Source organism: Nocardia sp. NPDC001965 (genome assembly GCF_053594175.1).
Genome location: NZ_JBSFDZ010000024.1, coordinates 1 through 57671, shown reverse-complemented (window position 1 = coordinate 57671; position 57671 = coordinate 1). Strand labels below are relative to the sequence as shown.

Sequence of the window (57671 nt, the reverse complement as noted above, 5' to 3'; positions counted from 1 at the left end):
CGTGGTGATCGTGGACGACGGGGTCGCCACCGGCGCGACCGTGGTGGTGGCGTGCCGGGTGGCCCGCGCCCAGCAGCCCCGGCGGATCGTGGTCGCGGTACCGGTCTCGGCACCCGAAGCCCTCGACCGGATCGCCGCCGAGGCCGATGAGGTGGTGTGCCCGCTGGCGCCCGCGGCGCTGGCCGGAGTCGGTGGAGCGTATCGCGATTTCCACCAGCTCGCGGACGCCGAGGTGACCGACCTGCTCCGGCCGGACGCCCGATGAGCCGTACCGGGCGTCCGGACCCGGACGCGGTCCGCCGCATCCGCTCGGCGCACCCCGCGCCCGTCCGCAGCGGACGGGCGCGGGGTTCCGCATAACGCGCACGGCCGGAGCGGATGCGGAGGTACGCAGGGTGCGCACGGCCGGAGCGAACGCGGAGGTACGCAGGGTGCGCACGGCCGGAGCGAACGCGGAGGTACGCAGGGTGCGCACGGCCGGAGCGAACGCGGAGGTACGCATAACGCGCACGGCCGGAGCGAACGCGGAGGTACGCAAGGTGCGCACGGCCGGAGCGAACGCGGAGGTACGCCTAGAGCTCCGGCTGGGCGTAGTCCGCGACCTGCGCGGTCAGTACCCGCAGATGCTCCAGCGAGCTTCCGAGGGTGCGTTCGATCGCGGTGAGCCGGGCGACGTAATGACTCACCGGGTACTCCGAGGTGACCCCGATACCGCCGTGCATCTGGATCGCTTCCTGGCCGATATGCCGCGCCGACCGGCTGACCTGCAGGCGCGCCCGGGACGCGATCACCGGATCGCCGGCGTCGACCAGCGAGGCGGTGAGGTAGTAGCTCATGCTGCGGGCCAGTTCGAGCGAGACGTACATGTTCGCGGCCCGCTGGGTGAGGGTCTGGAACTTCGACAGTGTCACACCGAATTGTTTGCGGGTCTTCAGATACTCGGTGGTCAGGCGTAGCGATTCCTCCATCGCCCCGACCGATTCCGCGCACAGCGCGGCCTGGGCCCGGGTGAGGACCTCGTTCACGGTGTCGGTGGCGTCGCCGCCGGTGCCGATCAGTTCGCCCGGTGCGCCGTCCAGCACCACCTGGGCACCGCGCAGGCCGTCGACCGTCGCGTAGGAGGTGCGGTCCACGCCGGTGGCGTCGGCGGCGACCAGGAACAATCCCAGGCCGCCGTCGGGCAGGGTCGCGCTGACCACCAGGTCGTCGGCACAATCACCGTGCGGTACCGGGTTCTTGGTGCCGGTGAGGGTGTAGCCCTCGCCCTGGGCGGTGGCCGTGGTGGCGACGGCGTGATCGGGCCAGCGGGTGCCGGGCTCGCCGTGGGCGAAGGCCAGCAGTTTCGCCCCCGCGGCGACCTCGGGCAGGATGCGCTGGCGCTGGTCGGGGGTGCCGATCGCGCTGATCAGTCCACCCGGGACCAGGACCGCGTCGAGCAGCGGTTCCGGCGCGAGCCGGCGGCCGAGTTCCTCGAGCACCAGCATGGTCTCCACCGGCCCGGCTTCCATCCCGCCGTCCTTCTCGGCGAAGCTCAGGCCGAGCACGCCGAGTTCGGCGAGCTGACTCCATACCTTGCGGCTCCAGCCGAGGTCGGTACCGATGGCCTCGAGCCGGGATTCGGGGTTGTAGTGGCGATTGAGCAGGTCACGCACCGTGTCACGGAGTAGGGCCTGTTCATCGGTGAGATCGAAATCCATTACCTGACCTCACAATCCGAGGATCGAGGAGGCGATGATGGTGCGCTGCACCTCGCTGGAACCTCCATAGATGGTTGTCTTGCGGTAGTTGAGATAGCTCGGGCCGGTGCGCTGCGCCCATTCCGGCGAGCCGATATCCGGCGTGTGCACCGGCAGCGCGTCGGGTCCGGCGATATCCAGCAGCAGCTCGGTGGCGGCCTGCTGGAGTTCGGAACCGCGCATCTTCAGGACCGACGACGCGGGGTTCGGTTTGCCCTCGACGGAGTTCGACACCACGCGCAGCTGGGTGAGTTCGAGCGCGAGCAGTTCGTTCTCCAGTTCCGCGATCCGCGCCGCGAACAGCGGGTCTTCCAGCAGGGTTCCGGAGCCGGACCTGGTGGCGGCCGCGTATTCCTTGGCCACCCCGATCCGCACCTTGGTGCGCGCGACCGCGGTGATCCCGGTGCGTTCGTTGCCGAGCAGGTACTTGGCGTAGGTCCAGCCCATGTTCTCTTCGCCGACCAGCTGATCGGCCGGCACCCGGACGTTCTCGAAGAAGACCTCGTTGACCTCGTAGCCGCCGTCGATCAGTTTGATCGGCCGGATGGTGACTCCGGGCGATTTCACATCGAACAGCAGGAACGAGATACCGGCCTGCTTCTTCGGGGCGTTCGGGTCGGTGCGGACGAGACAGAAGATCCAGTCCGCCCATTGTGCGAGGGTGGTCCAGATCTTCTGGCCGTTGACGATGTAGGAATCCCCGTCGCGCACGGCGGTGGTGCGCAGCGAGGCCAGATCGGAGCCCGCGTCGGGTTCGGAGAAGCCCTGGCACCACCAGATGTCCAGATTGGCGGTGGGCGGCAGGAACCGCTTCTTGAGTTCCTCGGACCCGAACTGCGCGATGACCGGGCCGACCATGGTGGCGTTGAAGGTCAGCGGGTCGGGCACGCTGGCGAGCTGCATCTCGTCCTGCCACAGATGCCGCTGCATCGGGGTCCAGTCCTTGCCGCCCCATTCCACCGGCCAGTTCGGTACGGCCAGCCCGTGCTCGTTCAGTGCCCGGTGCGATGTCACGACGTCCTCGCGGGACAGCTCGTGACCGTATTTCACGCGTTCCCGGATCTGCGCCGGGATCGCGGTGGTGTAGATCTTCCGCAGCTCGTCACGGAAGGCGACCTCGTCGGGAGACAGAGTTAATTTCATACACATCTCCAAATATGTCTCGATTGTCCCGCATAGAACTTACACCCCTCAGCAATCCTGCCGTGTCGAGTGCATCACATGTGGTGGGGGCATACGGCCGATCACGGCGGACGAGAGCAGAGCGTGACCGGGCAGCGACCCGAACGGCCTGGTACTTTGCTGCGGTGGGCGGGGGGTTGCCGACCGATATCGGCACGCACCGCCCTGATCGGATGTAGGGAGTCAGCAGTGCACAACACAATCATCGCGCGCACCGCGGCCACGGCAGCCGCCCTCGGTATCAGCGCAACGCTCGCCTTCACCCCGGCGGCGGCCGCGCCCGCGCCCACCCCGGCGGAAGCGGCGATCCAGGCGCTCACCGAGCGGACCGCCGAACAGCCCGAGAACCGCGCCGGTGTGGATGCGCTGGATCGATACGCCGACCACGTCGCGGCGAACCACATCAGCACCATCGGTCTCTACACGCCCTTCGTCTACGCCGCGCCCACCTTCGGCTGCGGTAGCAACGGTCCGATCACCACCATCGTCGCGGCCGGCACCGCCAACGGCCCCAGCGCCAATATCGGCGGCCGGCCCGGCACTCTGACCTTCCACGCCACTCCCGGGCACCCCGGTATTCCGCAGGCCTCCGGTCTGGTGGTCGCCTGGATCAATATCAACAACGGGCGCAGCGGTCTCGACATGCTCGACGATCGGACCGAATTCGGCACCCCGTCGCTCTCCCGGACCGTGGACAGCGGTCCGGGGACCGTGCTGGCATCCATGTGGGGCACGATCGACTACCCGGGCGCGCTGTGTGTGATGACCCCCACGGTCGGCATGTTCCCGGTGCCCGAGGAAGCTGTTCCGGCTCCCGCCCCGGCCCCGCAGTCCGCGCCCGCCGCGCCGCCCGCGCAACCCGGCGCTCCGGCCCCCGCACCTGCGCCTGCGCCGAATCCGGAGCCCGCTCCCGCCCCGGCTCCCGCCCCGGCTCCCGCCCCGGCCTGACCGACCGGCGGATCGGACTCGTGCCCGGCCCACCCGGGCCGGGCAGCACGGACCGCGAAACGTAGCACCCCATATGGCCGGGATTCTTTGTCAGAATCCCGGCCATGGGTTTCTTCGAGGGCGTCAACGGCCGTCTGCACTTTCGGGACCGGACGGTCGAGGACGCCGCGACGGGTCTCGTGCTGGTGCCCGGCACCGGCCAGCACAGCGGGCACTATCACGAATTCGCCCGGCAGTTGAACCAGGCCGGAATCTCGGTCTGGACGCTGGATCCGGCCGGGCAGGGCCTCAGTGAAGGCGATCCCGCGGCCGACCCGGTGCTCTCCGATCTGGTCGCCGGCGCGGCCGGTTTGTTCGCCCTCGCCCGAGCTCAGGCGCCCGGCCTCCCGCTCGTGCTGATGGGGCATTCGCTGGGCGCGGTCACCGCCCTCGCGGTCCTCGGCGCCACCCCGCCCGTCCTGGACCCGGGCGTCGTGACGCATGCGGCGGTATCGGCGGACGTACCCGCCGGCCTCGTGCTGTGCGGTACTCCGGCACGCGCCCTCGATGATCGACGCGGGGCCGCCGCGCCGCAGCTGCCACCGGTGCTCGCCGTACACGGAGTGGACGACCGGCGGGCGCCGATCGACCCGGTGCGTGCCTGGGCGCGGCAGCGCGATGCCGTGGAACTGCGCGAATACATCGATGCCGGGCACGATCTGCTGCACGAACGCGTGCGCACCCGAGTGACGGCGGATATCGTGCAGTGGACGCAGGAGATCGTCGCGGGGCCGGTGCGGCGATCGTGAAATACGCTGTGTGACAGCGGAGCAGGAAGGGGGACGCGATGCAGCCGAACACGATCACCACGCTGGATTCGGCCGTCGAAGACGGGCAGCTGTGGATCGACGGGGTACTGGTGGCCGAGGGTGCGCCGGAGCGGTGTGCCGTGCGCTACGAACAACTCGCCGATCAGGTGGACGCCCAGATCGAAACTCTCACCGCGGCGGTATCACTGCCCGGTTTCGGGGGGTTCGATTCGGGCGCGGCGTTGCGCACCGGCTTCGAGGGCAAGGCGGTCGACGCGATCGCGGCGCTGCGCCGGTACTCCGGTGCGGCCCGGCAACTCGCGCACACCTTCCGTACCGCCGCGGCGGCCTACCGGGAGGCCGATACCGATGTGGCGGCGGCACTGGGCGCCGCCGCCGAGCCGACGGAGGCCTCCGGTGCGTGAACTACCCCGCGCCGGGGCCCGCGGTGTGCACTACCGTGTCGACCCCGAATACGCCCCCACCGTGGAAGTGTTCGACAACCTCACACATCGGCAGATCCATGCCGGGGTGGCCGCGCTGAACCCGTCGGTACTGCAGTCCGGAGGTCAGGCCTGGCAGGGCGCGGCCACCGGTCTCACCGACGCGGTGGCGCAGGCGCACACCGAGATCCGTGGCGCCATCGCCGACGGCTGGCGTGGCTCCGCGGCGGGTCTGGCCACGGCGGCGGTCCGCGATTTCGAGGCCGCCGGCCGCCACCTCGCCGATGTGCTGGCGACGGTCGGGCAGCGGCTGGGCCGGGCCGGCGACGCGGCGGAAACCCTGCGTGCCGCGGTCCCCGAGCCCACCGGCGCCGCGCCGGATCTGGCGGCGGCCCTGCTGGATCCCCATGCCGCCACCGGCAATATCGCGGTACAGCGGCAAGCCGACGACGATCGCGCCGATGTGGTCCGGGTGATGGACAGCGTCTACACCGGGGCCTTCATCCCCACCGGCGCGCAGGTACCGGCGTTCCCGGACCTCCCGGATCCGGTGCCGGGCAGCGTTGCGCCCGCCGGGACCGTGCCGGTGGTGCCCGCAGGCTCCGGCCCGGAAGACGTGGCCGGGCAGCGGCCTTCGCTCGCCGTGACCGCGGCCGCGGTCACGCCGGAAGGGCAGCCGGAGCCGCCCCCGCCCGGTTCGGCGAACCCGGACGAACCGGCCCGGCCGGTGATCGCGATTGTTCCCGCCGGGGCCGGGACCCCGGATGCCGCCCCCGCCGAGACCGCCGCCGCGGCCACCGCGCAACCGGCTCCCGCACCTGCCGCCGTTCCGGCCCCCGCCCCGGTACCGGCGGGGAGTACCACCACCACGGTCGCGTCGGCGGCGGGTGTTCCCCTGTTCGGCGCACCGGTCCGCCCGGCCGGGTCGAGTACCGATCAGGAGCGGTCCCGCGACGAGCAGCAGCGTCAGCCGGGTGGCGAAACGGTCACCGGAATGGGTGCGGGAGCGATCGGCGGCATGATGGGCGGCGCCATGGCGGCCGATTCCGTCCGTTCGAGCACCCCGGTGACACCGCGGACCGAGCGGACCGACCCGGCCGACGACGATCTCCATTTCACCGACGAGGACCTCACCTACCTGGAACCGGGCGAACCGGCCGGGCAGTTGATCGGCGCACTGGATCCCACCACCCCGCCGGTTCTGGGTGAGTGGACGGAAGAGGAGTGAACTGGATCCTCACCCCGGACCAGTTCGCGCTGGCATGGGAGCGGACCGTCGGCGATCGCATTCCGTATCCACTGGCAGTTCGCTTGTCCGCCCGCGATTCCGCCGAACGCGCCGCGCAATTGCCCGCCCTGCGGCAGTGGTGCGCCGGCACCCTCGACGCCGATCTGGAGGCCGCGCTGCGCGTTCTCGCGGCTCCCGAGGTGAGTGTGGCGGCATTCGGCCAGGACGGGGGCGGCGTTCCGGCGGTCCGGGTGCTCGGCGCCTCGGCCGCGCGGATCGGAGTGGTCGCCACCCAGCGCCCGGGTGCGGATCCGGATCGCGGCGGGGAACTGCGGGTCACCGCGGGTACTTCGAGCTCCCTGCCGGTGCGCGTGATCGCGGCCCTACCGGCCGCGCCCGCGGGGGCCGGCGGACGGCTGCGGGCGCCGCGGACCGACGTCGTGGAAGACGTCCGGGACCGCGTCACCGTTCCGGTGTCCGGGCCCGGCGTTGCGAGCCGTATCCGTAAGCGGCTCAAACAGTCGCGCGACGGTATCGGCCAGATCGTGGTGTCGGTGCACCGGGCCGCGGGGCCGGCGCCCTTCGGCGTGCTGTGCTGGATGGATATCACCGACGACGGCCGCTATGCCGTCCATACCGGTAAGGACGTCGAGATCGCGGCGGTAGGAGCAGAGGGATTCACCAACGCGTTGCGCCCCATGATCGCCGCCGCCCAGCGGTCGTTTGCCTACGCCGAGCGCTGAGGATCGGCCGGCCACCTTGCTTTCCGGTACCGGTGGTCAGTTGGTGAGCGGGCGGGTGACGGTGGGAACCGTAGTGCTCGGCGATCCCTCGGGGTGTTGCGGTGCGGTCGTCCCGGTGGTCGGTACGGCCGCGCGGGGTGCGGCGGGAAGCTCGGACGGCGAGGGCTGCGCCGACGGGATTTCTGCCGGTCCGGTGTCCGGTGAACCCTGCTCGTCGGCCACCGCGGGCGGTTCGGCTGCCGGTGGCGGCGCGGCGGGCGCCGGGGGCTCGGCAGGCACCGGGGCCACCGCCTCCCCCGGCTCCGGCGGAGGTGGGGCGACGGTGGTCGAAGCCGGTGCGGGGAGCGGGGATTCGGTGTACGCCGGTTCGATCGGCGGGCTCGGCCGCGACGCGGTGGTCCAGCTCGGTTCGGCCGAGGTGGACGGATCGGCGGTGGCCGACAGAGTCACCGGCCGGGTGGTCTCGCCGGTGCCGGGCTCCGCGCCCGGACCGGGAGAGGAGGTGACCGAGATCTGGTATTCGGGTGGAAGCGTGCGCCGGGGTGGCGGTTCGGGTGCCATCCGCCAGCTCGGTGACGGCGGGATCAGCACTTTGGCGATACTGCTGGAGGGCTGGCCGGTGTACTGGGCCGGTTCGGCGGCCTGCGGCCCCGCGTGGATCGGCGGCGGTGGCACGTAGGTGTCCTCCTGGCCGATCCCGCACGCGCCGATGAGCACCAGCCCGAGGGAAACCGCCCCGGCGGCCGCCAGCGGCCCGGCGACCTTCGTTTTGCTCTCCATCGGTGACGCTCCTGTGATATGTCAGTGGCCCAACCTTAATTGAGCGTGCCCGGGAGAACTAGTCCACATCGGCGGATCAGCCTGGTTACCAGGTGTAGAAAGGCGGCGGCCGGGTACGTATCAGGTATCGAATTGATATCAGCCGCGTGTCGCGGGCTTGTGTCGCGTAACAATCTTCGGGTTGTGGTCGTAGCGTATGTTGCCGAAGTGACGCATGAGGCGCCGGAGTTCTCGGTGGCCGTGCACTGAAGTGGTAGGCGCGAAACGATTTACGGATCGGCGCCATCGAGGAGTAGATGATGGGAGACCAGACCACCACCGACCTGCCGGACGTGGCGGAGGAGCCCGCCCCGGCGGCGGTCCCGGAGCCGGCGGCGGATCCTGTATCGGGTGGTGCGGGTGCGACCGTGGGCAGAGTGCTGGGCTGGCTGGTCTTCGCCGGTGGGCTGGGTGCCGCGGCCTTCGGTATCGGCACTCTCCATGTGGTGATCAGTGTGATCGGTCTCATCCTGGCGTGTACCGCGGGGTTGACACTGCTCAAATTGCGGGCCGACGCGCCCGGTCCCGAGCCCGAGGCGGGTATCGCCGGCTGAGCCGGCGCGCTTCCGCTTCTCGCTCGTAGCCTCTCGATCCGCGTGGTCGTGCCTTTTCGCGCGTAATTCTGCGCACTGAGTGGGACACGTGTCCGATCACTTTTTCGGACAGCTGATCAACGGAGCGGTGCCGGTCGCGCGGGGGCCGCCCGGGAGCGTCTTCCCGGCGGTCGGCCGTTTGCCGGACTCCGGCATCGTCGGTACCTTGGCGCCGGTCGGGTCGGATGAGAAAGAAGAGATGAAATGATCGAAACCGGGTCCGCGGTCCTGAATCTGGCGAATGTCGTCACCTCCATCGCCGCCAACGTGACCTATCTGCTGCAGGCCTGGGGAGTTCTCTGAGTGTTTGCCGACAGTGTGGCGGCGTGCCCCCGCGGGTACGCCGCCACACTGCGTCCGGGCCACTCGTTCGTTGCCGAACAGCCGTCGCCGGCGCCTCGCCGGGCGTACAGGGCACTGCACAGGCGTCCTCGGGACCGATAACGTATGCGGCATCGCGCATTGCCGCATTACCGCCCGAGAGGAGATGCTGTGCCCCAGCAGGTTCGAGGTGTCATCGCCCGTAGTTCCGGTGCCCCGGTCGAATTGGTCCCGATCGTCATCCCCGATCCCGGGCCCCGGGACGTGGTGGTGAAGATCCAGGCGTGCGGGGTCTGCCACACCGATCTGACCTACCGGGAGGGCGGAATCAACGACGAGTTCCCCTTCTTGCTCGGGCACGAGGCCGCGGGTGTGGTGGAAACGGTGGGTTCGGCGGTCACCCATGTCGAGCCGGGCGATTTCGTGATCCTGAACTGGCGCGCGGTCTGTGGACAGTGCCGCGCGTGTCGACGCGGCCGCCCCTGGTACTGCTTCGATACCTTCAACGCCAGTGTGCCGATGACGCTCGAGGACGGCACCGAACTCACCCCGGCGCTCGGTATCGGTGCCTTCGCCGACAAGACGCTCGTCCACGAGGGACAGTGCACCAAGGTCGATCCGGACACCGATCCGGCAGTGGCCGGATTGCTCGGCTGTGGTGTGATGGCGGGCCTGGGTGCGGCGGTGAACACCGGAAATGTGGGCCGCGGGGATTCGGTGGCCGTGCTGGGCTGTGGGGGAGTCGGTGACGCCGCCATCGCCGGTGCCCGGCTGGCGGGCGCGGGCACCATCATCGCGGTGGACACCGATGCCCGCAAACTCGATTGGGCCCGCGAGCTCGGCGCCACCCACACCGTCGACGCTTCCGGTACCGACGCGGTCGCGGCGATCCAGGATCTCACCGACGGGTTCGGTGCCGATGTGGTGATCGACGCGGTCGGCCGCCCGGAGACCTGGAAACAGGCGTTCTACGCGCGCGACCTGGCCGGCACCGTGGTGCTGGTCGGGGTGCCGACCCCCGATATGACGCTGGAGATGCCGCTGATCGATTTCTTCAGCCGGGGCGGGTCGCTGAAATCGTCCTGGTACGGGGACTGCCTGCCGGAACGGGATTTCCCGACGCTGATCGATCTGTACCGGCAGGGCCGCTTGCCGCTGGACAAATTCGTCACAGAACGGATCGGCCTGGATGCGGTGGAACAGGCCTTCCACACCATGCACGGCGGGCAGGTCCTGCGTTCGGTGGTGGTCCTGTGACCGCGCGAGTCGAGCGGATCGTCACCGAGGGGCAGTTCTGTCTCGACGGCGGCTGCTGGGATGTGGCGAACAATATCTGGCTCGTCGGTGACGACAGCGAGGTGCTGATCATCGATGCCGCGCACGACGCCCAGCCGATCCTCGAGGCGGTGGCCGGGCGCCGGGTGACCGCCGTCGTCTGCACGCACGCGCACAACGATCACGTCACCGTGGCGCCCGTCCTGTCGGCGGCGACGGGCGCGCCGATCTTCCTGCACCCCGACGACGATGTGCTCTGGCAGCAGACCCATCCCGGGGTCGAGTACCGTCCGCTCGCCGACGGAGAGACCTTCCGGGTCGGCGGCGCGGAACTGCGGATCCTGCACACGCCGGGGCATTCGCCGGGGTCGTGCTGCCTGTATTTCGCCGACGGCGGCGAGTTGTTCAGCGGAGATACCTTGTTCGAGGGCGGGCCCGGAGCGACCGGGCGTTCCTATTCGGACTACCCGACCATCCTCGCCTCCATCAACGAGCGATTGTTCGCGCTACCGGAACAGACCGTGGTGCACACCGGACACGGACCCGACACCACCCTCGGCGCCGAGCGGGCCACAGTCCCCGAGCGGGCCTGAAACCGGAACTCGCGGTAGTGGAACGACGGCGCTCGCACAGGTGCCGCCGTTCCGGCTGCTGTCGTCGGGTGGGCGCGGAGCGGGCTCGATCAACCGAGCGGTGGTGCGAGGTACTCCAGCGCGTAACCATCGCCGTCCCGGGTTACGCGGGCGATACCGGGGGAATCGAGGTGCGCGCCGGCCACGAAGTGGTCTGGCCGGGTCAGTTGTTCGAGGAGGTCCGCTCGTGCGGCGCGGGCCCGGGGCCGATCGCCGTCGAGTTCCCAGGAGACGTTCGGCCGCTCGAATTGGAGTGTGGGTACGTGAACGGTATCGCCCCAGACCAGCAGGTGGCCGGTGCCGCTGCTGACGTCGTAGACGGTGTGACCGGGCGTGTGGCCCGGCGTGGGGACCGCGGTGAGCCAGTCGTTTATCGCGACCTTCTCCGACACGGGTACGACCCGGTCGCGGATCGGCTCGAGCCGCCCGGTGAACACCGAGGTATCGCCCGCGCCGATCCATACCCGCTCGAGACCGGGAAAAGCCGCCGCACCACCTGGCGCGATCAGGCCACTCACGTGGTCTTCGTGATTGTGGGTGATGGCCACATCGCCGATCCGCGCGCGGTCGATTCCCGCTTCGTCGAGGGCGGTGTAGATCAATCCCATCGTGGGGTCGTGCCAGGCGTCGGACGCTCCGGTGTCCACGAGCACCGACCGCGCGCCGTCGGTGATGTAGAAGGCGTTGACCGCCAGCCGTAAATTACCGTCGACCAGCGGTACGGCGGCCGGCAGCGCATCGAGCGCGCAGCCGTCCTCGCCGCGGAGCCGTGTCGGTGGCATATCGATGTACCCGTCTCGTAACGAGATCACCTGTAGAGCACCGAATTCGAATGTGGCGTAGTGGCGGCCACTCGAGACCAACCGCATGGGAACCTCCGTCGTGCTATGTCTCTGATAGAAGATCAGATCTTCTTTAGGAGAAACATACACTGTGAACAGTCAGGAACCCACCGATCGAGGAGCATGGTGATCGAGCTAGACGGAACCGGGACCGAGCCACCGCACGGTGACGATCTGGCCGGCGCGTTCGGCGGCAATGTGCGGCGACGACGCGAGGCGGCGGGGCTGACGCTGGAGCAGCTGTCCACCCGATCGTCGGTCAGCCGGGCGATGCTGTCCAAGGTCGAACGCGGTGAGAAGAGCCCGACGATCGGCGTCGCGTCCCGGATCGCCCACGCGCTCGACGCATCGCTCTCGGACCTGATCGGCGGGGCGAACGCGGCCGCGTCCGGAGTGGCCGTCACCATGCGCAAGAAGGACCGTCCCGTTTTCCGCGACCCGGAAACCGGTTTCGAACGGCATATGGTGTCGGCGGCCCCGGGCGTGGGAGGCGGTGAGATGGTCGTCCACTACCTGCCCGCGCAGGTCTCCACCGGGCTGCTGCCCGCGTATCCGCCGGGTACGGAGAAACAACTCGTGGTGCTCGCGGGCACGCTGACGGTCGCGATCGGCGGGATCAGCGAGATCCTGGACACCGGCGACTCCCTGTTCTTCCAGGCCGACGCCGACCACGGCTTCGCCAACCGGACCAACGCCCCCTGCGAATACCTCATGGTCATCTCGCGCCGAACCTGATCGGCGGCAGCCGCCCGAAGAGCACGCCGGAGAAACGTCAGCGGTGACGCCGTATCCGGTGACTACCGCGCGAGTGCCACCGGAACCCGGTCAGGGAGTACGAGGCTCCAGTACGAAGATCGGGATACGGCGTTCGGTCCACGACTGGTAGTTGTCGAAATCCGCGTACAGCTCGAGCAGTTTCGGCCACAGCCGATCACGTTCGGCGTCGTCGGCGAGCCGGGCCCGCACCGGGATCCGGTCCTTGCCGATCTGCACGGTGGTGTCCGGCGCCGCGACGAGGTTGTAGTACCACTGCGGGTTCTTCGGCAGCCCGCCCTGCGAGGCGACCACGACGATGTTCGCGTCGTCACGCAGGTAGAGCAGTGGCGCGGTGAACGGCTTACCCGATTTCCGGCCGATATGGTCGAGCAAAAGGGTGGGCACCGGGTTGCGCAGCCCGGCCCCGACCCGCCAGGTACCGCCGATCCGTCCCCCGGTCTTGCGATAGGCCCAGGTGTTGACCTTGGACATGTACTTGATGACGGTCGGCACCAAGGACGAGTCGAGTTGTTTGGGACGATTGTTCATACTTCTTCGAGCTTCTTTCCCGGTGCTCAGCGCAGGATCAACAGCGCGGATTTCTCGATGAGGTCGGCGATATCGGCGTAGGACGCGTAGCCCATACCGGCCCGGACCAGTGCACCCGCGTAGACCAGCTCCAGCGATACCACCACCTCCGGATCCGGGTCGGGACCGAGCGCCCGCTCGATCCGGGTCCGGATCTCCAGGCCGATCCGGGCGCGTAGATGGGCCACATCGGGATCGCGGCCGAGCATGGCGCTGGTGACGGCGCCGGAAACCTCTTGGTCGTCGGCGACCAGCATCGCGATCGCCCGCAACTCGGCCACCACCCGGATGATGGGGTCGGGATCCTCGCTGACCGGTGAATCCGCCGCCACCAGCCGCCGCCAGAAGATCTCGGCGACCAGATGTTCCTTCGACGAGAAATAGGTGTAGGCGGTGGCGGTCCCGACCCCGGCCGCGGCGGCGACCATCCGGATGGTCATCCCCGCGAACCCCTCGCGGGTCAGCACCTCCACCGCGGCCTTCGTCAGTTTGTCGACCGTATCGGCCTGTTTCGCGGACAGGCGTCGACGGGTCGCTTCGACGACGAGAGGTTCACCTTCGGACATGTGTCTGAATGTACCGTTTCAGTTCTTCGCGGCCGCAATCCCGGCCCTGCGGCCGTAGAAACTGCCGTCACCCAGCGAGGTTCCGCTGGCGTAGCCGCCCGCGCAGACTCCGGAGGTGCAGCGGCCCGCGGCGAACAGCCCGGGGATGGGCTCACCGCTCACGTGCAGCACCCGCGAATCCAGATCCGTGCGCAGTCCGCCGAGGGTGAATCCGGCGGTGAACCCGCGCATATCGAAGGCCGCGAACGGACCCTCCAGCGCCTTCGTCCACTCCGGCTTCTTCCCCAGCAGCGGGTCCTTACCGTCCACCGCGTGCTTGTTGTACAGGTCGACGGTGCTCTGCAGGGCGAGTTCGGGCAGACCCATATCGGATTCGAGTTCGGCGATGGTCTCCGCGGCCCAGGTCGGCGGCTGCCGGAAGAACGGGGTGGAGGTCTCGGTGGTCAGGGATTCCTCGTAGGCGGCCTCGCCGATGATCAGATACGCCTGGTTCTCCTGGTGGAACAGGGTCATCTGACCGATCCGGCCCGGATAGGTGTCTTCCGGGACATAGCGCTGACCACGCCCGTTGACCAGGATGCCGCGCGCCATCATCTGCGGATCGCCGAAGAACGCGACCTCGGTGGCGTCCATATGGGCCAGGTCGGCGCCGAGGGCCTGCGCCACCCGGATGGCGATACCGTCGTGTTCCTCGATGGCGGCACCCGGGCGGCCGATGAGCCGGGGAGCGAATCCTTCGATCATCTGGTCGTGATAGGCGAAACTGCCGGTGGCCAGGACGACTCCGCGTTCGGCGCGGATGTTCAATTCCTTGCCGTACTGTTTGGCGACCACACCGACGACCCGATCACCGTCGACGATCAACCGCTGGATGCGGATATCGTATTCGGCGGTGACACCCAGCTTCTCGGCGGTTTCGGCGAGCGGTTTCATCAGCATGTAGCCGCCGCCCTTGGAACCCGTGCGCTTATTGCTCATCTGCGGGACGTGTCCGCGCGGGGCCGGATCGGCGACGGTGTTGAAAGGGGCGGCGTTCTCGCCACCGGAATACATCAGGCCCTCGTCGTGCGGGGGCTCCCAGCCGGGCTCACCCCAGAACTCCGCTTTGAAGGGCACGCCGTTGGCGACCAGCCATTCGTAGTGTTCGACACTGCCCCGGCAGTAGTCGGCGATCTTGGCCGCGTCCGCGCCGGGACCCAGCGCGGTGAGCATGAATTTCTCCATGTTCTCCGGGCTGTCCTCGAAACCGAGCGCCTTCTGCAGCGGGGTACCGCCGCCGAGGTAGATGAACCCGCCGGCCAGTGCCGCTGCCCCGCCCCAGCCGCTGGTGCGTTCCAGGACGAGTACCTGTGAGCCTGCCCGCGCGGCCTCGATGGCGGCACAGACGCCGGCGATCCCGTAACCGGCGACCACGACATCTGCGGTGCGGTCCCAGGCGCCGACCTCGGCGGCGGGAAGTGGGCGGAGAGGAGTGGCGTCGGCCATTATTCGTCTTCCTTACTGTCGTTCTGCGCCGCGGCTGCCGGGTCGGTGGCGTCCTGCCGCCCGGCGATGGTGGCACGCTCCGGCGCGCCGGTACCGGAAGGTTCCCGCTCAGCGGCAGTAACACTGTGCCGCTCGCCGACTGTGCCGCTGTCCCGCTCGGCGGGTGTGACATTCGCCCGCGCGACCGCACCCTGCCCGACGCCCAGGCCTTCGCCGAACCGTGCCAGCGCCAGTCCGGCCAGCGGCAGTTCGGCGCCGACCCGGCCGCCCAGATCCAGGGCGAGGGACAGATCCTTTTCGCCGAGTTCGCGCACATGGGTGAGGATCGACAGCCAGAAGTCGCCGTCCGCGATGGGAGCGGTGGTATCGCGCAGCATGATCGAGCCCGCTCCACCGGTCACCGCGTCGGAGTGGCGGACCACCTTGCCCAGCACAGTGATATCGAGCCCGGCGGCCTCGGCCAGCCGCTGGGCCTCGGTGGCGGCGGTGAAGGAGATGAAATGCAGCAGGTTGCGGGCGAGCTTCATCCGGGTACCGGCCCCGACCTCGCCCGCGTGCACGACCATATCGGCGAAACAACCGAAGGGTTCGCGTACCGCTTCGACCGCCTCATTGCCACCACCGACCATCACCGCCAGCCGTCCGCTGTCCGCGCCCGCCGCGCCACCGCTGACCGGGGCGTCGATCAGATCCACCCCGTGCTCGGCGCACAGCCGCGCGAATTCCACGGCCGATTCGTCGCCGATGGTGGAGTGCACGGCCACCACGGTGCCCGGGGCAGCGGTACTCAGCACCCCGTTCTCGCCGGCGAGTACGGACCGGACCTGCTCGTCGTCGACCACCGCGATGCAGATGATCCCGCATTTCGACGCCACCTCGGCCGCTGTTCCGGCCGCTTCCGCGCCGGCCGAGGTGAACGGTTCGAGCACTTCGGCCCGCATATCGCAGACCGTGAGCCCGCCGTGCCAGGCCAGCAGTTTCCTGGCCATCGGCGCGCCCATCGAACCCAGCCCGATGAAGCCCACCCGGGGGCCGACGCCGGCGCTCATTACCGGATCACCTGGCCGCCGTCGACACAGAAGATCTGCCCGGTGACCCAGGAGGCGTCGTCGGAGAGCAGATAGAGCAGGGCGCCCGCCATATCGTCGGGTGTACCCATGCGCTTGAGCGGCAGCCGGTTCACCATGTCCTTGACCATGCTCTCCGGTGTGGTGGTCTTGGTGGCCTCGGTATCGGTGGGACCCGGCGCGATCGCGTTGACCCGGATATTCGAGCCACCGAGTTCGGTGGCCAGCTGCTGGGTGAGACCGTTGATCCCGACCTTGGCCAACCCGTAGAAACCGGAGTACACCCAGGCGGCCGTGGACGACTGGTTGACGATCGAACCGCCACCGTTCGCCGCCATGTTCTCCCAGACCGCGCGGGTCATCACCAGCGCGCCGTCCAGGTTCACCGACATGAACTTCTTGTAGTAGTCCCAGGGCACGGTGAGCAGCAGATCGAGTTTCATGCCGCCGTAGATGGCCGCGTTGTTGACGAGATGGTCGATCTTGCCGTACTTCTCGACGGTGAAATCGGCCAGCGCCTTCGCCGAATCCGGATCGGATACGTCGACCGTGTGGAAGGACGCGGTACCGCCGTCGGCCACGATCTTCTCGGCGACGGCCGTACCGCCCTCCTCGTTCAGATCCGCGACGACGACCGACGCGCCCTCGGCGGCCAGCGCCTGCGCGTAGACCTCGCCGATTCCGCGGGCGGCGCCGGTGACGATGGCGGTCCTGCCGGTGAAACGAGCCATGGGATGAGCTCCTCGTTGTTCGGGAAAGCTTGTCTGTTCGGAAATTTCTCGCGCTCGCGGGTGGGTGCCCGCCCGCCGCGCGGTACGGATTTCGCGGCTACCGGCGGTTCGGTATGCGCACGGCGCGGCCTACTGGGCGGTGGCGACGAGTTTGGTCTCCAGGTACTCCTCGAACCCGGCGACACCCATCTCACGGCCGATACCGGACTGTTTGTATCCACCGAACGGCGCGTCGGCGCTGTACCACATACCGCCGTTGACGCCCAGGGTTCCGGTGCGCACCCGGTCGGTGACCCGGCGGATACGCTCCGGGTCCTTACCCCAGACCGCACCGGACAGGCCGTACGGCGAGTCGTTGGCGATCCGGACGGCGTCGTCGTCGCCGTCGTAGGGCAGCACCACCAGGACCGGGCCGAAGATCTCCTCCTGTGCGGCCTTGGCGCTGTTGTCCAGATCGGCGATGACGGTGGGTTCGACATAGAAACCGCGGTCGTGTTCGGCCGGGCGGCCGCCGCCGGCGACGATCCGGCCGCCGTCGGCGCGGGCACTGTCGATATAGCCGAGGACCCGGGTGCGCTGCCGGTCGGAGATCACCGGTCCGCAGACGGTACCGGGGTTCGTGGGATCGCCGGGGCGGATACCGCGCATGGTGTTCGCGGCGGCCGCGAGCGCCTCCTCGTATTTGTTCCGCGGTACCAGCAGCCGGGTGGACAGGGCACAGCCCTGACCGGCGTGCACGCACAGTGAGAATCCGGCGTAGCTCACCGCGGTGGCGAGGTCGGCGTCGTCGAGCACGATGAACGCCGATTTCCCGCCGAGTTCGAGGAAGGTCTTCTTCAGATTGGCCGCGGCCGAGGCCATCACGGCGCGGCCGGTATTGGTGGATCCGGTGAAACTGATCAGGTCGACCCGCGGATCACCGGAGAGCTGCGCGCCGAGCGCATGATCGGACGAAGTGACGATATTGACCACGCCGGGCGGGATATCGGTTTCTTCGGTGATGATGGACGCCAGCGCCGCCGCGCACCAGGGGGTGTCGGGGGCTGGCTTGAGAACGACGGTGTTGCCCGCGGCCAGCGCCGGACCCAGTTTCGCGAAGTTGATCTGGTGCGGGAAGTTCCACGGGGTGATCGCCCCGACCACGCCGATCGCTTCGCGCCGCAACGCCCGGTGGGTGCTGATACCCATCGGCGCGGCCACCCCGAGCTCGGTCTCCCATTCATAGGTCGCGGCGAGCCGGGTGGCGAAGCTCAGATCCGCTACGGGCCCCTCGAGCTGCGGCCCACTGGTGAACATGATCGGCGCGCCCACCTCGGCGACGGTGATCTCCCGCAGTTCCTCGGCGTGCGCCTTCAGGCCCGACTGCAGCTGTTCCAGGCAACGCACCCGGAAGGCGTGGTCGCGGGACCAGTCGGTCTCGTCGAAGGCGGTCCGGGCGGCGGCGATGGCGGCGTTCATATCGGCCGCGTCCGCATCGGCCGCGGTGCCGATGACCTCTTCGGTCGCCGGGTTCACATTCTCGAACACGCCGTTGCCGCCGGGGGTGAGGCTGCCGCCGATCAGCAGTCGAGAACTGTCGCCGGGCAGAAGACTGTTCATGAAAGACCCCAATACTGTCTGGACAGGTGTATGGAATATAGTCCGGACTGTTTCTCGAGTGCAAGAACGGGTTCTATCGTTCGTGCTCCACGCTGATCGTGCCCGAAAGATGGGCCGGATGGGGCCGGTAGCCCGCGGCAATCTCGCGATCGGTCGTCGTTATGCGTCTGAGCAGTAAATTCCCGTACGATCATTGTCGCGGGGGCGCGCCGCTGGTACCGTCCAGACACATGTCCAGCTATGTGTCTCTCCCCGGCGGCCGATCGGTCGCGCCCGGCGAGAACTCGTTATCGAAACAGAGGTGGGTCCGATGACGGCCGCATCGTTGGAGCCGGTGACGTTCGATCCGTACGACTACGTCTTCCACGAAGACCCGTACCCGGTCTACGCCCGGCTGCGCGCGGAGGCGCCGCTCTACTACAACGCCGAACTCGACTTCTACGCACTATCGCGGCACGCCGATGTCACCGCGGGCTTCCGCAATGCCGCCCAGCTGTCGAATGCCAACGGGGTCTCGCTGGATCCCGCGGCCTGGGGCCCGCACGCGCACAAGACCATGTCGTTCCTCGCGATGGACGATCCCCGGCATATGCGGATGCGCAAGCTGGTCTTCAAGGGCTTCACCCCCAAACGGGTCGCCGATATGGAGACCCGCATCCGGGAACTCACGCTCGAATACCTGGAACCGGCCCTCGAGCGCGGCGAATTCGACTGGATCCAGGAATTCGCCGGCAAGCTCCCGATGGATGTCATCTCCGAGTTGATGGGCGTACCGGTCGCCGACCGCGACGAGATCCGCCATATGGCGGATATGGTCATGCACCGCGAGGACGGCGTGACCGATGTCCCCGATACGGCGATCGAAGCCTCGCTGAACCTGGTGGTCTACTACGCGGACATGGTGGCGCAGCGGCGGGCGAAACCGGCCGACGACCTCACCTCGGCACTGCTCGAGGCGGAGATCGACGGTGACCGACTGACCGACGACGAGATCATCGGCTTCATGTTCCTGATGGTCGTCGCCGGAAACGAGACCACCACCAAACTGCTGGGCAACGCCCTGTACTGGGCCGGCCGCAATCCGGCCGAATACGCCAAGGTCGTCGACGATCCGGAACGGGTCGCGGACTGGGTCGAGGAGACCCTGCGCTACGACACCTCCAGCCAGATCGTCGCGCGGACCGCGACCGAGGAACTCGAGTACCACGGCCGCGTGATCCCGGCGGGTTCGAAAGTGTTGCTGCTGATCGGATCGGCCAACCGGGACGGTGATGTCTTCGACGACGGCGATGTCTACGACCTGGACCGTGCCGAAAAAGGCAATCTGGCCAGCTTCGGCGCCGGTGTGCACTTCTGCCTCGGCGCCCATCTGGCTCGGCTGGAAACCACTGTCGCACTGCGCGAATTCGCCGCGCGGGTGAAGTCCTACCGAGTGCGTGAGAACGAATTCGTCCGCGTGCACTCGTCCAATGTCCGGGGCTTCGCCGAGCTCCCGATCTCCGTGGAGGTGCGGTAAATGCCCCGGTTCGATCCTCATCCCGAGAAGCGGCCGACCATCGTGGCCGGCGCTTCGTCGGGTATCGGCGCCGCCACCGCCGTGGAACTGGCCGCACAGGGCCATCCGGTGGCGCTGGGCGCGCGCCGGGTGGAGATCCTGGAGGAGTTGGCCGGCAAGATCCGGGCCGACGGCGGTACCGCTTTCGCACATCGTCTCGATGTCACCGATCAGGCTTCGGTAGACGAGTTCGTGGCGGCTGCCGAAGCGGCCATCGGACCCACCGAGGTCCTGGTCTCCGGGGCCGGTGATATCGAATTCGGCCTCATCCAGGACATGGATCCCGCCGATTTCGCACAACAGGTGCAGATCCACCTGATCGGCGCGCATCGGATGGCCCACGCGGTACTGCCCGGCATGCTGGCGCGGCGGCGCGGCGATGTGGTGCTGATCAGTTCCGACTGCGCACCGCTGCCACGTCCCTGGAACGGCGCCTACAGCGCTGCCAAAGCCGGGGTCGAGGCGATGGTGCAGCAGATGCGGATGGAACTGGAGGGCACCGGTATCCGGGCGTCGCTGGTCCGGCCCGGGCCGACCGTGACCGGTATGGGGATGAACGCATCGCCGGAGGTGGTGGGGCCGCTGCTGGAGTCCTGGCAGGCCTGGGGCCTGGCGCGGCATCCGTACATGCTGCGTGCCGGTGACCTGGCCCGGGCGGTGTCCGCGGTCGTCGGCACCCCGCGGGGTGCCCATCTCGTGCTGGTCGAGGTGCAACCGGAAGCGCCGCTGCGGCCGCTGCCGGAAGAAGGAAAGGACGCCTGATGACAACCGCACTGCCTCCGGGCTTCGATTTCACCGACCCCGCGCTGTGGGCCGATCGCAGTCCGGTCGAGGAATTCGCGCTACTGCGGCGGACGGCGCCGGTCTGGTGGAACGCCCAATCCGACGAGACCTCGGGCGGTTTCAACGACGGCGGCTACTGGGTGGTCAGCACACTGGAGGACGTCAAGGAACTCTCGCGCAATCCGGAGCTGTACTCGTCGCAGCAGAAGGGGTCCATCGTCCGGCTGCCCGGCGATATCACCCCGGACCAGATGCAGCTCACCGAAGCGTTGCTGGTGAACATGGATCCGCCGAAGCATTCCAAGGTGCGGCGGATCGTCTCCAAAGGTTTCACCCCGCGTGCGGTGGAGGGCCTGCGGGACGCGCTCACCGAGCGCGCGCATCGGATCGTGCACGAGGCCAAGAAGACCGGCAGCGGCGATTTCGTCACCCAGGTCGCCTGTGAACTGCCGCTGCAGGCGATCGCCGAGCTGCTCGGCGTTCCGCAGGAGGACCGCCGCAAGGTGTTCGACTGGTCCAACCAGATGCTGAACTACGACGATCCGGAATACGGAGATCCGACCGTCGCCTCGGCGGAGATCCTCGGCTACGCCTGGAACATGGCCGAACAGCGGCGTTCGTGTCCGGCCGACGATATCGTCACCCAGCTGGTCAACGCCGACCTCGACGGTGAGGGGTTGGCCTCCGACGAGTTCGGTTTCTTCGTCATCCTGCTCGCGGTCGCCGGGAACGAGACCACCCGTAACGCCATCACCCACGGGATGAAGGCGTTCGTGGACAATCCGGAGCAGTGGGAGCTGTACCGGGAGCAGCGGCCGCGGACCGCGCCCGACGAGATCGTGCGCTGGGCCACTCCGGTGACCGCGTTCCAGCGCACCGCGACCGCCGATCACGTGCTGGGCGGGCAGGAGATCGAGAAAGGGCAGCGGCTCGGCCTGTTCTACAGCTCGGCCAATTTCGACGAGGCCGGCTTCGACGAACCGTTCACCTTCGATATCCTGCGCGACCCGAATCCGCATGTCGGATTCGGTGGTACCGGTACGCATTACTGTGTCGGCGCGAACCTGGCCCGCCTGGAAATCGACCTGATGTTCAATGCGATCGCCGACGCCATGCCCGGCCTGAAATCCGATTCCGATCCGGTACGGTTGCGATCGGGGTGGATCAACGGAATCAAGAGTTGGCAGGTGCGCTACGAATGAACGTTCGAGATATTCCGGTGAACACGCTGTCCGGTTCGGCCGCCACGCTCGGTGAGCTGGTCGGGGACCGGGTGGTCCTGCTGGTCAATGTCGCGTCGAAATGCGGGTTGACACCGCAGTACACCGGGTTGGTCGAGCTGCAGAAGACCTACGGCGACCGTGGTTTCAGCGTGGTCGGGGTCCCGTGTAATCAGTTCATGGGCCAGGAACCGGGCAGTGCCGAGGAGATCCAGCAGTTCTGCTCCACCACCTACGGGGTGGACTTTCCCCTGCTGGAGAAGGTCGACGTGAACGGTGACGGTCGGCATCCGCTGTACCGGGAGATCATCGACACCCCCGATGCCGAGGGTGCGGCCGGGGATGTCCAGTGGAATTTCGAGAAGTTCCTGATCGGCCGGGACGGGGTCGTGGCCGGGCGTTTCCGGCCTACTACCACACCGGATGCGGACACGCTGGTGGCGGCTATCGAGAAAGCGCTGTAACCGATGCCCTAACCGCTTATGATCGAGGCCCGCTCACCCAGTCGTGAGCGGGCCTTTTTCACTTTCTACCTGCGAAAACGGTGTGATACGGCGAAATCCGGACGTGATCGGTGAAAACCGCCCGCCCGGGTTGAATCAGCCATAACATGGACAACTGTCTGGACATAAATCCGGCTAGTTCGGCACGCCGGGGTGCCGAACGGTTCGAGGCAGGTGAGTGGTGGTACCGATACACGACCGGTCCGATCGGCGAACAACTGCGCGCAAGGTCTGGGACGCTGTGCAGTACAAACTGGCGGCCTTGGGGATGGTGCTGGTCATCGTCCTCGCCGTGGTCTTCTCGCTGGTCATGTTCTTCGGCGGATTCACGCCCAAGGAGCCGGTGGCCATCGTGGTGCCGCGCAGCGGCCTGGTGATGGATCCCGACGCCAAGGTGAAATTCCGCGGTGCGGAGGTCGGCCGGGTCGGCAAGATCGAATCCGGGAACGGGGAGGTCCGCCTCGAACTGGATATGAACCCCGATCTGATGCGGCTGGTACCGGGCAACGCTCAGGTCGATATCCGCTCCACCACGGTGTTCGGTGCGAAGTACGTGAATTTCGTGGAGCCCGCGCAGCCCGCCGGACGTCTGCAACCGGGCCAGGTGTTGCGGGGCGAATCGGTGACCGTCGAATTCAACACGTTGTTCGAACGGCTCACCGAAGTGCTGAACATGGTCCAGCCGGAGAAACTCAACGCCACCCTCACCGCGCTCGGCACGGCGCTCCAGGGCCGCGGCGAGCAACTCGGCGACCTGCTGGTGAACGCGGACCGGCTGCTGCGCGAGCTCAATCCGAGCCTGCCCGCGCTCCAGCGCGATTTCCGGTCCACCGCCGCCGTGACCGACCTCTACGCCGATACGGCTCCGGACCTGCTGCGCACTGTCGACAACGCGACGGCGCTGAGCCACACCCTCACCGACAACGAACAGAACTTCGACGCCCTGCTGCTCGATACGATCGGCTTGGCCGACACCACGAGCGCGGTGCTGACCGAGAACGAGCAGAACCTGGTGACGGCGCTGGACCTGCTGCGGCCGACCACCGAACTGCTCAACACCTACAAACCCTCGCTGGACTGCGTCATCCGCGGTCTCGCCAAGGCGATGCCGCTGGCCGACGATCTGATGGGCGGCCGCAACCCGGGCGCCTCGTTCAACGCGAGCTTCATGTACGGCGCCGAGGCCTACCAGTACCCGAACGATCTACCGAAGGTGAACGCCACCGGCGGGCCGCGCTGCGCGGGAGTACTGGACCGGGCACCGGGTAGCCACGCCGACTACGTGGTCACCGATACCTCGGAGGTCAACCCCTTCATCCCGTCCACCCGGATCTATCAGAACCATCCGACGGTGTTCGAGGTGCTCTTCGCCGGGATGCCCGGTATGCGCTGAGCCGGTATCAGGATCCGCTCTCGGGCTGCCCGGGCCCGGGGCGGACACACATCACGCCGCCGCACGGTTTGTCCGTGAGTCCCGCGGGGTTGGGATGCACGGTCGGGCGCCGGTGGGCGGGCGCGCGCAGTTCGTGACGGTTGCGGCTGCGGGGGCCGCGGGCAGTGCGACGCCGCCTCACCGGGCGGCTCCCGGACCGCCGTCGAACGAACCGAGCGCGGCGGTGCGAACCCGGCCCCGGGCGTGGGCCCGGAAACCGCCGGAACCGCCCGGGAAGGCCCCGGTAGCGCCCGGTGCCGCATGGGGCGAACCTGTCGGTGGCCAGTTGTTCATGGCCACCAGTCTGGCGGATGCCCCCCGGCTTGTCGCAACGGGGTTTACCCGGTGGACGCGGCCGCGGGGACCCGACCTGCTCAGGAAGCCAGCTGCCGAGGTGCCTCGACCACCGAATAGTGTCCGGCGTCACCGGTGAGCACCGTGCTGGGCCGGCCGTCCACACCCACCGGGATATCACCGGCGAGGGTGATCCGGGTCAGGCGGCGCGGCCGGCCGTCGTAATCGTTGACCGCGTAGTGCTGGGTCGCGCGGTTGTCCCAGATCGCGACATCGCCGAGCTGCCAATCCCAGCGGACCGTGTTCTCCAGCCGGATCACCCGATCCTGGAAGAGCCGGAACAGCGTCTGCGATTCGGTGGTCGAGAAACCGACGAAGTTCCGGACGAAATGGCCGAGCAGCAGCGCGCGCTCCCCGCTCTCCGGATGCACCCGCACCACCGGATGCTCGGTCTCGTACAGCGAGGACTCGAACTCGGCGCGGTGCTCGCGGGTCTTGTCGTCCGGGTTCTCACCGTGACGACCCACATAGTCGTACACATTGGTGTGCACCGCCCGCAGATTCTCGGCCAGCAACCGCAGCGGCTCGGGCAGCGAATCGTAGGCCGCCACGGTGGACGCCCACGTGGTGGTGCCACCGTAGGGCGGCAGCGTGACCGCCCGCAGGATCGACGCCTTCGGGATCCGGTCCACGAAGGTCACATCGGTGTGCCAGCTGTTGGCGCTGCCGTACTCCGAATCGATGGCGAGGGTCTTCTCGCCGTGCGAGGTGACCGTCGGATGCGGGGTGGTGGGGCTGCCGAGCAGTTCGGCGAACTCGTACTGCCCGTCCTCGGTGAGCCGGTCCTGCCCGCGGAAGAAGATGACCTTGTGTTCCACCAGCGCCTTGCGGATGATTTCCACGGCCGCCGGGCCGAGGTCACCGCCCAGCCGCACCCCGTCGATCCGCGCTCCGATCCTGGACCCGAGCTTGACCACGGTGGGGAGGGTGGCGGGGGTGGTGTTTTCGGATGTCATGGGCACCTCACGGATCGAGAGCGGAATCGTTCGCTCTCCGAGCACACCACCGGCCTCCGGCACCGAACAGGGTTGCGGTCGTACTGATCACAAGGGTTCGAGCAGATAGGCGCGACCCAGCCGGATTCGGCAGGCCGGCGGTTCGGGATATCCCGGTGCGCCGGACCGGCCGGGTGGAGCCGGGTAACCGGCCGGAGCCGATCCGGTCCCGGCGCCGACGACGCCGGGAGCGCGTGGTCAGCCGAGGTGTTCGCGCAGATAGGCCAGATCGTCGGCCAGCCCCTCGGCCGGGGTCTCCAGCACCACCGGCGCGTCCGCGGTACGGCACACCTCGGTGAGCAGCTGCGGATCGATGGTGCCCTCGGCGAAGTTGGCATGCCGGTCGGCACCCGAATCGAACTCGTCGCGGGAGGAATTGAGATGCACCAGATCGATCCGGCCCGTGATGGCCCGGATCCGCTCGACCACACCCACCAGATCCTCGCCGCCCGCCCACGCGTGACAGGTGTCCAGGCAGAAACCGGCACCGTATTCGCCGACGGCGTCCCACAGGCGGGCGATATTGTCGAAATACCGGGCCATCGCGTGGTTGCCACCGGCGGTGTTCTCGATCAGGATCGGTACCGCGAAACCGCCCTTGTCCTGCTGACGTTCGAAGAGTTTGCGCCAGTTGACGAACCCGGCCTCCATCTCGGCGTCCGAGCGCACATGGCCGCCGTGCACGACCAAGCCGAACGCGCCGAGGTCGGCGGCCGCCTGCGCCTGCAGGGCCACCGCGTTACGTGACGGCATCCGCAGCCGGTTGTTGGTGCTGGCGACATTGATCTGATAGGAGGAGTGGACCACCACATCGATCGGGCTGGCCCGGATCTGCTCGGTCGCCGGATGCGGTTGCGGTTTGTCCCAGCTCTGTGGATCCACCACGAACAATTGGACGACATCGGCGCCGAGTCGCTCGCCGTACCCGATCGGGTCGCTGTCCGTGCGGACGTGTGCTCCAATGCGCATAGCGTCAGACTATCGGCCCCGGCCGACAGCCGGGCCTCGTGTTGCACCCGGGTGGTGCGGGAAGATACACCGGAAGAAACGCGTACGACCCGAGGAGGGGGAATCGGCCATGCTGGAGCCCGGTGACGACTTCGCGGGCTACGCGATCCGGCGGCGGTTGGGCGTCGGCGGTATGGGCATGGTGTTCCTCGCCCGGCATCCGCGGCTCCCGCGGCTGGTCGCGCTGAAACTGCTCAACCCGGACCTCTACTCCGACAGGGAGATCCGGCTGCGGTTCGAACGTGAATCCGAACTCGCGGGCCGGCTCGAGCATCCGAACATCGTCACCGTCTACGACCGCGGCGCCGAGGGCGAACAGCTCTGGATCTCGATGCAGTATGTACCGGGCTCCGACGCCTCGCTGGTGGATCTGCACGTCCTCGATCCCCGCCGAGCTGTACAGATCGTGGCCGACACCGGGATCGCCCTCGATTTCGCCCACGCCAACGGAGTACTGCACCGGGATGTGAAACCGGGCAACATCCTGCTCGCGAAACCGCCCATCGGGCAGCCGGAACGGGTACTGCTCACCGACTTCGGGATCGCCGGGGTACGTGACGCCGAAACCACCATCGCGGCCGCCGACACCATCACCGCGACCCTGGCCTACGCCGCACCCGAACAGCTCACCGGCGCGAAACTCGATCAGCGCGGCGATCAGTACTCGCTGGCCTGCACACTGTTCTGGCTGCTCACCGGGTCCGGGCCGTACCGGGGCAGCAATCCGGCCGAACTCATCCAGGCCCACCTGACCGCCCCGGTGCCCAGGGTCAGCCGGATCCGGGCCGGGCTGCCACCGGCTCTCGACGATGTACTGGCGCGGGCACTGGCGAAAAGCCCCACCGATCGATTCCTCAGCTGTGCCGAATTCGCTGTCGCCGCCGCCCGCGCACTGCGTCCGCCCGGGCCCCGCGGCGGTCGGCCACCAGGGGTTCGATTGCGTTCCGACCAGCGGCATCCGGCACCGACCGGCCGGCCCCCCGGGCCCCCGCCGGGCTACGGTTCCGGCGAATTCCGGCAGCCGCCGGCCCGGGGCGGGCCGCCCTATCCGTCCACCGAATACCGCCGCCCGGGCCCCGCCGCGCCGCGGCATCCGTCGACCGAGTATCCGCAGCCCACATCGGGTCCGCCGTACAGATCCGCCGAATTCCGGCAGCCCGGTCCGAGTGGGCCGGCGCCGGGTGACCATCGGCCGCCGGGTGCGCCCGGACCGCACCACGGCTCGGCGGAGTTCCGGCAGCCCGGCCCCGGCGCCCGTCGTGCGCCCGAGACCGTTTCCCCGGCCGACGAGCGGATCACCCGTCCGGACCGGCCGCACCGTTCGGGTCCGGCCGAGTCGGCGATGATCGAACTCCCTGGATTCCGCAACCGGCCCGGGGCGGGAGCACCGGCGGTACCACCACACCGGCCGCCCGCAGATCCCGCCGCTTCGCCGTAGACGAGTAGATCCAGTCCAACAGGGCCCACAGAGTGTTGTGCAGGTCCGTACGGATCCGGATCTGTGTCCCGTCGACGGTGACGCGCACAGTGCCGGCATTCCTTCCGGCGCGTGTCCCGAGTGCCGGCACTCCGATCACGGCGCGACCGGCGCGGGCCCGACCGGCCGCCGTAGTCGTAGCGACCGTGTTGCGGCTGCGTATGCGTACCGGTGAGAGCCCTCGGTGCCCTTTCGACTGCTGCTATGGTTTCGATGATTTCGCGTGCGGAGGACCAGTGCGGTCCGGACGCGCTTTTCGTCTACGCCTGCGTACCGGTGGGTCCCGGTCCCGCAGGCGGGAATTGGAGCAGACATGCTGGCCAACGGCGATGTTTTCGCCGGCTATGTCATCGACCGGCAACTCGGCCGGGGTGGGATGGGCTCGGTCTACCTTGCGAAGCATCCGCGGCTGCCGCGGATGACAGCGCTGAAGCTGCTGAATCGGGAGATGTTCTTCGACAAGGAGGTGCGCGCCAGATTCGAACGGGAGGCGGATCTGGTCGCCCGGCTGGACCACCCCAATATCGTCACGGTCTACGACCGTGGTCTCGAGGACGAACAGCTGTGGATCTCGATGCAGTTCATCGACGGTATCGACGCCGCCTCGGTGGATCCGCAGAGGCTGCCGCCCGAGCGAGCGGTCCAGATCATCGCCGAAACCGGGTCCGCGCTCGACTACGCGCACGGGATGGGCGTGATGCACCGGGACGTGAAACCGGCCAACATCCTGCTGGCGCGTTCCACCGGTGGCCGCGGTGAACGGGTGTACCTGACCGATTTCGGTATCGCCCGCCTGCGCGACGACACCGGACATCTCACCCAGACCGGAACGTTCACCGCCACGCTGGCCTATGCCTCGCCGGAGCAGCTCACCGGCGCCGACCTCGACCACCGTTCGGACCAGTATTCGCTGGCCTGTTCGCTGTACTGGTTGCTCACCGGCAGCGGGCCGTTCGCCTCCACCAATCCGGCGGGGGTCATCCAGGGCCATCTGCAGTCGCCGCCGCCGTCGCTGAGCGCGGCCCGGCCGGAACTGCCACCTTCGCTGGACGCCGTACTGGCCAAGGCGATGGCGAAACGTCCCGACGACCGGTTCACCTCGTGCACCGAATTCGCCGAAGCGGCCAAACACGCGCTGGCGTCGCCCGGTTCGCCGGGGATCCCGCAGGGTGTGGCGCCGACGGCGATCAACCCGCTCCACCAGCCCGGCCCCTACAGCAGCGGCGCGAACCAGTATCCGAGCACCGTCGCCCCCCAGCCCTACGCGAGCGGCGCCCAGGCGCAACCGTACGGTAGCGGCGTCCAGGCGCAGCCGTACGCCAGCGGCGTCCAGGGCCAGCCCTATGCCGGTGCGCAGGGCCAGCAGCAATACGCGAGTGGGTTCCAGCAGGGCCCCGGTGACGTGCACCAGCAGCCCTACGGCGGCACCCTCGGCTACACCAACCAGGTCGGCCAGCCCTTCGGCGGAGGGACGCCGGGCGGCTACACCCAGCCCACCAGCTATCCGCAGCCGATGTCACAGGTCCCGCAGGGACAGCGGCCGCCCAAATCGAACACCGGACTGATCGCCGCCATCTGTATCGGGCTGGTGGTACTGGTCGGTGTCGTGATCGGGGTGGTGGCGCTGGCCACCAGCGACAGCGGCGGCGGAACCGACCCCACGGCCGCCGGGACCAGCACCCAGTCCACTGCCGCACCGGTACCCGCGACCGCGGATTCCATCAGCAAGGAATTCCCGCGGCTGGTGCCGAAGTCGACCTCGGAAGAAGTCGGCTACAACAGCGCGAAATGCTGGGAGACCGACAGCAGCTACACCCCCAGCCCCGACGACGGCGAACCCGATTTAGGCAAATGGGCCTGGCAGTGGCGTTGCTACGGCGGTAACGACAACGACGATCCGTTCTACCGGATCTACGCCTACGCCTCCGCGACCGATGTCGATTCGGTGGTGAAGGGACTGCCCGCCACCGCGGAGAAGTCCAGCGATACCAACAACGGCCGGACCTACACCAACTACAAATGGGACAGCGACGGCCCGAAAATGGTCACGGTGTTCACCAACCATCCGGAACGGGCCCAGTACCTGATGTACACCGACGGTATCGTCGGCACCGTCGACGAGATGCTGACCTGGTGGAAGTCGGCGCCGCTGAACTGAGGCACGGCGACAACGGCGGGCACCGCGTACGGCGGTGCCCGCCGTGTCGTGTCCGGGCCGTCATCCCGGCCGGGTATCCGGGGATGCCGGAGGGCGTACACCCGGTCAGGGCGATCCCGGATGGCGCGGTTTGCGACGGCCCGACACACTGGACCCATGACTGCTCACGCTGTCGACGTGGACCCGGCCGAGCCGGGCACCCCGTCCACCGTCGCCGCCGGCGCCATCGAACTGACCAAGGTCTACGGGACCGGGGACACCCGGGTCACCGCGCTGGATGCCGTATCGGTCGATTTCGCGCGGGGCGAGTTCACCGCGATCATGGGCCCCTCCGGCTCCGGGAAATCGACCCTGATGCACTGTCTGGCCGGGTTGGACGAGGCCAGTTCGGGCCGGGTGGTGATCGGCGATACCGAGCTCACCGATCTGACCGATAAACAGATGACCGCGCTGCGGCGGGACCGCATCGGCTTCGTCTTCCAGGCATTCAACCTGGTCCCGACGCTGACCGCGCTGGAGAACATCACCCTGCCGCTGGATATCGCCGGCCGCGCCCCGGACGCCGAATGGCTCGCCACGGTGCTGAAGCGACTCGGTCTCGAGGACCGGCTCGGTCATCGGCCCAGCGAACTGTCGGGCGGTCAGCAGCAGCGGGTCGCCTGCGCGCGGGCGCTGGCCGGAAAACCGCAGATCATCTTCGGCGACGAACCGACCGGCAATCTGGACTCCCGATCCTCCGGCGAGGTGCTGTCCATCCTGCGGGCGGCGGTCGACGAATTCGGTCAGACGGTCGTGATCGTGACCCACGAACCCACCGCCGCGGCCTACGCCGACCGGGTCGTGTTCCTGGCCGACGGCCGGATAGTGGACGAGATGCGCGACCCGACCGCCGATTCGGTGCTGGACCGGATGAAAGCCCTGGAGGTCCGGTGACGTACCGCGAGGCGGGCGGCGGCATCGGGTCCGCGGTGCGGGTCCGGGCGGCGAAGGTGGTCCGGTAGTGGCTGCCCATCCCATGCGCAGGGTGGCCCTGCGCAATCTCGCCGCGCACAAAGTGCGGCTGGTCCTGACTCTGCTCTCGGTGGTTCTCGGGACCGCGTTCATCGCGGGCTCGTTCGTTTTCACCGATACGCTGCAGCGCACCTTCGACGGCATCTTCGCAGGCGAGGCCAAAGGCGTCGATGTGCGGATCAGCCCGGAGGAGCGGCAGTCCGCGGGCATTCCCCAGGATGTGGTGGACCGCGTCGCCGGTATGGACGGGGTCCGGACGGTGGCCCCCGGTATCGAAGGGTCGGTGGTACTGCTCGACCCGACCGGGAAGAAAGCGGTGCAGACCGGCGGCGCCCCCAGCTGGGGCCAGGCCTATATTCCGCCGCAGCAGGCGGTCGCCGAACCCGATCCGTTCGTCGAGGGGGTGCCCCCGGCCGAACCCGGCCAGATAGCGCTCAACACCGGCGCCGCCGAACGGGCCGGTCTGAAGGTCGGCGACCACACCAAGGTGCTGGTCCCGTCTCACGGCGGGCCCATCGATGTGACGCTCACCGGTACCTACGCCCCGCCGTCGGATACCGGCGGCTTCATCGGCCTGCAGTTCACCGAGGCCCAGGCCCGGGAACTGTTCACCGACGGGGACCATATCGCCTACCTCGATATCGCCGCCGAGGGCATTCCGGGCGACACCCTGCGCGATCGGCTGTCCATGCTGTATCCGGACTACAAGGTGCAGAACGGTGATCAGGTGCGCGCCGATATGAAGGCGCAGATCTCCGAGGCGTTGAACTTCCTGAACTACTTCCTGCTGGCCTTCGGTGCCATTGCGCTGATCGTCGGCACCTTCATCATCTACAACACCTTCTCGATGCTGGTGGCCCAGCGACTGCGCGAACTCGCGCTGCTGCGGGCCGTTGGCGCCAGCCGCGGCCAGGTGGGCCGATCGGTGGTCGGGGAGGCGCTCGTCGTGGGTGTGCTCGGCAGCCTGCTCGGACTGCTGGCCGGTATCGCGCTCGCCTACGGTCTGGCCGGTCTGCTGAACGCGTTCGACCTCGGATTGCCCACCGGTCGGATGGCCGTTCTGCCGCGGACCGTGGCTGTCGCCTTCGTGGTCGGCCTGCTGGTCACGGTGGTGAGTGCGTACGCACCGGCCCGGCGGGCCTCCCGGATCCCGCCGGTACAGGCCATGCGCGAGGAATTCGCCTCCATCGGGGACTCGCTGCGAGCCCGCACGGTGACCGGTGCGGTACTCGCGGTGGTGGGCATTGTGCTGGTCGTGCTGGGTGCCCGGCAGACCGGTGGTGGCGCGGCCGCCGTTGTCGGCGTCGGCGCGCTGGGCCTGATCCTGGCCGTGTTGTTCGCCTCGCCGGCGCTGTCGCGTCCCGTGCTGGCCGGGCTGGGATGGCTCATCAGGCCGTTCGGGTCGATCGGGCGGATGGCCCGCAACAATGCTGTCCGCAACCCGCGCCGTACCGCCGCCACGGCCTTCGCGCTGACGCTGGGTCTGATGTTGGTCACCGCCATCGGGATGCTGGGCGAATCGGCGAAGGTCAGTATCTCCCGCCTGGTGGATCAGGGGGTCGAAGCCGACTACGTCCTCACCGGACCGCAGATGATGGGGGTCCCGACCGGTGCCGCCGATGCGGTACGGGCCAAGGTTCCCGCGGCGGCGCAGACGGTCGGGATGCGCGGTGTCGCATTGAAGATCGGCGGCGACGACGAGTTCGGCACCGCGCCCGACGGTCCGCTGGATCAGGTCGTGAACCTGGATATGCTGAGCGGTTCGGCGACGCTGGGAGATTCGGAAATCCTGCTGGGCCAGGACGAAGCCGAGGAACACGGGGTGACCGCAGGGGACCGGCTCCCGGTGAAAACCCTCGACGGGACGGAGATCCCGCTCACCGTCTCCGGGGTCTACGTGGATTCGCAGGTACTGGGTCCCCTGATCGTGCCGCCGACCGTCTACGAGCGCGCGGTCCCGGTCGCCATGCGAGCCGACGCCGTGGTGCTGATCAAGGCCCGGCCCGGTACCGACCTCGCGTCCATGCGCACCGATCTGGAGCGTGCCACCGAGGAATTCGTGATCGTGCAGGTCCAGGACCGGGAGGAATTCAAGGGCGAGAATGCCAAGCAGATCAACAATCTGCTGGCAATCCTCTACGGGCTGCTCGCACTGGCTGTGGTGATCGCGGTCCTCGGCATCGTCAACACGCTGGCATTGTCGGTGGTGGAGCGACGCCGTGAGATCGGCATGCTGCGTGCGGTGGGTACCCAGCGGGCGCAGGTACGTCGCACGATCTATCTGGAATCGATGTTGATCGCGGTGTTCGGCGCGCTGGTCGGTGCGGTTCTGGGGCTCGGGCTCGGTGTCGGATTCCTGCGCACCCTGCGCGATCTCGGGCTCGATCAGATCGCGGTGCCGTGGGATCAGCTGGTGTACATGCTGGTCGGCTCGGCGGTCGTGGGTGTGCTGGCGGCGCTCTGGCCCGCGGTCCGGGCTGCTCGCACCCCGCCGCTGGCCGCGATCGCCGACCTGTGAGAGATCCGCGCCGTGGCCCGGCCGTACGGGCCACGGCGCGGATCTCGTCCCGGGACAGCACCGGCGCGCACGCCGGCAGTCGATCGATATCGTCCTACGGGAGCATCGCCGTGGTCTACCTCTGGTCGTGCGGAACTTCCGGATCAGCCGCCGCTGCTACCGGTCGGAATACCGCCACCCGTCACCTCCGCCGTGATCACCTCGCTGGTCGATGCCGTGGGATCGTCCGCGGCCGGCGGCAGGTGGGTGGCGCAGCGGCCGATCACATGTGTGGGTCCGTTGTTCAGGCCGCGCAACGACCTGAATTGCGTCTGCTCCGGTTGCGATATGTACCATTATTTTCGCGGTCCGTACCGGCGAGGTACACGACGGGCGGTGCGCCGGGAACGACTCGGATCGAGAGTTCCCGCCGCCCTTCGCGTTCCGCTCACCGGGCCCGATCACAATTCACGATCGGGCCGGGTCACTTACCCCAGTGCATGAGATCGCCCCGGTTCAGCGCCTGCGCCAGCAGATCCGGGAACCGATCGGGAGTGCAGGCGAACGCCGGGACACCGAGTGCCGCCAGCGCTGCCGCGTTCTCACGGTCGTAGGAGGGCGCGCCGTCGTCGGAGAGCGCCAGCAGGACCACTACCTGCACACCGGACTCCTTCATGGCGTGGACGCGGCGCAACATCTCCTCCCGCACCCCGCCCTCGTAGAGATCGGAGATGAGGAAGAACAGGCTGTCGGCGGGGCGGGTGATCAGCGTTTGACAGTAGGCGATGGCCCGGTTGATATAGGTGCCGCCACCGAGCTGGGTGCCGAACAGCACATCGACAGGGTCGGACAGTTTTTCGGTGAGATCCACGACCTCGGTGTCGAAGACCACCAGCGAGGTGCGCAGCGACCGCATCGACGCCAGGACCGCGCCGAAGACCGACGAATAGACCACGCTGGACGCCATCGACCCCGATTGGTCGATCGCCAGGATCACGTCGCGATGCACCGCCTGGGCGCGCCTGCCGTAACCCACCAGCCGCTCGGCGATGACGGTGCGCTGCTCCGGCAGATAATTGGCGAGGTTCTTGCGGATGGTGCGATCGAAATCGATATCGCGCGGTTTGGGACGGGAGGTGCGGGCCGAGCGGTTGAGCGCCCCGCTCACCGCCGCCACCGTTTTGGTGGCGATCCGTTGTTCGATCTCCTTCACCACCTTCGACACCACCATCCGGGCGGTCGCCTTGGTGGTCTCCGGAATCACCCGATTGAGACCGAGCAGGGTGCCGACCAGATGCACGTCGGGTTCGACCGCCTCCATCAGTTCCGGCTCCAGCAGCAACTGGGTGAGGTTCAGCCGTTCCACTGCGTCGCGCTGGACCACCTCGACGACGGTCGACGGGAAATAGGTGCGGATATCGCCCAGCCAGCGGGCCACCCGCGGGGCCGAACCGCCGAGGCCGCCGGCCCGGTCTCCGCGCGAACCGCCGGCGCCGGTGTCGTAGACCGCGCCGAGGGCCTTGTCGATGGCTTTGTCGTCGGCGGTACCGAGTCCGCCGAGCGACGTTTCCGCGGCCGACCCGAGGACGAGACGCCAGCGGCGCAATCGTGCCTCGTCGGTGATCTCGTGCGGGGCGGTCGTGCTCATACGGGAACTCCCAGGATTTCGGCGACGGTACGCAAGGCGAGCAGGCCGCGTTCGGGATCGATGTCGAGGGTGGCGGCCGTGGTCGCGGCCGGGCCCCCGGCGCGGACCGCCTCGCCGATCGCGCGCCGCTCCCCGGATTCGAAGGCGCCGAAAGTGCGGCGCAGCAGCGGGACGACCTCGACGAAGTGGTCCTCGGACAGTCCGGTGACCCAATCGTCGATCAGCCGCAGCAGGGCCCGGTCGTGGACCAGCACCAGCCCGCGACCGCCTACGAAACCGTCGACCCAGGCCGCCTTCGCGGACGCGGTGTTGCCGATCGACAGCGCCGCGGCCAGCCGCCGGGCGGCCTCGTCGGTATCGAATCGGTCGGCGTCGCAGAGCAGGCGCACTGCCCGGCCCACCAGCAGACCGTGCACATCGGGCCGGTCGGCCAGCCGGGCCAGCACCGCCAGCCACTGTTCGGTGGATTCGGTGTGATCGCGGGTATGTATCGCGGTGGTTGCGGTATCGAGCTGATCGCGTAGGGCCGCGGCGGTATCGTCACCGAGGCCGGTGACCGCGGCGGGTAGTCCGGCGCAGATCCGGACCAGCATGCCGTCCGCGACATGGCCGAGGGCGGAGGTGTCGGTACCCCGGACGTCCCCGTACCGCAACGTGCGGAGCACACCCGGCAGGGCCGCCAGCAGGTGGGTCATGTCGTGGTCCACCGCTGCCGCCGAATCGAGCCGGGCGATCAATCCGTCGAGGGCGCCCGGGAGATCCGCGAGCAGCGCGAATTCCAATGCGTCGGTGAGCTCGGTGACCCCGCTGCCCGGCCGCGCCGCCGTATCGAGGATCTTCGCCTCCGCCGCCCCCCGCACCGTCGTACCCCACCGGGACGCCTCGATCACCCGGACCGCGAACTCCGGTTCCCAGCGCAGTTCCCAGGTCTCCCGGAAGGTGCCGGTCGACCGGACGGTACCGGTGCCGGGGGTACCCCAGTGCACCCCCAGCAGCCGCAGCCGGTGCAGCAGCCGGGATCTGGCGATATCGCGTTCTTTGCGCAGATCCAGATCCAGAGTCCGGACCAGTGCCTCCTGTTTCAGCCGCAGCGTCCGGGCGGCGGCTCGTAGATCGGCTTCCAGCGGTACGGTCGGTGCCTCGGGCGGTACCGTGCCCAGTGCCTCACCGACGACCAGTTCCGTACCGACCAGCCGCAGCATGGTCTCGTCGCCCTCGCACAGCACCGCCCGGGTCGCCTCGGTGACCTCGGAGAGCCCGGCCAACGGCCGGGTCCGCAGCGCCGCCAGGGTTTCGGCCAGTCGCACGGCCTCGATGATGTGGGCACTCGACACCGGCAGATCGTGGCCGCGCAGGACACCCGCCACCTTGGTGAGCCAGGACGCGACGGGCCGCTCGGTCTCGCTGAACAGATGGTGATACCACCCCGGCGAGACGACTCCCGCGCCGTAACCGGATGCCGCGGCCAGCCGGGAATGTGTCCAGGGCACCCAGGTCAAGGTCGCCTTGACCTTCGGTAGGCCCTTGAGCAGACGGATATCGGCGGCAGCGGGGCCGAGCGGCTCCTGGAGCGCGGGGGCGTGCCACGCGCCGCAGACGACGGCGATCCGGCGGGCACCGTCCCTGCGGGCCTTGCGCAGCACCTGACGCATATGAGCTTCCCGGATCAAGGTATGCCGATCGAGTACCAGCGGTTCGGGTTCCGGTGCTATCGGGTCGGTGTCGTCGGTGTCGTCGGTGTCGTCGGTGTCGTCGACCGCGGCGGCCGGGCGCCCACCGGTGGGATCGCCGCCCGGCGAACCGGCCGGATCACCCGCTGTCGCTCCGGACTCCGGGGCGCCGGTGGCGGGCTCCGGCTCGACCACCGCGGTCTCCCGGAGCGCGGCCATGGCCTCGGTGATCGCCGCGAAGGTCCCGGTATCCGAACTCGATTCGACTACCGCGTCCCACCAGCGTTCGGCGTCGTCGTAGCCGCCCGCGGCCGCCAGTTCGGCGAGCGCGTCGCGACCGCCGGACCGGTCGTCCGCTGCCAGCACCTGCGCGGCGGGCAGATCGCAGAACCGGACCGGCACATCGTTGTCGACCGCGTAGCGCAACGCCTGCCACTCCGGGGAGAACACCGCGTACGGCCAGAAGGCCGCGCGCGCCGGTTCGTCGGCGATATAGCCGAGCAGCGCGACCGGCGGGGCCATCGACGCGGCAGCTGTATGGATCACCAAGGGGTCCGCGTCCGCCGGACCCTCGATCAGCACGGTATCGGGCCGGAACTCCGCCAGCGCCGACCGCAGCGACCGTGCCGAACCGGGACCGTGATGCCGGATTCCGTAGACCCTGGTCTGCCCGGGTTCACCCGCGTCCGCGGGGCTCATCCGTTGATCTCCCGGCAGGCGCGGTAGAAATCGGACCATTCCCGGCGCTCGCGCACGACCGCCTCGAGATACTCGGTCCACACGACCGAATCGGCCACCGGATCCTTGATCACCGAACCGACCACCGCGCCCGCGATATCGCCGGCCCGCAAGACCCCGTCACCGAAATGCGCAGACAGCGCCATCCCGTTGGTGATCACCGAAATGGCCTCGGCGGTGGAGAGCGTGCCGGACGGGGATTTCAGTTTGGTGCGGCCGTCGGCGGTGATGCCCGCGCGCAGTTCCCGGAAGATCCGCACCACCCGACGCACCTCTTCGGCGGCGGCCGGGACCTCGGGGAGTTCGAGGGCGGAACCCAGCTGCTCGACCCGGCGGGTCACGATATCGATTTCCTCGGCCTCACTGCCCGGCAGCGGGAGCACCACGGTGTTGAACCGGCGGCGCAACGCCGAGGACAGTTCGTTCACCCCGCGGTCCCGGTCGTTGGCGGTCGCGATGATATTGAAACCCTTGGCGGCCTGCACTTCCATACCGAGTTCGGGAACCGGCAGGGTCTTCTCGGACAGGATCGTGATCAGCGCGTCCTGCACATCCGAGGGGATCCGGGTGAGTTCCTCGAGCCGGGCGATCGCGCCGGTGCGCATGGCATTGAGGATCGGTGAGGGCACCAGTGCGGCGTCGCTCGGACCCTCCGCCAGCAGCCGGGCGTAGTTCCAGCCGTACCGGATCGCCTCCTCGGCGGTACCGGATGTGCCCTGGACCAGCAGGGTCGACGATCCGCTGACGGCCGCCGCGAGATGTTCGGACACCCAGGTCTTCGCGGTACCGGGCACGCCGAGCAGCAGCAGGGCGCGATCGGTGGCCAGGGTCGCGACCGCGACCTCCATGAGGCGGCGTGGCCCCACGTACTTCGGCGTGATGACGGTGCCGTCGGCGAGGGTGCCGCCCAGCAGATAGGTCACCACCGCCCACGGCGACATCGTCCACGACGGCGGCCGCGGCCGATCGTCCGCGGCGCCGAGGGCGCGCAGTTCGTCGGCGAAGGCCTGTTCTGCGTGCGGGCGCAGCAGCGCCGGGGCGGGTTCGGTGGCGACGGTGGTCATTTCAGCTCCTCGAGCATCGCGGATCGTTGGTGGAGGTCGTGGGCGAGCAGTCCGAGGGCCGCGGCCCAGTCGTCGGCTTCGCAGCGGCCGGCCAGCGCGGTGACCTCGCCCGCGCATTCGGGTGGTAGATGGAGAGCGGCGGTGTGCAACAGCGAACGGTGCGCGCTGGGATAGGTGCCCGGTGCGCCCCGCCGGGCCGCCGCGGTCCGGGCCCGCTCCTCGAAGAGGTGCAGCAGATGCCGGGCCAGTTCCGGGGGCCACGGGTGGGCCACCGCGGGCAGCAGGGATTCGAGTTCGGACAGCCAGGCCGATCCCAGCCGGAGCAGCTGCCCGAGCTGATCACCCGGCGGGATCAGCGCGAACAATTCCCGCCGGCGCAGGATCGCCAGATTCGACGGCATGCCGACCGTGAACAGGGCCCGGCCCCATTCGGTATCGCGCTGGGCGAGTGCCGCGTCCATCCAGCCGTCGAACAGCGGTTGCCGGAAACGGTCGTCCACATGTGTCGCCACGGCGAGGGCCGGCGGACCGAGCTGTTCGGTCCAGTAGCTCAGCGGCAGACCGGCGACGAGCTTGCGGAGCCTGGTCGCGGCCAGATCCGGTTGCCCGTTCCAGCGGTAGCCGAACTCCGTGCTGCCGTCGGTGAATCCGTCGCGGATCGACGCCTGGTCGAGCTGCTCCGGAATACCGACGATCAGCTCGGAGCCTTCGCCGGCCGCCGCGCATTTCAGCCAGTCGGCCGCGCGGGCGGTCATCCGTGCGGCGAAGGCCGAACCGGGCAGGCGGGCGAGCAATTCGGCGGCGGTGCGGCGCACATCACCCCGGCGATCGTCGAGTGCGCGTTCGAGCAGGTTCTCGTCCGCGGGACCCAATCCGTCGGCCAGCACACCTAGCAGTCCGGCCTTGGGAGCGCCCGATTCCCGCGGCCAGGCCGCCTCGAGGGCATCTCGTGCGGCCATCGGGTCGCGATGCCGCAACTCGGTCAGCCAGCGGAGGCGTTCCGGCGGCCGCCCCAGGTGCCAGGTCTCGTTTTCGGGTTCGGGTCGGGTGGTATCGCGGCGGACCAGATCGTGCCAGCGTGGAATCCACCCGGCCAGCCAGCGGCCGCGGGCGCCGGCCAGGAGTAACGCCGCCTCACGCAAGTCACTGTCGCCCGCGGCGAATTCGAGCAATTGCCCGGTGAGCCGATCCGGGGCACGGTAATCGTGCGGCGCCGCGGCAGCGAACCATTCGGGCAGGAGATCGGGTCGGGATCCGATCAGCAGCGCCAGCCGGTCGGCTGCCGCGCGGGGCAATACCGCCCGCGGGTCGTCCCCGGCCGGTTCGCCGGTGACCTCGACGCGGCGTGGCAGATATCCGGCCCGTGACCAGGCCATTTCCAATGCGGTGGTCGCGAGCAGCCGGTCGGCGGTATCGCCGCCGGGTAGCGCCGTGACCACCGCGGAAACCGGTTCGGACAGCCCCGGTGGGCCGGCCGCACCGCGCGCGGTACCCAGCAGGGCGATCGAGGCCGCCTCGGGTGTCGCGGTGACGGCGGACCAGGCGGAATCCGCGGTCGGGCCCGCATCGTGGAACTCGCCGCCGGAGACCACCGAGATCGCTTCGAGCCGGTGGCCCGTCCAGCGGCCGAAGACGGTCAGCGGCCGGCCGCCGGACAGCGCGAGCAACCGCCACGGCTCTGCGGGTGATGCCAGCGGCAGCGCCGTACCGTCGGGTTCGGCGAGCAGCCAGTCCTCGCCCTCCTGGGCGGGTACGACTCCGCGCAGCAATACGGGCCAGGATTCCAGCCACGGATCGGCGGCTGCCGCCGTCGCGAAATCCGTCAGTGCCGCGGCGATACTGCCCGGCCCGGCGGTATCCGGAGGTTCGGCGGGCGTGGGCGGCGAATCGGCACGATCCGGTCCGGCCACCGCGCGCAGCGGCGCCGCCACCGGATAGAAGTGCAGGTCGTATTCGGCCGCCAGCCCGAGGGGCGGGGTGTTCGCGGTGAAGACGGGCGAACCGAACGAATGGTCCACCAGCATTGCCCGGCGTCCGGTGCGCAGACCGTAGAGCCAGGTCAGGCGAGTGTGTAGCCGATCCTCTTCCTCGGTACGCATTCCGACGGTCAGCCACCGGTCGGCCACCGCTGGTTCGGCTTGTACCGATTCCGCCGCCGTCGGATAGCCGACACGATTGCGGACTGCCGCCGCCAAAGGCGCGGGCAGCGTATCCAGTTTCGTATGCGCGGTGATGAGCAGGTGCAGCCACGCGAACCGGCCCAGCACCACCTCCGGCCAGTCCGCCCGCCGCACCACCGAATCGGGCAAGCGGCGGATCACGGTGGCCGGGCCCGGTGCCTGAGCGTCCACCAGACGCGCGGCCACCGCTTCGAATGCCGCATGGGATCGATCTGTCTGGGCCAGACCGGTGCGAATCTGGTCGGCCAGCCAGGTGCCGAGCTCGGCGAGGCCGGCTTCCACCCGTCCACGGCGCTGCTGAGCGGTCGCCGGATCGCTGCCCCGGGATTTCTTCGGCGGGGTGGCCGCCTTCGTGGCGCGCCGGTCCAGCCATTCGGCGGCGAAATCGGCGGTTTCCGCGGTCTCGGTCACGGTGCCTACCGACCAGAGCAGCAGCAGCGACAGGGCGTGTTTGCACGGGAACTTCCGGCTCGGGCAGGAGCACCGGAAGGCGGGCCCGGCCAGATCGACGATCGTCTGGTACGGAGTTTTCCCGCTGCCTTTGCACGAACCCCAGACCGCGGTCCCGGAGCAGCCGGTGCCGGACCATTTTCCGGCCAGTTTGCGTGCGGCGGCGAGCGAGCTCGTATCGGGTGCGAGTGCGCTCACCTGGTTCTCGGTCCACCGTTGTGTCATCCGGCGGACCTGTTTCTATCGGTCATCGTGCCCCCGTTTCTCGGTCTCGAGATTTCTATCGCAGCCCACCGACAGAATCTTGTCCCAGCCGTGCTACCAGCGGAAGTGCTTGTCGCCGAGCCGTATTCGAGGGTGGGGAGCCCGACCGTAAATGTTGCGGGATCCGGAAGTCTCTGGCATTCTGTCCTGTTCGGCCAGACCGAGCCGCCCCGAAGGGTGACGCACCGACGAGCTACCCGACGGGGTTGGCGAGGGGTGGCCATCGGCAGCCGACCGGCCCGGCCGATGACCAGATCCCATCCCCGCGGGTCAGTTCGCGCCATCGGCCGTACGCACTTTCCACGCGTCCGGTTCCGGTGTGCTGTCCACGACCGTCCGGGACGGAGCCGTGCACCGGCTCTGTCCGGATCGGCCGCTATCGGCTAGCATTTCGCACAGCTTTCGACCGTACGACCACACACGGGGGCTCGGCAGGAGTGTGGCCTCGAGGGGGTGGAGAACTTTCGTGAAGCCTGGGCGTGAGGAATCCGGGGAAATATCGTTCCGGCTCACCGAATTGATCGCGCACCGGATCGATACCGATCCGGTGCTGGCCGGCGAAGTGGCGGCCGTGATCCGCGCGGCGCTCGAACCGGCGTCCGGATCCCGCGCCGATGTAGCGGATCCCGGACTCGACGGGGTCTTCCTGAACGCGGTCCGAGTGCGCGGCTTCCGGGGTATCGGGCCCGAAACCACCCTCGAACTGCCCCCCGGGCCGGGCCTCACCCTGGTCACCGGTCGCAACGGCAGTGGGAAATCGAGCTTCGCCGAGGCCGCGGAATTGGCGCTGACCGGAGGTAACCGCCGCTGGGACGGCCGCTCGGTCACCTGGCGCGAGGGCTGGCGCAATCTGCACCGGTCCGGGCCTGTGCGGGTGGAGCTGGAAATGCGCACCGACGGTCCGGAGTCCGGTCTCACCGTCACCCGGGAGTGGGATGCCGACGAGCCGCTCTCGGGCGGAATCTGGACCCAGCGTCGCGGGAACGGTCCGCAGCGGGCATTCGCCGCAGGCGAGTGGGCGGTCCCGATGGAGTTGTACCGGCCGTTCCTCTCCTACAGCGAGCTCGGCGCGCTCGTCGACGGCAAGCCCAGCGAACTCTTCGACGCCCTGCACCAGTTGCTCGGCCTGGACGAACTCATCGCCGCGCACGAGCGGATCCGGGGCCGCCGGCTGGATCTGGAGCGCGCGGCCCGGACAGCGCGGCGGGAACGGCAGGCCCTGCTGTCCGAACTCGCCGAGGTCACCGACCGTCGTGCGCTGCGCGCCGGTGCGCTGCTGCGCGAACCGGTAGCCGATATCGCCGAACTCACGGAGTTGGTTGCCGATACCGCCGCGGGGCCGGAGCCGGAAGCATTACGCGCGGTACTGGCCCTGGAACTGCCCGCCGCGGCCCGGATCGAAGCGCTGGCCGAGCGGATCTCCGCCGCAGTGGCCGCCGTCGCCGCCGCGACGGCCCCTGATGTGGTAGCCGATCTGCGGATACTGGAGTTGCTGCGGGCCGCCCACGCGCACGCCGTCGAACACACCCGTCTCGCCCAAACCGCGGATCGGGAGCAGCCCGCCGGTCCCGTTGTGCCCGCCGACCGGACCCCGGACCGCCCCGCCTCCGCCGGTCACGACATCGCGCTCTGCCCGGTGTGCGGCCACGGCACCCTGGATCGGCAGTGGCTGCTCGACACCGCGGCCGCCGTCGACGGTCTGTCGGTGCGTACCGCGGAACTGGCGCGGGCCCGCGCCGAACTCACGGCAGCGCTCGCCGAGCTGCGGGTGTCCACCGGGGATCTGCCACCGGAACTGGCCACCGCGGCCCGAACTGCCGGACTCGATACGGCAGGCCTGCGCGCGACCTGGGCGCGCTGGGTGGGCCTGCCCGAATCCCCGGACATCGACGCACTGCCCGCACTGCTGCGGACCGTGCACGGACGGCTGTGTGCGGAGCTGGGTTTCGCTCGGCACTGCGCCGGCAAGGAACTCGACCGGCTCGACGAGGCATGGGCGCCGTTCGTGCCGCGGCTGCGGGACTGGCTCGAACTCACCCGCACCGTCACCGCGCAGGCCGCGGAGCTGCAGACCACCCGGGCGGCCGAGGAGTGGCTCAAATCGGCGACCGCGCGAGTACGCGACGAACGGCTGGCCCCGCTGGCCGGTACCGCGCGTTGGGTGTGGCAGACCCTTCGCCAGCAGAGCAGCGTCGAACTCGGCGGAATCCACCTTCAGGGCAATGCCAACAGCGCCCGCCGGGTGCATCTGGAGGTGACTGTCGACGAAGTGGACGGCGCCGCGCTCGGCGTGATGAGCCAGGGTGAGCTGCACGCGCTGGGATTGGCGCTGTTCCTGCCGCGCGCCACGGTCGCGGCCAGCCCGTTCCGGTTCGTGGTGATCGACGATCCGGTCCAGGCCATGGATCCCGCCAAAGTGGACGGCCTGGCCCGGGTCCTGGCGACCGTCGCCTGGGAACGGCAGGTGGTGGTCTTCACTCACGACGACCGGCTGGCCGAAGCGGTGCGGCGGATGCAGATCGACGCCCGGATCATCGAAGTACAACGGCGGGAACGGTCCGTGGTGGAGATCCGCCCCGCCGGCGACCCCGTGCACCGCTACCTCGACGACGCCCGCGCCCTGCTGCGCACCCCGCAACTGCCCCGCACCATCGCCGACGAACTGGTCGCGACCTGCTGCCGTTCCGCCCTCGAGGCGGCGAGCCTGGCGCGTGCCAAACGGGTGTTGCTGGCCGGCGGTATGGATCATCGCGAGGTGCAGCGACGTATCGACCGGGCCCAATCCACCCGGGCCATGGTCACTCTCGCGGTGCTGGGGCCCGGGCACAGGATCGAGGACCTGAACAAACAGCTCGCCAGAGAGGGCCGGTGGGCGGTCGAGGTCGTGCGGGACGCGACGGCCGGGGCCCATGTGCCGATCGACCGCGATCTCGCCGAACTCATCGCGGACACCGAACGGTTCGCCGAGTGGCTGGCCCGGTGAACGCACGTCGATCCGACGGGGCGGGGCGGCGCGGCAGCGGGCGGAACCGTCCCGGCCGTGAGCAGTCGCGTCCGGCCGATGCGGCGATATCGCGTCCGAGTATCGGTGAGCGGCTGGCGGCGGCCGACCGGCTCCTCGACGGTTCGGTGCCCGCCGCCGGCGGCGTCTGGTCGCGGGCGACGGCGTGGATCCTGCGGATCGCGCTCGAGCAGGCCGTGGACGATCTGTGGTCACGAACCGAACCGGATCTGGCGCGCTGTCCGATGCGGGCCCAGCTCCTGGCGCTACGGGTGGTCACCGATCCGTTCACCGCGGCCCGCATCGCCACGCTGTGGACCGCGCTGTCCCATGCCACCCATCATCACGACTACGAACTCGCGCCGGGTGTCACCGAGTTGTGCCGCTGGCGCGAAGAGACCGCCCGGATAGCCGCGGAACTGGGCGCTGTTCCCGGGTGACCGGCGCTGCCGGGCGGCGCGATCCGATGGCGCGGGGGGAGAATCGGGGTGTGGACGATACGAAGCCGTGCCCCTGCCGTCGCGGCGATACCTTCGGCGAATGCTGTGGCCCGCTGCTGGCCGGTCGTCCGGCACCCAGCGCCGAAGCGCTGATGCGGTCCCGGTTCACCGCTTTCGCTCTCGGCGATACCGGTTACCTGCGGCGTTCCTGGCATGCCACGACCCGGCCCGGCGAACTCGAACTCGATCCCGACCGCCGCTGGCTCTTCGTGGAGATCCTGGACACGGCGGGAGGTGGCCCGTTCGACGATTCGGGGACCGTCGAATTCACCGCTCACTATCGTGATCGGAGTGGTCGCGGCCGGTTGCACGAGATCAGCAGGTTTCTTCGGGTCGACGGATTCTGGCAGTACCTCGACGGCGAGATCGATCGATGGTGAGTCCGCGCCGTCGCGGTCACCCGGCCGCGGGTCCCGGCCGCCGGTAGTGTGCCCGGTATGCCGCGGGTAGCCATCGAATACTGCACACAGTGCCGCTGGCTGCTGCGTGCGAGCTGGATGGCTCAGGAACTCCTGAGCACCTTCACCACCGATATCGGCGAAGTCGCGTTGATCCCCGGCGACGGCGGTGTCTTCCGGATCACGGTCGACGAGGTGCAGGTGTGGGAGCGAAAAGCCGACGGTGGATTCCCGGATATCGCCGTCCTCAAACAGCGGGTCCGCGACCGGATCGACCCGGCGCGCGACCTCGGTCATCTAGATCGCGGCCGAGCGAACGTGGACCCCGGCACCCCGGGATGACCGGTGGGCAGGGCCGGAGCAGTGATCAGCGAGAGAGCCGCGGTCGATACCCGGCGGCCGGCCCTCCCGAACCCGGCCCGGCGCCGGAATCAGGCGCAGCAACCGCCGCCGCAGCACCCACCCGCCGGTGCGGCGGGCGCGGATACGGCCGGAGCGGCCGCGCGGCCGGTGGTGGCGAAGGTGGTCAGCAGTTTGACCGTGTCGTCGTGACCGTGCGGACAGTTCGCCGGATCCGAGGCCTCCGCCATCGGACGGTTGACCTCGAAGGTATCGCCGCAGCTGCGGCAGCGGAATTCATAACTCGGCATGGCCGAATTCTAGGGCCGTCGGTCGGCCCGTATTCGCGGAGCAACGCGACATTTTCGAAACCGAAGTGTAACCACTTCGGTCGTACCCTCGAATGCACAGGTAGAGGAGGTCTGTGATGAACGTCCAGTGCTTCGAGGTGACGCCTGCGGTGGGCGACGAGGGCGCCCCGGTGGCGCGGACCGAGTTCGGTACGGTCCGCGGCACCCGGGAGGGCGCGGTATCGGTCTGGCGTGGTGTCCCCTATGCCGCCGCACCCGCCGGTCCACGCCGGTTCCGCCCGCCGCGACCGCCGATGAACTGGGACGGGGTGCGCGACTGCGTGGTGCCGGGGCAGATCGCACCGCAGGACATGGCCAACACCGTGCCCATGGATCGATCGCTGGCCATGGGCGAGGACTGTCTGTGGCTCAATGTCTGGGCACCGGCCACGGCGGTCGCGGAACCCCGACCGGTGCTGGTGTGGTTGCACGGCGGCGCGTACTGCCTGGGTTCGGCCGCCCAAGCCGTCTACGACGGCCGCCACCTGGCCGAATCCGGCGACGTGGTGGTGGTCACGGTGAACTACCGGGTGGGTGCGTTCGGATTCCTGGATCTGTCGTCGCTGTCCGACGAGTTCGTCCCCAACCTGGGCCTCCTCGATCAGCTCGCCGCGCTGGAATGGGTGCGGGACAATATCGGCGCCTTCGGCGGCGACCCGGGCAATGTGACCCTCTTCGGTGAGTCCTCCGGGGCCGGTTGCGTCACCGCGCTGCTCACCGCGCCACGGGCCGCGGGCCTGTTCCAGCGGGCCATCGCGCAGAGTCCGCCCGCGACCACCGTGTACGGGCGGGATCGTGCGGCCGGCGTGGCCGAACGGTTTCGTCAACTGATGGATCTGCCCCGCGCTCGTATCGGCGAACTGCTCGAATGCCCACTCGACCGGATCGTCCGGGCCGCGGCCGTCCTGATCGACGAGATCCCGTTGCAGGCCCCGGGGACGCTGGCCGCGGCGCCGGTGGTGGACGAGGATCTGCTGCCCGGCTACCCGACCGACCGCTTCCGGGACGGCCGATCGCACCGGGTACCGCTCATCATCGGTACCAACAAGGACGAGGCCTCGCTGTTCCGCCTGTTCCGGTCACCGATCATGCCGGTCACCCCGGAAGCGGTGAATACGATGCTCGAGCAGGTGCAGGCCGGGCATCCAGGTCTGTCGGCCGAGCGGCTCGCCGAGATCACCTCGGTGTATCCCGACCTGGCCAAACCGCGCGGAGCGCTGGCCATGTCCACCGACGCCGCGTTCCGCATGCCCGCGCTCTGGGTCGCCGACGGCCACGCGCAACACTCACGCACCTGGATGTACCGATTCGACCACGCCACCCCGATGCTGCGGGCGGCCCGCGTCGGTGCCGGTCACGCCACCGAACTGCCGTACGTATTCGGCAACTTCGGCACCTTCGACCACGACCCCACCTTCTGGCTCGGCGGCCGTAAACAGGCCGCCGAGGTCTCGGGCCGGATGATGCGCCGCTGGCTGGCCTTCGCCGCACACGGTGTACCGGCGGCGCTGGACGGCTCCAAACATTGGCCGCCCTATCACCCGGAATCCCGGGAAACGCTGCTGATCGACACGATCGACCGCGTGGTGCCGGACCCGGAGGGTGACCTGCTCACCGCCTGGGGCGAGCGGGCGGTCGGGTTCGCCTGAGCCGGAGGCGCTCGGGGTGGTGCCGCGCGGCGATGACCGGCGGGATCCCGGGGCCTCGACCCGCGAATCTAGACGTCGGTCGAGAAGCGGATGCCGCCGTCGGGGATCTCCACGCCCGGCCACACCCGGGCTCCGCGGAGCAGTTCGCAGCGGGCACCCACGCTGGCACCGTCGCCGATCACGCCGTCGCGGACCAGGGCGCGGGGGCCGATGCGGGCGCCGAAGCCGACGATGGAGCGTTCGACCGTGGCTCCGGCTTCCACTTTGGCGCCGTCGAACAGGATGGCGCCGTCGAGCCGGGCACCCGCGCCCACTTCCGCGCCGCGGCCGACGACGGTACCGCCGATGAGCAGCGCTCCGGGGGCGATACCGGCGCCCTCGTGGACGAGGGATTCCCCACGCTGACCGGGGAGCGCGGGGGAGGGGGCGATACCGCGGACGAGATCGGCGGAGCCGCGGACGAAGTCCTCCGGGGTGCCCATATCCCGCCAGTAGGAGGTGTCGACGTGGCCTTGGACGCGGGCTCCTTCGGTCAGCAGGGCTGGGAACACTTCGCGTTCCACCGATACCGGCCGTCCGGCCGGGATCTTCTCGATGTACTCGCGCCGGAAGACGTAACAACCGGCGTTGATCTGGTCGGTCGGTGGGTCCTGGGTCTTCTCGAGAAAGGCCGTGACCCGGCCGTCGGCGTCGGTGGGAACGCAGCCGAAAGCCCGCGGATCGCTGACCCGCACCAGGTGCAGGGTGACGTCGGCCTCGGTCTTCTCGTGGGTTTCCAGGATGGACCGCAGATCGGTACCGCCGAGGACGTCACCGTTGAACACCATGACGTTGTCGGCGGTGAGCCGGGGTAGCACATTGCGGATACCGCCGCCGGTGCCCAGCGGTTCGGTCTCGGTGACGTATTCCAGCTCCAGACCGAATTCGGCACCGTCGCCGAAATGCTCCTCGAAGACCTCTGCCTTGTAGGAGGTACCCAGCACCACGTGGGTGAGTCCGGCGCTCGCGATCCGGGTCAGCAGATGGGTCAGGAACGGTACCCCGGCCGTCGGGAGCATCGGTTTGGGCGCCGACAGGGTCAGCGGCCGCAGCCGCGTCCCCTTACCGCCGACCAGAATCACCGCGTCCGCGCCTGCTTGTGATGCCATGGAGCTCCCTTGTTCCAAATCGACCATCGACCCGGCACGCTAGCGGTGAGTTGTCTATCCGGCCTGCTCCCGCTCCCGTGCACGCAGAGCGGATCGAACCGCAATCCGGCAGCGCACCGCAAGTCCGGCCTTCAGCGCCCAGCGCAGCGGGGCCTGCCACCAGTGCGGATGGCGGTCGGCCTGGAAGCGGTAGGCGCTGGCGTGGTGGGCGGGCAGCATCGTCTCGGGATGGCGGCCGGCCGCGTGCCCTTTGGCGTGGGTGACCTCGGCGCCGGGCACGAAAACGTTGTGCCAGCCGGCCCGGCCCATCCGGTCGCCGAAGTCGACATCTTCCATGTACATGAAGTAGCGGGAGTCGAACCCCTCGATCGAGTCGAAGGCCGCGCGCCGCACCAGCAGGCAGGAACCGGACAGCCAGCCGACGGTGCGCTCGGAGATCTCCTCGTTCTCCTGGCGGTAGCGGCGGGTCCACGGGTTGGTCTTCCAGACGGCGCCGAGTATCGCGTGACCCGCGCCGTCGAGGATGCCGGGCACCGACCGCGCGGACGGATAGACGCTGCCGTCGGGTTCGAGGACCATCGGCCCGATCGCGCCGGCCCGGGGCCAGCGCTGGGCGGCCTCGAGCATGATGTCGATGGAATCGTTGCCCCAGCGGATATCCGGGTTGGCGATCAGTACGTATTCCAGATCGGGGTCGAGTTCGGCGACTGCCCGGTTGATGGCGCCGCCGTATCCGATGTTGCCGCCGGTCGGTAGGAAGCGCACATGGGCGTTCGCGTCGGCCACTAGTTCGGGGACGCCGTCGGTGGAGCCGTTGTCGGCCAGAATGACCTGCGGCTTCTCCGCCGTGGCCGTTGTCAGGGTGCTGATGAAATGCTCGAGATGTTCGCCCGGCGAATAGGTGACCGTGACCACGGCCAGACGTGGGCGGTCGTGCGGGTTATCGGAAGCGCTCACAGCGCACCACCCTAATGGGCGGCCCGGGTGAGTGCCTCGGTCAGCGCGGATTCCCACGGGCGCAATGGTGTCAGTCCGGCCTCCCGCCAGGCGGTGGCGGACAGGACCGAGTACGCGGGCCGGGGGGCGGGCCGGGGGAATTCCGCGGTGGTGCAGGGCCGGACCCGCTCGGGATCGGCGCCGATTCCGGCGAAGACCGCGCGGGCCAGCTCGAACCAGCTGGCCTGTCCGGCGTTCGTAGCGTGCAGCACACCGGGCGCCGCGGGGTTCGCCGCCAGTTCGAGCAGTCCGGCGGCCAGATCGGCGGCGAAGGTGGGGGAGCCGATCTGGTCGTTCACCACCGATACGGTGTCGCGCTCCCGTTCGAGCCGGCGCATGGTGGCCACGAAATCGCCGCCGGTTCCGGAGTACACCCAGGCCGTCCGGACGATATGGGCCTGCGGGCAGAGTTCGCGTACCGCGCGTTCGCCGGCGAGTTTGGAGCGGCCGTACACCGTGGCCGGGCCGGTGGGATCGGCCGGTTCGTACGGGGCGGTCGCGGTCCCGGGGAATACATAGTCGGTGGACAGGTGGACGAGCCGGGCGCCGGCGCGGGCACAGGCCGCCGCCAATACCGCGGGGCCGGTCTCGTTCGCGGCGAATGCGGCCGCGGGTTCGGATTCGGCCCGATCGACCGCGGTGAACGCGGCACAATTGAGGACGGTATCGCCCGGTCGGACGACTGATTCCACTGCCGTCGGATCGGTGATGTCGAGCTCGGACCGGGTGAAAGCGCGGACAGCGGGTATCAGCCGGAGGAGCTCGGCACCCACCTGGCCACCCGCCCCGGTGACGAGGATGCGGTCGGCGGTTTCGGATCCGGCGGGTACGGCGGCGCTCACCGGCCCAGTCTGGCACGCCGTCGGCCGCCGAATCGGGGTCACCCGGGCTGCTGTTGGTTAGCCTGCGTGGTGCGGAAGGTGTTTCGACGGCATACGCGACGTGGGTCGGGGTCCTCGACCGAGCCACCGACAAGGGGAGAGGAAGTCCAAGGTGGTGCAGCGTGGGGAGCCGACGTTGTGGAGTCCGGTGCGGGTCCTGGTCGCATCGGTTGCTCTGATTGTGCTGGTCGCGACCGGGTTCGCCTGGCGCGGTGTGGATTCGCTGGTTTCGAATATCGAGCGGATCAGCGATCTGGGCCTGGGTGGGCACACCGACGGGGCGGTGGACATCCTGCTGGTGGGGGTGGATTCCCGGACCGACGCGAAGGGCAATCCGCTCAGCGACGCGGAGCGGGCCATGCTGCACGCCGGTGACGAGATAGGTACCAATACCGACACCATCGTGTTGGTCCGGGTACCGAACGACGGGCGGTCGGCGACGGCGATCTCGATTCCACGGGACGCCTACGTGGATATCCCGGGCCTGGGCAAGGGCAAGATCAATTCCGCTTATGGGGTGACAAAACAGACCGTGCAGGATGATCTGCTGGCCGAGGGGGTATCGGCGGACGACGCCGAAGCACAGTCGACCCAACGCGGACGGCAGGCGTTGATCGAATCGGTGGCCGGGCTCACCGGTATCACCGTCGACCACTACGCCGAAGTGAGCCTGCTCGGGTTCGTCCTGCTCACCGACGCGGTCGGCGGCGTCGACGTCTGCCTGCGCCATGCGGTCGACGAACCGATGTCGGGAGCCTATTTTCCGGGCGGCCGGCAGAAACTCGACGGCCCGCAGGCACTGAGTTTCGTGCGGCAACGGCACAATCTCGAACGCGGCGACCTGGACCGTATCGTGCGCCAGCAGGTGTTCATGGCCCAGCTGGTGCACCAGGTGGTCAGCGCCGACACCCTGAGCAATCCGAGCCGGTTGCGGGAACTCAGCGATGCGGTGGGGCGCACCGTGGTTCTCGACGAGGGCTGGGATCTGCTCGGCTTCCTCACCCAGCTCCAGGACCTCGCCGCCGGTGAGGTCACCTTCGAGACCGTTCCGGTCGCCGATCTCAACGGCACCACCTCCAACGGTGAATCGGTGGTCCGCGTCGACCGTGACGAAGTGCACGACTATGTCGCGGCACTGGTCGGGGAGGAACCCGCCGACCGGCCCGCGACCGAGACCACCACGCCGAATGTCGACCCGGAGAATGTCGAGGTATCGGTCTACAACTCGAGCACGGTCGCCGGATTGGCGAACGCCGTCGCCCAGGAACTTCGCGGTCTCGGTTACACCCAGGGTTCCGTGGGTAACTATTCCGGTGGGTCGTCGGTGTCGCAGAGTCAGGTGCGTGCCCCGTCGGCGTCGGATCCGGGCGGGAAGGCGGTCGCGGCCGCGCTGGGCGGGCTTCCCGTGGTGTCGGATCCGTCGATAGCGACGGGAGCGGTGAACGTGGTTCTGACGAGCGACTACGCTGGCCCCGGATCCGGCAGCGGAGACGTGATCGATTTCGGCGGTACGTCGACCTCGGCCACTCCGGTGCCGCCCGCGCCGCCGATCGCGGCGGCCGAAGACGGACCCACCTGTGTGAATTGAGCGCCGAAAGCAGACGATGCGTGACATAGATCAGGCAACGACCCTCCCCGAAGCGGTCCTCGAACCGATTCTGGAACGCGACCCCGCAGGCCCCCGCGTCACCTGGTACGACGACGCGACCGGCGCCCGGATCGAGCTGTCCGGGCTGACCCTGGCCAACTGGGCCGCCAAGACCGGCAATCTGATCCGGGACGAGTTCGGGCTCACCCCGGGCGCGCGGGTCGCGGTGCTGCTCCCCGCGCACTGGCAGACCGCGGCGGTTCTGCTCGGCTGCTGGTGGGCCGGAACCGAAGTGGTGTTGCACGCCGATCCCGACGCGGAGCTCGTGTTCGCCGCCGCGGACCGGCTGGCCGAAACCGAGGACGCGCCCGAAGTGGCGGCGCTCTCGCTGGACCCCATGGGCGGCCCGGTCCGTGATCTGCCGATCGGGGTCACCGACTACGCGACCGCGGTCCGGGTGCACGGCGACCAGTTCCTGCCCGGCGGCACCGGCGCCGCCCTCGACGGGATGCCGGTGTCCGCGGTGCTCGCCGAGGCCCGGAAATCGGCTGTCCGGCAGGGTTTCGCCGAGGGCGACCGGGTGCTGTCCAGCGCCACCTGGGATACACCCGCCGAATTGATCGACGGTTTTCTCTCGGTACTCGTCGCGGGCGCCTCGCTCGTCCAGGTGGCCGAGCCCGATCCCGCGCTGCGGGAACGGCGGGTGGAAACCGAACGGGTCACCCACATCCTGTGACGCGCCTCCTACCACGGTAGGTCCCGGGTTCCGACTCCGGCAGGTTCCCGGGCTGCCGGATGTTTCCGTAGCGTTCGTATCGGTGGTCCTCCGGCGCCGGTGGCCGTCGAACACGACCGGGCCGACCGGCCGCCGAACGCGCGCCCGGACAGCAGGCGGGAGCGCGGGGCACGACGCCGTCGGTACGACAGGAGTGGGTGGGATGAAGCCGGAATACGTGTTCCGCTGGGTGAACCAGCACGGATTGATCCGGGTCGCGAAGAAGGCGCAGTTGCGCCGGGGGGATCTGTTCGCCCGCCTCAACGGCGGCCCGGAGGGGATCGCGAACCCGTATCCGCTGCTCGAGGAACTACGCGGGGAGGGCGGCGTGCACCGCGTCGGACCACTCTGGATCACCATGGATCATGCGGTTGTCCGGGAGGTGTTGCGGGACAACCGGTTCGGGGTGGGCATGCCGATGCTGATCCGGTTGCCGGGGTTCGCGCGCCGGGCGCTGGCCCGGCGACCGGTCCCGGCCAACCCGGTCGATCCGCCTTCCATGCTGATGCTCGACCAGCCCGAACACACCAGGATGCGTAAACCGGTCGCGGCGGCGTTCACTCCGCGCGCGATCGGACGGCTGCGCGACCGGGTCGTCACGGTCACCGCGGAACTGCTCGCCGCGCTGCCCGAGGACGGCCCGGCGGATCTGGTGAGCCGGTTCGCTGCGCAGGTGCCGATCGCCATCATCTCCGAGATGCTCGGCTTCCCCGACCGTGATCGAGAGATGTTCCTGCGCTGGGGCGATGCCATCAGCCCGCTGCTGGATATCGGGATCTCCTGGAGTGCCCACGAACGCGCCATGCGCTCCTCGGAAGCGGTACAGGACTATCTGCTCGACCATATCGACCGGCTGCGCACCGAGCCCGGCGACGATATCCTCAGCAGTCTGGTCGGTAAGGACGAGTTGTCCACCTACGAACTCTGCGCATCGGCGACCCTGCTGATGGGCGCGGGTTTCGAGACGACGGTCAACCTCATTTCCAAGGGCATCGTGCTGCTGCTCGAACACCCCGACCAGCTCGCCCGCCTCCAGGCCGAGCCGGACCTGTGGCCCGGCGCGGTCGAGGAGATCCTGCGGTTCGATCCCCCGGTCCAGACCACCGCGCGGCTGGCGCACGCCGACGTGGAAGTTGCGGGCCGGCGATTGCGCGAGGGCGCGACCCTGGTGCTGTCCCTGTCCGGGGCGAACCGCGACCCGGCGATGTTCCCCGACCCCACCCGATTCGACATCACCCGCCCCAACGCCAAGGAGCATCTCGGATTCAGCAGCGGAATCCATGCCTGCCTCGGTGCCAGCCTCGCCCGGATGGAGGCGGCCCACGCCTTGCGCGCACTCTTCGAACAGTTCCCCGACCTCCGGCTCAGCGGTGTACCGCGCCGCCGCCAGCTCTACACGCTGCACGGTTACGAGACGCTGCCCGTACACACCGGTCCCCGCGCCCGGACCGGGGCACCCATCGGCTGATCCGGCGGGCGATATCGCCGGGCGATGTCACAGTCGTCGCGCCCGATTCGTCGGATCTCTGTCGACAGTCACGAACGCGAGGAGATCCGCATGTCCATCGACATCAGCAACCCGCCGGCCCTGCACAATCCGGTTCCGTTCGGCTACAGTCATATCGCCGTCACCAGCGGCGAGCTCGTCTTCGTGGCCGGACAAAACGATTCCGACGCGCACGGTGCCACCACCACCGGCGATTTCGCCGGCCAGGTGGACCGGGCATTCGCCAATCTCGGCACTGCGCTGCGGTCGGTGGGACTGGATTTCGCCGATATCGCCCAGCTGCGCACCCATATCGTCGACCACGACACGGACAAACTGGCCGTCCTCGGCACGAAGATCGCCGAGATCTGGGGCGACCGGCCACCGGTCCAGACCCTGACCGGCGTCGCCGCCCTGGCCCTGCCGACCATGCTGTTCGAGGTGGACGCGGTGGCCGTCCGACCCTGATCCGCGCGGCGAGGCAGAATCGGGGGATGGCGGATGTCGTAGTGGTAGGTTCCGGGCCCAACGGCCTCGCGGCGGCGGTGACCATGGCCGCCGCGGGCCTCGAGGTCGAGGTGTACGAGGCTGCGGAAACCCTGGGCGGCGGCTGCCGCACCGCGGAGACGACCCTGCCCGGTTTCCGGCACGACGAATGCGCGGGCGCACATCCGATGGCCTGGGCCTCACCGTTCTTCCAGGCCTTCGACCTCCCGGCCCACGGGGTCGAACTACTCACTCCCGAAGCCTCCTATGCCCATCCGCTCGACGGCGGCGTGGCCGGAGTGGCCTGGCGGGACCTCGACCGAACAGTGGACGGTCTCGGCGCCGACGGAAAGGCCTGGCGATCGCTGTTCGGCCCCCTGGTCCGCGACTGGCCGGACGTAGTGCGGACAGCCATGTCCGATATGCGGCACATACCGATGGGCGCGGCCACGATCCGATTCGGCCTGCGCCTGCTCGAACAGGGATCCCCGCTGTGGAACACGAGGTTCCGCGGAAACGTGGCGCCCGCACTGTTCACCGGAGTCGCCGAACACGTCATCACCCCGCCGCGCGCCCTCCCGGCGGTCGGCGCCGGACTTCTGTTGGCCACCCTCGCGCACGCGGGCGGCTGGCCGGTGCCGCGCGGCGGCAGCCAGGCGATCGTGGACGCGCTGGCCGCCGATCTGCGACGCCGCGGCGGCCGGATACACACCGGCCACCGGGTCGACTCAACGGAAGAATTCCGGACCGCCCGCGCGATCCTCTGCGATACCGCACCGACCGAACTCGTCCGCATCACCGGCGACCGCCTCCCGGCCGGATACCGCCGCCGGGTCGACCGCTACCGCTACGGCGGCGGCGCCTGCAAAGTGGACTTCGCGCTGGCGGGCCCGGTGCCGTGGCAGGCACCGGGCTGCGCCGAAGCCGGAACCCTGCACCTGGTCGGCAGCCGGGCCGAAGCGATGGCCGCCGAACACGCCGTGGCCGCCGGAATACACACCGACCGGCCCTTCACCCTGGTCATTCAGCCCGGTGTCGTCGACCCGACCCGCGCCCCCGAAGGCCGGCACACCCTCTACACCTACGCCCACGTCCCACACGGCTCCGACCGGGACATCAGCGAACTCGTCACCGCCCAGATCGAACGATTCGCCCCGGGCTTCCGCGACCTGATCCTCGGAAAACACGTCCGGACAGCCGCCGAAATGCCCGCCCACAATGCCAACTACATCGGCGGCGACATCAACACCGGCGCGATGACCCTCACCCAGACTGTTTTCCGGCCGGTGCCGCGCTGGAACCCGTACAGCACCGGGCTGGCCGGCGTCTACCTGTGCTCCTCGGCCACCCCGCCCGGCGGCGGCGTCCACGGAATGAGCGGAGTGCACGCCGCCCGGCACGCACTGCGCACCGTCTTCGGCAACCACACCGACCCGCACACCCTGCTCACCGCGAACCCGGCCGCCTAGGACTCGCGCGCGGTCTCGCGATACAGATCCGGTTCCAGATAGATGATCCGCGCCGCCGGCACGGCCGCGCGCACCCGGCTCTCCGCCGCATCGATACCCGCCGCGATCTCCTCGATATCCAACCCCGGGGCCACCGCCACCTTGGCCGCCACCAACATCTCCTCGGGTCCGAGATACTGGGTCTTGATATGGATCAGGCGGTCGATAGTGGTCCCGTCCACCAGATTCTCGCGAATCGCCGCATCCTCCGCGGCGGTCGCGCCCTCACCGATCAGCAAACTCTGCATCTCGACGATCAACACGATCGCGATCACCCCCAACAACCCACCGATCGCCAGCGTGCCCACACCGTCCCACACCGGATCACCGGTCAACATGGTGAGACCCACACCGCCGAGAGCGAAGATCAAACCGATCAGCGCACCGGTGTCCTCCAACAACACCACCGGCAACTCGGGGCTCCGCGAATTGCGGATGAACTGCCACCAGCTCGCCCGCCCCTTCAACGGCGTCGACTCCTTCACCGCCGTACGGAAACTGAAACCCTCGAGCGCGATAGCGATCACCAGGATCACCACGGCCACGATCGGCGAACTCAACTCCTCGGGATGCTGGATCTTGTGCACCCCCTCGTACAGGGCATACACCGAACCCAAGGTGAACAACACCAGCGCCACCACGAACGAATAGAAATAGCGGCTCCGGCCGTACCCGAACGGATGCAACTCATCGGCCTGCTGGTCGGCACGATTCTGCCCGAACAACAACAAACCCTGATTGGCGGTATCGGCGACCGAGTGCACGCCCTCCGCCAGCATCGACGCCGACCCGGTGATCGCGGCACCCACGAACTTCGCCACCGCGATCCCGGCGTTCGCCGACAACGCGGCAAGAATCGCCCTCTTACTTCCACCAGCCGACATCCGCCACCCTCCTGTACTGCGACACCCGAACCACGCATCGCTCCGCTACGACAGCCGCGCAACAGCCTATGCTGTGTTGAATTGCGCCGCCTCCGGCGGCGCGGTCGGGGCCCTCGTGACCCCGGTTCTTCACTCCTGCGCTCCTCCGCTTCGCTCCCCCGCTCCGTCGCTCCAGAACCGGGGCGGGCCCCGACCAGGGAGGTCGACCATCCGGGGTAGGGGGTAGGGGGAAGGGTGTGGGCGAACGTGTGTGTCCGATGCCGGGGTCGGCTGATACTCGGCACAGTCCGCGTTCGGCCGCATCCGCTCGACGACCGCGCCCGGGCCGGGGCC

50 protein-coding genes and 1 pseudogene (1 of these 51 running past the window's edge) are annotated in these 57671 nt (G+C 68.9%); 29 read left to right on the top strand and 22 right to left on the bottom strand.

Annotated features, from left to right (window positions below; translation table 11 throughout):
• Positions 1–265: the 3' end of a phosphoribosyltransferase gene (locus tag ACWCPQ_RS26390; RefSeq protein WP_449903565.1), read on the top strand. The gene continues 371 nt to the left of window position 1, outside the view; the window shows 265 of its 636 coding nt (coding positions 372–636); its start codon lies beyond the left edge, outside the window; the stop codon is at positions 263–265.
• Between the two features lie 307 nt (positions 266–572).
• Here the strand turns inward: ACWCPQ_RS26390 and ACWCPQ_RS26385 are convergent, their stop codons facing one another.
• Positions 573–1697, bottom strand: a complete 1125-nt coding sequence (locus ACWCPQ_RS26385) for an acyl-CoA dehydrogenase family protein (protein ID WP_449903563.1) — start codon at positions 1695–1697, stop codon at positions 573–575.
• A 9-nt stretch (positions 1698–1706) separates the two neighbouring features.
• Positions 1707–2879, bottom strand: coding sequence for an acyl-CoA dehydrogenase family protein (locus ACWCPQ_RS26380; RefSeq protein ID WP_449903561.1), 1173 nt, complete (start codon positions 2877–2879; stop codon positions 1707–1709).
• Between the two features lie 228 nt (positions 2880–3107).
• Here ACWCPQ_RS26380 and ACWCPQ_RS26375 point away from each other — a divergent pair, with 228 nt between their 5' ends.
• The 5 genes from ACWCPQ_RS26375 (at position 3108) to ACWCPQ_RS26355 (ending at position 7068) form a co-directional block, all read left to right on the top strand.
• A complete protein-coding gene (locus ACWCPQ_RS26375) occupies positions 3108–3866 on the top strand; it encodes a hypothetical protein (protein WP_449903559.1) in 759 nt (252 codons plus the stop codon).
• 104 nt (positions 3867–3970) lie between these two features.
• A complete protein-coding gene (locus ACWCPQ_RS26370; RefSeq protein WP_449903557.1) occupies positions 3971–4654 on the top strand; it encodes an alpha/beta hydrolase in 684 nt (227 codons plus the stop codon).
• Positions 4655–4692: 38 nt separating this feature from the next.
• Positions 4693–5079, top strand: a complete 387-nt coding sequence (locus tag ACWCPQ_RS26365) for a hypothetical protein (protein WP_449903555.1) — start codon at positions 4693–4695, stop codon at positions 5077–5079.
• Positions 5072–6325, top strand: coding sequence for a WXG100 family type VII secretion target (locus tag ACWCPQ_RS26360; protein ID WP_449903553.1), 1254 nt, complete (start codon positions 5072–5074; stop codon positions 6323–6325). The genes ACWCPQ_RS26365 and ACWCPQ_RS26360 overlap by 8 nt, the downstream gene beginning before the upstream one ends.
• Positions 6322–7068 carry an ESX secretion-associated protein EspG gene (locus tag ACWCPQ_RS26355; RefSeq protein WP_449903551.1) on the top strand — a complete coding sequence of 249 codons (747 nt, stop codon included), beginning with the start codon at positions 6322–6324 and terminating at the stop codon, positions 7066–7068. The genes ACWCPQ_RS26360 and ACWCPQ_RS26355 overlap by 4 nt, the downstream gene beginning before the upstream one ends.
• Positions 7069–7104: 36 nt before the next feature.
• Here ACWCPQ_RS26355 and ACWCPQ_RS26350 read toward each other — a convergent pair whose 3' ends face one another.
• Positions 7105–7848 carry a hypothetical protein gene (locus ACWCPQ_RS26350; protein ID WP_449903549.1) on the bottom strand — a complete coding sequence of 248 codons (744 nt, stop codon included), beginning with the start codon at positions 7846–7848 and terminating at the stop codon, positions 7105–7107.
• A gap of 296 nt (positions 7849–8144) precedes the next feature.
• On the opposite strand from ACWCPQ_RS26350, the gene ACWCPQ_RS26345 reads away from it, so the two are divergent.
• From ACWCPQ_RS26345 to ACWCPQ_RS26335, 3 genes are all read left to right on the top strand, one after another.
• Positions 8145–8441 (top strand): hypothetical protein, encoded by a 297-nt coding sequence (locus ACWCPQ_RS26345; protein WP_449903547.1) that lies wholly within the window; start codon positions 8145–8147, stop codon positions 8439–8441.
• A 531-nt stretch (positions 8442–8972) separates the two neighbouring features.
• Complete coding sequence (locus tag ACWCPQ_RS26340; RefSeq protein ID WP_449903545.1) at positions 8973–10058, top strand: S-(hydroxymethyl)mycothiol dehydrogenase; 1086 nt, start codon at positions 8973–8975, stop codon at positions 10056–10058.
• Positions 10055–10669 (top strand): MBL fold metallo-hydrolase, encoded by a 615-nt coding sequence (locus tag ACWCPQ_RS26335; RefSeq protein WP_449903543.1) that lies wholly within the window; start codon positions 10055–10057, stop codon positions 10667–10669. Before ACWCPQ_RS26340 ends, ACWCPQ_RS26335 begins: the two co-directional genes overlap by 4 nt.
• Before the next feature lie 89 nt (positions 10670–10758).
• On the opposite strand, the gene ACWCPQ_RS26330 is transcribed toward ACWCPQ_RS26335, so the two are convergent.
• Entirely contained in the window at positions 10759–11577 is an 819-nt protein-coding gene (locus ACWCPQ_RS26330) for an MBL fold metallo-hydrolase (protein WP_449903541.1), read from the bottom strand.
• A gap of 96 nt (positions 11578–11673) precedes the next feature.
• Between ACWCPQ_RS26330 and ACWCPQ_RS26325 the strand changes: the two genes are divergently transcribed.
• Positions 11674–12285 carry a helix-turn-helix domain-containing protein gene (locus tag ACWCPQ_RS26325; protein WP_449903538.1) on the top strand — a complete coding sequence of 204 codons (612 nt, stop codon included), beginning with the start codon at positions 11674–11676 and terminating at the stop codon, positions 12283–12285.
• A gap of 90 nt (positions 12286–12375) precedes the next feature.
• Here the strand turns inward: ACWCPQ_RS26325 and ACWCPQ_RS26320 are convergent, their stop codons facing one another.
• The 6 genes and pseudogenes from ACWCPQ_RS26320 to ACWCPQ_RS26295 form a co-directional block, all read right to left on the bottom strand.
• The gene (locus tag ACWCPQ_RS26320) at positions 12376–12855 is read right to left on the bottom strand and encodes a nitroreductase family deazaflavin-dependent oxidoreductase (protein WP_449903535.1); all 480 of its coding nucleotides are present in this window, start codon (positions 12853–12855) and stop codon (positions 12376–12378) included.
• A 26-nt stretch (positions 12856–12881) separates the two neighbouring features.
• Complete coding sequence (locus tag ACWCPQ_RS26315) at positions 12882–13460, bottom strand: TetR/AcrR family transcriptional regulator (RefSeq protein WP_449903533.1); 579 nt, start codon at positions 13458–13460, stop codon at positions 12882–12884.
• An 18-nt stretch (positions 13461–13478) separates the two neighbouring features.
• Complete coding sequence (locus tag ACWCPQ_RS26310; RefSeq protein WP_449903530.1) at positions 13479–14945, bottom strand: FAD-dependent oxidoreductase; 1467 nt, start codon at positions 14943–14945, stop codon at positions 13479–13481.
• 179 nt (positions 14946–15124) lie between these two features.
• Positions 15125–15994, bottom strand: a pseudogene (locus ACWCPQ_RS26305) (NAD(P)-dependent oxidoreductase); the annotation flags it as partial.
• Positions 15994–16743 carry an SDR family oxidoreductase gene (locus tag ACWCPQ_RS26300; RefSeq protein WP_449903529.1) on the bottom strand — a complete coding sequence of 250 codons (750 nt, stop codon included), beginning with the start codon at positions 16741–16743 and terminating at the stop codon, positions 15994–15996. The pseudogene ACWCPQ_RS26305 and the gene ACWCPQ_RS26300, both read right to left, overlap by 1 nt.
• Before the next feature lie 129 nt (positions 16744–16872).
• Positions 16873–18342, bottom strand: a complete 1470-nt coding sequence (locus tag ACWCPQ_RS26295) for an aldehyde dehydrogenase (RefSeq protein ID WP_449903527.1) — start codon at positions 18340–18342, stop codon at positions 16873–16875.
• 310 nt (positions 18343–18652) lie between these two features.
• Here ACWCPQ_RS26295 and ACWCPQ_RS26290 point away from each other — a divergent pair, with 310 nt between their 5' ends.
• The 5 genes from ACWCPQ_RS26290 to ACWCPQ_RS26270 all read left to right on the top strand — a co-directional run bounded on the left by ACWCPQ_RS26290 (position 18653) and on the right by ACWCPQ_RS26270 (position 23796).
• Complete coding sequence (locus ACWCPQ_RS26290; RefSeq protein ID WP_449903525.1) at positions 18653–19858, top strand: cytochrome P450; 1206 nt, start codon at positions 18653–18655, stop codon at positions 19856–19858.
• The gene (locus ACWCPQ_RS26285) at positions 19859–20659 is read left to right on the top strand and encodes an SDR family oxidoreductase (RefSeq protein WP_449903522.1); all 801 of its coding nucleotides are present in this window, start codon (positions 19859–19861) and stop codon (positions 20657–20659) included.
• Positions 20659–21882, top strand: coding sequence for a cytochrome P450 (locus tag ACWCPQ_RS26280; RefSeq protein WP_449903521.1), 1224 nt, complete (start codon positions 20659–20661; stop codon positions 21880–21882). The genes ACWCPQ_RS26285 and ACWCPQ_RS26280 overlap by 1 nt, the downstream gene beginning before the upstream one ends.
• Positions 21879–22364, top strand: coding sequence for a glutathione peroxidase (locus ACWCPQ_RS26275; protein ID WP_449903519.1), 486 nt, complete (start codon positions 21879–21881; stop codon positions 22362–22364). Before ACWCPQ_RS26280 ends, ACWCPQ_RS26275 begins: the two co-directional genes overlap by 4 nt.
• A 280-nt stretch (positions 22365–22644) precedes the next feature.
• Positions 22645–23796: an MCE family protein gene (locus ACWCPQ_RS26270; protein ID WP_449903517.1), complete on the top strand. Its 1152-nt coding sequence runs from the start codon at positions 22645–22647 to the stop codon at positions 23794–23796.
• Between the two features lie 177 nt (positions 23797–23973).
• Here the strand turns inward: ACWCPQ_RS26270 and ACWCPQ_RS26265 are convergent, their stop codons facing one another.
• The 3 genes from ACWCPQ_RS26265 to ACWCPQ_RS26255 form a co-directional block, all read right to left on the bottom strand.
• Entirely contained in the window at positions 23974–24129 is a 156-nt protein-coding gene (locus tag ACWCPQ_RS26265) for a hypothetical protein (RefSeq protein WP_449903515.1), read from the bottom strand.
• 80 nt (positions 24130–24209) lie between these two features.
• Complete coding sequence (locus tag ACWCPQ_RS26260; protein WP_449903513.1) at positions 24210–25145, bottom strand: TauD/TfdA dioxygenase family protein; 936 nt, start codon at positions 25143–25145, stop codon at positions 24210–24212.
• Positions 25146–25382: 237 nt separating this feature from the next.
• Positions 25383–26153 carry a deoxyribonuclease IV gene (locus ACWCPQ_RS26255; RefSeq protein WP_449903511.1) on the bottom strand — a complete coding sequence of 257 codons (771 nt, stop codon included), beginning with the start codon at positions 26151–26153 and terminating at the stop codon, positions 25383–25385.
• A gap of 109 nt (positions 26154–26262) precedes the next feature.
• Here ACWCPQ_RS26255 and ACWCPQ_RS26250 point away from each other — a divergent pair, with 109 nt between their 5' ends.
• The 4 genes from ACWCPQ_RS26250 (at position 26263) to ACWCPQ_RS26235 (ending at position 33356) form a co-directional block, all read left to right on the top strand.
• Complete coding sequence (locus ACWCPQ_RS26250; RefSeq protein WP_449903509.1) at positions 26263–27630, top strand: protein kinase domain-containing protein; 1368 nt, start codon at positions 26263–26265, stop codon at positions 27628–27630.
• 352 nt (positions 27631–27982) lie between these two features.
• A complete protein-coding gene (locus ACWCPQ_RS26245; protein WP_449903507.1) occupies positions 27983–29827 on the top strand; it encodes a protein kinase domain-containing protein in 1845 nt (614 codons plus the stop codon).
• Between the two features lie 156 nt (positions 29828–29983).
• Positions 29984–30760, top strand: coding sequence for an ABC transporter ATP-binding protein (locus ACWCPQ_RS26240; RefSeq protein WP_449903504.1), 777 nt, complete (start codon positions 29984–29986; stop codon positions 30758–30760).
• An 82-nt stretch (positions 30761–30842) separates the two neighbouring features.
• A complete protein-coding gene (locus ACWCPQ_RS26235; protein WP_449903632.1) occupies positions 30843–33356 on the top strand; it encodes an ABC transporter permease in 2514 nt (837 codons plus the stop codon).
• Between the two features lie 463 nt (positions 33357–33819).
• Here ACWCPQ_RS26235 and ACWCPQ_RS26230 read toward each other — a convergent pair whose 3' ends face one another.
• The 4 genes from ACWCPQ_RS26230 to ACWCPQ_RS26215 are packed head-to-tail and all read right to left on the bottom strand — an operon-like array spanning position 33820 to position 41310.
• A complete protein-coding gene (locus tag ACWCPQ_RS26230) occupies positions 33820–34983 on the bottom strand; it encodes a VWA domain-containing protein (RefSeq protein ID WP_449903502.1) in 1164 nt (387 codons plus the stop codon).
• Positions 34980–37352 (bottom strand): DUF5682 family protein, encoded by a 2373-nt coding sequence (locus ACWCPQ_RS26225; protein WP_449903499.1) that lies wholly within the window; start codon positions 37350–37352, stop codon positions 34980–34982. Before ACWCPQ_RS26225 ends, ACWCPQ_RS26230 begins: the two co-directional genes overlap by 4 nt.
• Positions 37349–38455 (bottom strand): ATP-binding protein, encoded by a 1107-nt coding sequence (locus ACWCPQ_RS26220; RefSeq protein WP_449903496.1) that lies wholly within the window; start codon positions 38453–38455, stop codon positions 37349–37351. Before ACWCPQ_RS26220 ends, ACWCPQ_RS26225 begins: the two co-directional genes overlap by 4 nt.
• Complete coding sequence (locus ACWCPQ_RS26215; RefSeq protein ID WP_449903493.1) at positions 38452–41310, bottom strand: DUF5691 domain-containing protein; 2859 nt, start codon at positions 41308–41310, stop codon at positions 38452–38454. Before ACWCPQ_RS26215 ends, ACWCPQ_RS26220 begins: the two co-directional genes overlap by 4 nt.
• Positions 41311–41815: 505 nt before the next feature.
• Here ACWCPQ_RS26215 and ACWCPQ_RS26210 point away from each other — a divergent pair.
• The 4 genes from ACWCPQ_RS26210 to ACWCPQ_RS26195 are packed head-to-tail and all read left to right on the top strand — an operon-like array spanning position 41816 to position 45590.
• Positions 41816–44332 (top strand): AAA family ATPase, encoded by a 2517-nt coding sequence (locus tag ACWCPQ_RS26210; protein ID WP_449903491.1) that lies wholly within the window; start codon positions 41816–41818, stop codon positions 44330–44332.
• Complete coding sequence (locus tag ACWCPQ_RS26205; RefSeq protein ID WP_449903489.1) at positions 44329–44790, top strand: hypothetical protein; 462 nt, start codon at positions 44329–44331, stop codon at positions 44788–44790. The genes ACWCPQ_RS26210 and ACWCPQ_RS26205 overlap by 4 nt, the downstream gene beginning before the upstream one ends.
• Before the next feature lie 26 nt (positions 44791–44816).
• The gene (locus ACWCPQ_RS26200; protein ID WP_449903630.1) at positions 44817–45230 is read left to right on the top strand and encodes a YchJ family protein; all 414 of its coding nucleotides are present in this window, start codon (positions 44817–44819) and stop codon (positions 45228–45230) included.
• A gap of 57 nt (positions 45231–45287) precedes the next feature.
• The gene (locus tag ACWCPQ_RS26195) at positions 45288–45590 is read left to right on the top strand and encodes a SelT/SelW/SelH family protein (RefSeq protein ID WP_449903487.1); all 303 of its coding nucleotides are present in this window, start codon (positions 45288–45290) and stop codon (positions 45588–45590) included.
• A gap of 89 nt (positions 45591–45679) precedes the next feature.
• Here the strand turns inward: ACWCPQ_RS26195 and ACWCPQ_RS26190 are convergent, their stop codons facing one another.
• Complete coding sequence (locus tag ACWCPQ_RS26190) at positions 45680–45898, bottom strand: FmdB family zinc ribbon protein (protein ID WP_449903485.1); 219 nt, start codon at positions 45896–45898, stop codon at positions 45680–45682.
• Positions 45899–46014: 116 nt separating this feature from the next.
• Here ACWCPQ_RS26190 and ACWCPQ_RS26185 point away from each other — a divergent pair, with 116 nt between their 5' ends.
• Complete coding sequence (locus ACWCPQ_RS26185; RefSeq protein ID WP_449903482.1) at positions 46015–47586, top strand: carboxylesterase/lipase family protein; 1572 nt, start codon at positions 46015–46017, stop codon at positions 47584–47586.
• Between the two features lie 68 nt (positions 47587–47654).
• Here ACWCPQ_RS26185 and ACWCPQ_RS26180 read toward each other — a convergent pair whose 3' ends face one another.
• The 3 genes from ACWCPQ_RS26180 to rfbD are packed head-to-tail and all read right to left on the bottom strand — an operon-like array spanning position 47655 to position 50572.
• Entirely contained in the window at positions 47655–48734 is a 1080-nt protein-coding gene (locus tag ACWCPQ_RS26180) for a sugar phosphate nucleotidyltransferase (RefSeq protein WP_449903479.1), read from the bottom strand.
• Between the two features lie 54 nt (positions 48735–48788).
• Positions 48789–49691, bottom strand: a complete 903-nt coding sequence (locus ACWCPQ_RS26175) for a glycosyltransferase family 2 protein (RefSeq protein ID WP_449903478.1) — start codon at positions 49689–49691, stop codon at positions 48789–48791.
• A gap of 11 nt (positions 49692–49702) precedes the next feature.
• Entirely contained in the window at positions 49703–50572 is an 870-nt protein-coding gene (gene rfbD, locus ACWCPQ_RS26170) for a dTDP-4-dehydrorhamnose reductase (RefSeq protein ID WP_449903476.1), read from the bottom strand.
• Between the two features lie 151 nt (positions 50573–50723).
• On the opposite strand from rfbD, the gene ACWCPQ_RS26165 reads away from it, so the two are divergent.
• The 5 genes from ACWCPQ_RS26165 (at position 50724) to ACWCPQ_RS26145 (ending at position 56415) form a co-directional block, all read left to right on the top strand.
• A complete protein-coding gene (locus ACWCPQ_RS26165; RefSeq protein ID WP_449903474.1) occupies positions 50724–52199 on the top strand; it encodes an LCP family protein in 1476 nt (491 codons plus the stop codon).
• A 16-nt stretch (positions 52200–52215) separates the two neighbouring features.
• Positions 52216–52935, top strand: coding sequence for a TIGR03089 family protein (locus ACWCPQ_RS26160; RefSeq protein WP_449903472.1), 720 nt, complete (start codon positions 52216–52218; stop codon positions 52933–52935).
• 202 nt (positions 52936–53137) lie between these two features.
• Positions 53138–54442: a cytochrome P450 gene (locus tag ACWCPQ_RS26155; protein ID WP_449903470.1), complete on the top strand. Its 1305-nt coding sequence runs from the start codon at positions 53138–53140 to the stop codon at positions 54440–54442.
• Between the two features lie 90 nt (positions 54443–54532).
• Complete coding sequence (locus tag ACWCPQ_RS26150) at positions 54533–54928, top strand: RidA family protein (protein ID WP_449903467.1); 396 nt, start codon at positions 54533–54535, stop codon at positions 54926–54928.
• Between the two features lie 26 nt (positions 54929–54954).
• Positions 54955–56415 carry a phytoene desaturase family protein gene (locus ACWCPQ_RS26145; protein WP_449903465.1) on the top strand — a complete coding sequence of 487 codons (1461 nt, stop codon included), beginning with the start codon at positions 54955–54957 and terminating at the stop codon, positions 56413–56415.
• Here ACWCPQ_RS26145 and ACWCPQ_RS26140 read toward each other — a convergent pair.
• Positions 56412–57338, bottom strand: coding sequence for a cation diffusion facilitator family transporter (locus ACWCPQ_RS26140; protein ID WP_449903463.1), 927 nt, complete (start codon positions 57336–57338; stop codon positions 56412–56414). The two genes, ACWCPQ_RS26145 and ACWCPQ_RS26140, sit on opposite strands and share 4 nt — an antisense overlap.
• Between the last annotated feature and the right edge of the window lie 333 nt (positions 57339–57671).

Coding starts and splice junctions, on each gene's coding strand:
- ACWCPQ_RS26185 (WP_449903482.1), top strand. CDS start 46,015: ATGAACGTCCAGTGCTTCGAGGTGACGCCTGCGGTGGGCGACGAGGGC.
- ACWCPQ_RS26315 (WP_449903533.1), bottom strand. CDS start 13,460: ATGTCCGAAGGTGAACCTCTCGTCGTCGAAGCGACCCGTCGACGCCTG.
- ACWCPQ_RS26190 (WP_449903485.1), bottom strand. CDS start 45,898: ATGCCGAGTTATGAATTCCGCTGCCGCAGCTGCGGCGATACCTTCGAG.
- ACWCPQ_RS26245 (WP_449903507.1), top strand. CDS start 27,983: ATGCTGGCCAACGGCGATGTTTTCGCCGGCTATGTCATCGACCGGCAA.
- ACWCPQ_RS26380 (WP_449903561.1), bottom strand. CDS start 2,879: ATGAAATTAACTCTGTCTCCCGACGAGGTCGCCTTCCGTGACGAGCTG.
- ACWCPQ_RS26195 (WP_449903487.1), top strand. CDS start 45,288: ATGCCGCGGGTAGCCATCGAATACTGCACACAGTGCCGCTGGCTGCTG.
- ACWCPQ_RS26330 (WP_449903541.1), bottom strand. CDS start 11,577: ATGCGGTTGGTCTCGAGTGGCCGCCACTACGCCACATTCGAATTCGGT.
- ACWCPQ_RS26155 (WP_449903470.1), top strand. CDS start 53,138: ATGAAGCCGGAATACGTGTTCCGCTGGGTGAACCAGCACGGATTGATC.
- ACWCPQ_RS26280 (WP_449903521.1), top strand. CDS start 20,659: ATGACAACCGCACTGCCTCCGGGCTTCGATTTCACCGACCCCGCGCTG.
- ACWCPQ_RS26255 (WP_449903511.1), bottom strand. CDS start 26,153: ATGCGCATTGGAGCACACGTCCGCACGGACAGCGACCCGATCGGGTAC.
- ACWCPQ_RS26220 (WP_449903496.1), bottom strand. CDS start 38,455: ATGACCACCGTCGCCACCGAACCCGCCCCGGCGCTGCTGCGCCCGCAC.
- ACWCPQ_RS26200 (WP_449903630.1), top strand. CDS start 44,817: ATGGCGCGGGGGGAGAATCGGGGTGTGGACGATACGAAGCCGTGCCCC.
- ACWCPQ_RS26150 (WP_449903467.1), top strand. CDS start 54,533: ATGTCCATCGACATCAGCAACCCGCCGGCCCTGCACAATCCGGTTCCG.
- ACWCPQ_RS26295 (WP_449903527.1), bottom strand. CDS start 18,342: ATGAACAGTCTTCTGCCCGGCGACAGTTCTCGACTGCTGATCGGCGGC.
- ACWCPQ_RS26180 (WP_449903479.1), bottom strand. CDS start 48,734: ATGGCATCACAAGCAGGCGCGGACGCGGTGATTCTGGTCGGCGGTAAG.
- ACWCPQ_RS26325 (WP_449903538.1), top strand. CDS start 11,674: ATGGTGATCGAGCTAGACGGAACCGGGACCGAGCCACCGCACGGTGAC.
- ACWCPQ_RS26140 (WP_449903463.1), bottom strand. CDS start 57,338: ATGTCGGCTGGTGGAAGTAAGAGGGCGATTCTTGCCGCGTTGTCGGCG.
- ACWCPQ_RS26320 (WP_449903535.1), bottom strand. CDS start 12,855: ATGAACAATCGTCCCAAACAACTCGACTCGTCCTTGGTGCCGACCGTC.
- ACWCPQ_RS26230 (WP_449903502.1), bottom strand. CDS start 34,983: ATGAGCACGACCGCCCCGCACGAGATCACCGACGAGGCACGATTGCGC.
- ACWCPQ_RS26345 (WP_449903547.1), top strand. CDS start 8,145: ATGATGGGAGACCAGACCACCACCGACCTGCCGGACGTGGCGGAGGAG.
- ACWCPQ_RS26310 (WP_449903530.1), bottom strand. CDS start 14,945: ATGGCCGACGCCACTCCTCTCCGCCCACTTCCCGCCGCCGAGGTCGGC.
- ACWCPQ_RS26265 (WP_449903515.1), bottom strand. CDS start 24,129: ATGAACAACTGGCCACCGACAGGTTCGCCCCATGCGGCACCGGGCGCT.
- ACWCPQ_RS26290 (WP_449903525.1), top strand. CDS start 18,653: ATGACGGCCGCATCGTTGGAGCCGGTGACGTTCGATCCGTACGACTAC.
- ACWCPQ_RS26145 (WP_449903465.1), top strand. CDS start 54,955: ATGGCGGATGTCGTAGTGGTAGGTTCCGGGCCCAACGGCCTCGCGGCG.
- ACWCPQ_RS26160 (WP_449903472.1), top strand. CDS start 52,216: ATGCGTGACATAGATCAGGCAACGACCCTCCCCGAAGCGGTCCTCGAA.
- ACWCPQ_RS26260 (WP_449903513.1), bottom strand. CDS start 25,145: ATGACATCCGAAAACACCACCCCCGCCACCCTCCCCACCGTGGTCAAG.
- ACWCPQ_RS26370 (WP_449903557.1), top strand. CDS start 3,971: ATGGGTTTCTTCGAGGGCGTCAACGGCCGTCTGCACTTTCGGGACCGG.
- ACWCPQ_RS26215 (WP_449903493.1), bottom strand. CDS start 41,310: ATGACACAACGGTGGACCGAGAACCAGGTGAGCGCACTCGCACCCGAT.
- ACWCPQ_RS26385 (WP_449903563.1), bottom strand. CDS start 1,697: ATGGATTTCGATCTCACCGATGAACAGGCCCTACTCCGTGACACGGTG.
- ACWCPQ_RS26235 (WP_449903632.1), top strand. CDS start 30,843: ATGCGCAGGGTGGCCCTGCGCAATCTCGCCGCGCACAAAGTGCGGCTG.
- ACWCPQ_RS26285 (WP_449903522.1), top strand. CDS start 19,859: ATGCCCCGGTTCGATCCTCATCCCGAGAAGCGGCCGACCATCGTGGCC.
- ACWCPQ_RS26240 (WP_449903504.1), top strand. CDS start 29,984: ATGACTGCTCACGCTGTCGACGTGGACCCGGCCGAGCCGGGCACCCCG.
- ACWCPQ_RS26250 (WP_449903509.1), top strand. CDS start 26,263: ATGCTGGAGCCCGGTGACGACTTCGCGGGCTACGCGATCCGGCGGCGG.
- ACWCPQ_RS26225 (WP_449903499.1), bottom strand. CDS start 37,352: ATGAGCCCCGCGGACGCGGGTGAACCCGGGCAGACCAGGGTCTACGGA.
- ACWCPQ_RS26300 (WP_449903529.1), bottom strand. CDS start 16,743: ATGGCTCGTTTCACCGGCAGGACCGCCATCGTCACCGGCGCCGCCCGC.
- ACWCPQ_RS26275 (WP_449903519.1), top strand. CDS start 21,879: ATGAACGTTCGAGATATTCCGGTGAACACGCTGTCCGGTTCGGCCGCC.
- ACWCPQ_RS26350 (WP_449903549.1), bottom strand. CDS start 7,848: ATGGAGAGCAAAACGAAGGTCGCCGGGCCGCTGGCGGCCGCCGGGGCG.
- ACWCPQ_RS26365 (WP_449903555.1), top strand. CDS start 4,693: ATGCAGCCGAACACGATCACCACGCTGGATTCGGCCGTCGAAGACGGG.